This window comes from Liquorilactobacillus oeni DSM 19972, assembly GCF_001436275.1.
In the GTDB taxonomy this organism is placed as follows: Bacteria; Bacillota; Bacilli; order Lactobacillales; family Lactobacillaceae; genus Liquorilactobacillus; species Liquorilactobacillus oeni.
The window spans coordinates 115,343-173,013 of the sequence record NZ_AZEH01000020.1 but is presented as its reverse complement, the minus strand read 5'-3'; the positions used below and the strand labels follow the sequence as shown (position 1 = coordinate 173,013).

The window sequence follows — 57,671 nt, the reverse complement described above, 5'->3', positions numbered from 1 at the left end:
TGAAAAAACACCATATACTCGTATTATTGAACACAAACATTTTGAATTCGGCAAAGGGGATAAAGGGAAGACAATTATCACACGTGAATATCCAAAGAATTGGCAGCGTGGCGATGAGCCTTACTATCCTGTTAATAATAAAGAAAATAATTTACTCTATAAGCAGTATAAAGAATTAGCTGACAAAGAAGCAGGTAATGTAATCTTTGGCGGACGTTTGGGACAATATCGTTACTATGATATGGACCAAGTTATTAGTGCGGCTTTGAACGTTGTTAAACTCGAACTTGGTGATTAGATGAAAGTTTTTCGTAATTATTTTTATAATGCCGGTTATCAGATACTGGCGATGATCTTGCCGCTGATCACCAGCCCATATATTACACGGGTTTTAGGGAGAAACGGAGTAGGGATCAACTCATTTACGAACTCTTTGATTCAATATTTCGTATTATTCGGCAGCATTGGGATTGGTCTTTATGGTAACCGAGAAATAGCTTTTGTTCGTGATGATAGACAGAAGTTATCCCAGACCTTTTGGGAGATAGCAATTCTTAAAGCTTTAACAGTTACAATAGCATATGCTGTTTTTCTTTTGTTTTTGGTTTTTTATCATGAATACCGCAGTTATATGTTGCTGCAATCTATATATATCATTGCAGCAGGTATAGACATTTCGTGGTTGTTTATGGGACTTGAAGATTTTAAGAAAACAGTTATTCGTAACACTCTAGTGAAAGTTTTATCTGTTATTTTGATTTTTACTTTTGTAAAAGATGCAGGCGATACAGGCAAGTATATTTTGATCCTTGCAGGATCTATCTTTTTCGGTAATTTGACTTTATGGCCATACTTGAAAAAAACAGTTACAGCAGTTGATTGGAAAAAACTAAATATCTTTAAGCATCTACGTCCGGCAGTTATTCTTTTTGTACCGCAGATCGCAATTCAGGTGTATTTGGTACTGAATAAGACAATGCTGGGTTTAATAATTAATTCGGATTATTCTGGCTTTTTTGATCGTTCTGATAATATTGTCAGGGTGGTTCTTTCCTTGGCGACGGCTACTGGAACTGTGATGCTGCCACATGTAGCAAATGCTTTTTCTAAGGGAGACAATAAGCGTGTTAAGTATTACTTGAGTGAGTCTTTTGATTTTGTTTCTTTTTTGACAGTTCCGTTAACTTTCGGTCTAGCTGCATTAGCGGTTAAATTTGCTCCTTGGTTTTATGGAGCGGAATTCCAACCTGTAGGGAATGCAATGATGCTTGAATCTGCGATTATCTTATTGATTGGATGGAGTAATGTAATTGGGCAGCAGTATTTATTACCGACAAATCAAATTAAGAGTTATTCAACTTCAGTTATTATGGGAGCAATTGTTAACATAATTGCAAATGTACCTTTAATTTACCTTTTTGGATTGCAGGGCGCGGTATTTGCCACGGTGTTGTCTGAACTGGCGGTGACGGGCTACCAGTTATGGAAAATTCGGGGGCAAGTTAAATTTAGAGAATTATTTGTTAACGTGCCTAAGTATTTAATTGCCGGAATTATCATGTTTTTGGCAGTTTTTAAAGTTAATAGTATACAGAATTTCGGGATACTCGCAATCTTGATGCAGGTATTATTGGGGACTACTATTTATATAGTTGTACTTTTAATTTTACGGCCAACAATTTTAAAAAAGATTCGCAGTATAATTGAAAACTATAGAGTACGTAAGTAAATAAGGTGGAATCTATGTCTAATATACTAAAGGGAAAATTGAATACTCAAGTTACAAACTTTAATGCATTAAAAAGAGGTTTTTTTTCGGAAAGACTCTATGTTTTTTCATTCATGCTCTATTTAGCAGCAAACTTTATAAATATGACCATGTTTGGCCATTCTAATCCGTTATTTTGGGTTCTTGCACCTCGCCTAATAGAGTTGGCAGGATTGCTGGTGGCTGCAAAGATTTTTATCTTTGATGGCTGGAAAGCAGAAAAACTGCTTATATTTACATTGTTAGGGATTATTTTCTGGGAAATTTGTAAAAGCTCCGGAGAATTTTATTATTTCTATTACTATCTATTTATTCTAGGAGCAAAAAATATTCGTCTTGAACGGCTGCTTAAGGTTTTCCTCTTTACAATTGCAGGGTTGCTGCTGATTACAATTGCAGCTTCGCTGACGGGTTTAATTATTAATTTGTCAATTGGTCGTCATATGGAAGCAACTGTCAGGTATGCGCTTGGAACTATATATCCTACAGATTTAGCAGCCAGAGTATTCTACTTGCTACTGGCATACGTGATGCTTAAACGTTTTCATTTTAGCCTTGCTGAATATGTCTCATGGATAGCAATTACTGTTATTACATACGCTGTTACCGATACTAGGTTAGATTTAGCCTTAATGGTACTGGTTTTATTGCTAGTTGCTTTTTATAAAAGGGTTGTTCAACTTCTGGAGTACCTTGGCAGTAAGACAGTCGCTGCTATTTTAGGAGCCTTTGTTTTTGTTAACATCATATTAGCGTATACTTTTATCCCACATAATCATTTTTTTGAAATAGCTAATAAACTGCTTTCGGGTCGGTTAACTTATGGACATGTTGCTTTTCAAAATTATAATGTTCCCTTTTTCGGACAATATGTTTTTCAAATGGGGAATGGCGGTTTACATGAGACGCCGTTTCAATATTTTTATATTGATTCTTCGTTTATCCGTGTTTTAATGATGGAAGGCTTTTTGGCATTTGTTGCTCTTGGATTTCTTTTTTATATCTGTTACAGACGCTTTTTTAAAGTAAAAGCTTATCCGCTTGTGATTGGAATGGCCTTGCTGATTTTAAGTTCTGTAATTGATCAGCATTTACTTGAACTTGCTTTTAATGTTTTGTTCTTGGGGGCGTTGGCAGACCTCACTTATTGGTCACACGCTGAGTATTAAGTGCAGAATTACTACATTGAAAAAGTCTAGATATTTGTGTTAAAAGAATAAATAAAAACGTTTACTGTTTTTAACAAAAAACTGTCTTGTTTAATTGTTATTTATGTGATTTTTTTGAAAATAGGTAAAGTAACGACTTAATTTCAAGTGAGTAAGAGGGAAATAAGAAATGATTGTTAATGATAATGAAGCAGTAAAAAAGATTGCTCCTTCTAAAAATTTGACCAGAGAACAGCTGAACCTAAAAAAAGAAATACTTGCTTTTTGCGAAAAACAGCACAATTGCGATAGAAAACGCATTTTCATTGTCGAAGGCAACGCTGGAACAGGGAAAAGCCTAGTGATGAGTTCTCTTTTTTCACAATTGCAAAAAAAAGTCAAAGTTCAAAAGGAATCTGGACTTTACAATACTAAAAATTATTTATTGGTTAATCATCCGGAAATGTTAAAGCTGTACAAAAATGTTGCCGGTACTGATCATTACCTTTTAAAAAAAGAATTTGAGCGGCCAACAACTTTTATTAATAGAATGGAAAAAGAAGGAAAAACGGCAGATATTGTTTTGATAGATGAAGCTCACCTGCTTTTAACTAAAAAAGACCGCTATAATCACTTTGAACATGACAATCAGTTGGAGGAAATTATTAAATACAGCCGGGTCATTATTTTGGTCTTTGATGTTAATCAAGTTTTAAAGGGAAAAAGCTTATGGACTTCTAAAAGGCTTGCACAGATAACAAAAAGCTGTGACGTGCAGATTTTTAAGCTGACTGCGCAGTTTAGAGTACAAGCTGAACCTGATGTTAAAAAGTGGCTTACAGCATTTACGAATAAAATGATCATGCCATTTCCGCATAAACAGAAATTTGATTTCCGTATTGTGGATAATGCTCAGCAAATGTATACATTAATTAAGAAACATGACCGTGAAGTAGGTTTAAGCAGATTACTTGCTACATACGATTATCCTTATCGCTTAGATGGTAAAGATTATTTTGTTACAGCTGGTAACCTGAGGATTCGTTGGGATAGAAGTAAGCCTACTGAAAAACTGCCGTGGGCAGAACGAAAAGATACTGTAGCTGAAGTCGGATCCGTTTATACAATACAAGGTTTCGATCTTAACTATGCAGGTGTAATTCTCGGTCCAAGTGTGAGTTATGACGAACAAAGAAATTGTTTACTGTTGAGGCCTGAGTTTTATGAGGATCAGGCTGCATTTAATGGATTGAAGCAGCAGGCAGATTCAACAGAAAAACTGCAAAAATTTAAAGAGCAAGTTATGCTGAATGCTATGTATGTCTTGTTGACTCGTGCACGCAAGGGGCTTTATATTTTTGCAGCTGATGAAAAGTTGCGGACAAAACTTATGAAACTGAAAACCATCTGATTTAGAGTACACGATTTTGACATTGTACTATGGTAATACTAAGGGTAAAGGTATATTACCTATTTTGTATGTGTTAAGTATTAACTGTTATTATCAGTTTTGATTGACGTTTTTGACACAATATTGCAAGATAATTAAAAAGAGCTATGGCAAAATTCATGTTTTGTCATAGTTCTTTGAGTTTGTATTAGAGGCTAAATAAGCCTAAAGTTCTGCAGGTTCTTCATTTTCGGATAAGGTAATTATTCCCACCGCATTAAGCCCGGTATGCGTCATAATAATCGGGCTTGTTAAATTCTCCAGGAAAGCTGCATTCTTGTTGCCATTAAGGAGTGTTTGTCTGATGCGGTCTAGAAAATCTTTATCTGCATCAACATGAGAAAGTGCGAGATCAAGAATCGGATTTTTTTCTGAATGGTAAGCAGCAAGCTTTTCGTAAAATTTAACAAAAGTTTTGCGGCTGCGTCCTTTAACGACTACGTCCAGACTTTTTTCACGCAATTCAACTATCACTTTTAAATTAATCAATTTAGTTACAGCTCCGGCAAAGCGGCTGACTCTCCCTCCTTTTACAAGGTAATCAAGACTATCAATTAAAACATTCACGCGGGTTTTTTTAAAGATCTCAAGACAGTGTTTTTGTATTTCAGGAATTGTTTTCCCGTCTTGGATATCCTTGGCAGCCGCAAGTACCTGATAAGCAAGCCCTCGATCTGTTGATTTGCTATTGATAACAGTGACCGCTGTTTGAGACATTTTAGCCGCTGTTTGTGCTGTTTCAAATGTCCCGCTAAGAACGTCGGAAAGAACAATTGCCAATACTTCGCTGCCATCAGCACCTAGTTTATCATATGTTTCGACGAATTTTCCTAAAGCAGGCTGACTTGTTTTAGGAAACTTTTTGTCGTGGAGCTGAGAGATAAGTTCTGCACGTGTAATATCAACGCCATCGATATATGTTTTACCTTCAATTTCAATAGAAAGAGGAATAATATGGATGTTATACTTCTTTATTTCTTCAGCTGTTAATTGTACAGATGAATCAGTTAGTATTTTTATGGCTTTTGTCATTCTCGTTAAACTCCTTAGTTCGTGGTTTCCAGTCTTGAAAATTAATTTTACATGTTTATTATACACGTTATAGTTTGGTATTCAACCAAACATAAAACGTATGTCTAGGTATGATACACTTACGTTAACTAAAGTATACCAGAAATAAAAGTTGAACACAGTTTTTTGTATTCTTATAAAACGAAAAAAAACGGTATGTTCTGTTAAGAACATACCGTTTAGGTAAGTGCAAAAGTAAATATGCTTGGGGAGCATTTTGTTTACACTTACGTTGTAAGGTTCAACGAATTTTTTTAGGGGGAAAATTATTTGAACCTTACTAGGAAAGGGAAAGATATATTTACTAGGTTACAAATAAATAATACTGCTAAAATATGAATTATTTATGATGATACATTTTAATTTTTATTAAAGTATTAAAGAAATGTAAAAGATTGCGGTGTTTTTTCTAAAACAGTTTTAGTGGAACAAGTATAGCTTATTTGGGGCAAAAAAGTGTAACACTTTCCAACTTGTTTTGTGAGAGAATAAGACTTGAATATGGAGGGGTAGAAGTGGATAAACAGGATATTTTTGAAAATGGATCAATTGATATTTATAACGCGCAGCAAAATAATCTGCAGCATGTCAACCTTAAGATTCCTAAAAAGAAAATCAGTGTCTTTGTAGGCTTGTCCGGTTCAGGCAAATCATCACTTGTATTTGACACTTTAGCTGCACTTTCAAGAAGGGAATTGAATGAAACTTTTCCTAGTTTTACTCAGCAGTATCTGCCAAAATTTGGTCAGCCGCATGTCCAAAAGATTAACAATTTACCGGTTGCTCTTGTGATAGAACAAAAAAAACTGGCTGGCAATGCCCGTTCTACGGTTGCAACCTATACTGGAATATACTCATTGCTGCGTCTGCTTTATTCACGTATCGGGCAGCCTTTTTCAGGTTATTCAGATACATTTTCTTTTAACTTGCCCCAGGGAATGTGCCCGCGGTGTGAAGGCTTGGGGTATATCGATGATATTGATGAACATAAGCTTATTGACTTGCAAAAGTCGCTCAATGAAGGCGCAATTACATTTGTCAGTTTTGGACCGCAGACTTGGCGTTGGAAACGATATGCTAACAGTGGGCTCTTTGATAATGATAAACCGATTGCTCAGTATACGGATGAGGAATATGAACTGCTGATGCATGCTCCTCAGCAAAAATTGAAAAATCCCCCAGCTTCTTGGTATAAATCTGCTAAATATGAGGGACTGGTTCCACGGATTAAACGTTCTATTCTATACAGTAAAGAAGGCAAACATCATCAGGCAGCGATTAATGATGTTGTTACAAAGCGCACTTGTCCTCTATGTCATGGAGCAAGGCTCAAAAAAGAATCATTGACATGTCATATCCAGGGCAAGAATATTGCTGAAGTCTCACAATTAGACTTAGTCGAGCTACTTAAATTTCTTGATCACATCCAAGCGCCTCTTGCTGCAGAAGTGATTCGTCAGCTACAAACTAAGGTTCAGGCACTTATTGATATTGGGCTGGGATATTTAACTCTTGCACGTCAAACAGGAACTCTTTCAGGTGGCGAGGCTCAAAGAATAAAGATTGCCAAGTATTTAACGAGCTCGCTTTCTGACCTTGTTTACGTATTGGATGAACCAAGTGTGGGATTGCATCCTCATGATATCAAGTTGTTGGAACGTGCTTTGAAGAAGCTGAAAAATAATGGAAATACAATTATTATTGTTGAGCATAATCCTGCTGTTATTGCTTTTGCAGACTATGTTGTTGAATTGGGTCCTGCTGCCGGCAGGGATGGCGGAGAGCTCACTTTTAAGGGTACTCTTCAAGAAATGCTTTCTTCCGATTGTTTAACAGCCCGATGGTTAAAAAAAGAAAAGCAGTTTACTGGAAAAAGAAAAATTTCAAGAGTATTGCGCTTGTCGAATGTTAGATTGCATAATCTTAAGGGAATAGATGTTGATGTTCCTTTAGGAGTTATGACTGTTATTTCAGGTGTAGCCGGTTCAGGGAAAAGTTCTCTGGTAGCTGCCATTAAGAAAAAATTAAAGCAGCCATACGTCGATTTTTCACAGAATCGTGTTGGAATTAACATTCGTTCTACACCGGTAACTTATCTTGATATTTTGCCTGCTATTAGAAAGCTGTTCGGTGCAGCTAATAAAGTTTCGACCCAACTTTTTAGTTATAATAGCAAGGGAGCATGCCCAAGGTGCAAAGGCAAGGGTGTGACAATTACCAACATGGCTTTTATGGACCCTGTTGTTCAGATATGTGAACTATGCAAAGGTAAAAGATATAGTAAAGAGGCGCTGAGATATCACTATCAGGGTAAAGATATTGCAGAAGTTTTGCATTTTTCTGTAAGGGAAGCTCTGGAATTTTTTGCAGAAGAAGAGCTGATCAGTAACAAATTAATCCAATTAAAACGAGTTGGCTTAGATTATTTAACACTTGAGCAGCCCCTCACTACCTTATCCGGAGGAGAGCTGCAGCGGTTAAAGCTGGCATTTGAACTTGACAACAAAGGGGAGATCTATCTCTTTGATGAACCTACTGCTGGTTTGCACATGAAGGATATCGCCAAACTTTTGCGGTTGTTTAATGAACTTGTAGCTCAAGGGAATTCTGTTGTTTTGATTGAACATAATTTAGACGTCATTATGGCAGCAGATTGGCTGATTGATATTGGCCCAGGAGCAGGAGCCTATGGTGGCAAGTTGATGTACAGCGGTAAGCCGCAAGATTCAATGGAAGCTGAACTTTCACGTACTGGAGCAGCACTCAGAGAATACTGCAAATAGTTGTTTTGACATGCTGTGTACTTTTAACATGTTTTCAGGATATTTTAAGAGATAAAAATGTGATAAAAACGAGCATTAATAGCAACTTCTGCTGTGCATAATTAGTGTTTAGAAGATAAGTTTGAATGTCTGAAGCATGCAGGTTTTTCAAAATAAAAAAAGAGGCCGGATCAAAATTACATTCTGATCCAGTCTCTTTTAATATAGATTTTTTTAACGCTTTTTTCAAAATAAAATTATTTGTACTATTTAAATAGTTAACATCACAGCTTATTAGAATAATGCGCCGGCAGCATTTCCAAGGTCTGGTTTATCAACAGAAACGATCAGCTTTTCGTTAACAAAAGCGTTTAAGCCCAAACTGCTCATTTCACGTCCATAACCGGAACGTTTGATACCGCCAAATGGAAGTTCAGGAAGAGTATATAAAACTGTGTTGACAAAAACCATTCCTGTTTCAATTTGGCTTGCAACTTCTTCACCATGTTTAGGATCACCGGCAAAAACAATCCCGCCAAGACCGTAATGAGAATCACTAGCTAATTTGATTGCTTCCTCTTCACTTGAAACGCGATAAACTTGTGCAACCGGTCCAAACATTTCTTCGTAATATGCCGGATTGTCTTGAGTAATATCCGTCAGGATAGTAGGTTCAAAAAATTGTCCGGGAAGGTCGATTGGGTGATTTCCTTGATAAAGTTTTGCACCAGCAGCAATTGCGTCATCAACCTGCTTTTGCAGCTTCTGTTTTGCAGCTGCCGTTGATAAAGGAGCCAGTGTAGTCTTTTCGTTCATCGGGTCACCAGGTTTTAACTGTTTGAAATCTTCACCCAGACGTTTTAAGAATTCATCATATAAATTATCTGCAACGATAAATCGTTTTGATGAGGTGCAGACTTGTCCGGCATTATAAGCTCTTGCCCGCTTAGCAACTTTGAGTACCTGATCAAGATCGGCATCATTTAAGATGACAAAGGCATCATTTCCACCTAGTTCCATGGACGATTTTTTCAGATATTTTCCAGCAGCTTCTGCAACGACACTACCGCCTTGTTCTGAGCCGGTCAAGGCAACTCCTTGGACACGTGGGTCTGCAATTACCTTGGTTACTTGTTCATGACTGAGGAAAAGATTAGTAAAGCTTCCAGCCGGAGCACCTGCGTCATTAACAACCTTTTCAAATGCTGCTGCTGAACTTGGTGTATTTGAAGAATGCTTTAAAATCATAGGATTTCCAACCATGTAGTTAGGCGCAAAAACACGCATAATTTGATAGTAAGGAAAGTTCCATGGTTCAACCATCAATAGGACACCTAAAGAATCTTTTTCGACATGTGCGTTTCCAGCCTTTGAGGATAGAGATGTCGGTTTGAGCATTTCAGCACCATGATCGGCAAAATAGTCAGCAATGATCGCACATAATTCGACTTCTCCACGAGCTTCATTGATTAACTTTCCCATGTCGATAACAAGGACTTTAGCAAGCTTTTCTGAGTTTTTGCGCAATAGTGCTGCAATTTTGTGCAGCATTTCAGCACGGTTTGCAGCCGGTTCTTTGCGCCACTCCCGGTAGAGTTTATCCCCCTTTTTTAAAGTTGTTTCAATTTCTGAAGCAGATGCGGTCGGATATTCTTTAACTACTTCGTTTGTATATGGATTAATAGTTTTATAAGCCAATAAAAAAACCCCCTCTTGGTTATTTATTCCAGTTTCAGTATATGACCAACTATTTTTCAAAAGCAAATTATTAGTTTGATAATAATAAAGGCATAGAATAGTAGTAAGACAAATACTATATGCCGTTTACAAATAGATAGTAATATAATTAATGGATGAGGTCAATATTATTTTTGGATGAATTTTATTTTTTATTGGGAGGTACCAATTTTGAAAAGAGAATGGTTGCAGCAATTACCTTTAAAAAACATTGTGAATGTTCAAGCAGTCGGAGGCGGGGATGTTAATCAGGCTTATCGTGTACAAACCAAAGAGAAGACTTACTTTCTTTTGGTTCAGCCACAGGCCGACAAGTCTTTTTATGAAGGTGAGATAGCGGGGCTGAATGATTTCAAAAGGGCTGGAGTTTTAGCTCCTGAAGTTATTGCAAATGGCCGTATTAACAGCGATGCATACCTTCTTTTAAATTATTTGGAACAGGGCAATGGATCACAAGCTGACCTGGGTAGACTTGTTGCAAAATTGCATCAGGTGAAAAGCCCTAATAGTAAATTCGGCTACTCTTTCCCATACTCTGGTTCCAGTATCACACTTGACAATACGTGGAGTACTTCTTGGATAGAGTTATTTGTTGGAAAACGTCTAGATGTTTTAGCAGCAGCAATAGAGCGAAAAGGGTTATGGAATGAGGAAGATAAAAATTTTTATTTACAAATCAGACCTAAGATTATCCATCTTCTTGAAGAGCATCATAGTCAGCCGGTTTTGCTTCATGGAGATCTCTGGGGTGGGAATTATCTTTTCTTAGCGGACAAACGCCCGGCCCTGATTGATCCCGCTGCTTTTTTTGGCGATCGTGAATTTGATATCGGTGTCACTACCGTTTTTGGTGGATTTAGTAAGCAATTTTATCAGTCTTACATGAAAGTATTACCTCTTACAAAAGGATACGAACAACGTTTAGACTTATACCGTTTATATTATTTAATGCTTCACTTGAACAAATTTGGTTCCAGTTATGCTGGAGGTGTGACACGTCTACTGCAGGAAATTAAAACAAGTTAATTATTTATAAAATAACAGAACGGTTCAAGATTGCTTTAATAGATGATTTCATTTATAATGACACCTTGTCACATGACGGTTTGCCATTTTTAAAAAGTAGGTGTAGTAATGCCCAAAGAAACATTTTTTCGCTTAGATCCTGCAAAGAAAAGGCAGCTCTTTGTTGCGATTAAGGACGAATTTTCGCGCAGGAGTTTTGCAGCTTCTTCAATTAGTGAAATTGTGAAAAATGCAAAAATAGCACGCGGCAGTTTTTATCAGTATTTTGAAGATAAATTAGACTGCTACTTGTATTTTGCAGAAATACTTCAAAAAAAACGCAGACAGCTCTTTGCTGATTTGCTTATGCAAGAACAAGGAGATCTTTTTGCAGCAGCACGTTTATTTTTTGAAAAAAGTATTTATGATGTAACTTCTGGACCATACGCACAATATTACCGTGTAATGACAGAGGCACATGACTATCGTTTATACTGGCAGCAGCATCTGGTTCATAATGATAAATACGGCGGAGCAACTTTAAAAATGTTTGAGTTAACTAAAACTGAAAAATTGCGAATTTCTGATTATGAAGAATACAGTTATTTGCTGGAACTAATTTACAGTATTTTTTTTAGAACAATTAGACAGCATTTTCAAAAACAATATGCAGGACAAAAAGATACACCAATTCAAATGAAAGAATACTGTTTTTTGTTATTAGACTGGCTTGAAAATGGAGTGAAATGTCTGAACAATACAAAGCAGTAAAGGGAGTGGATAAATGTTTAAACTAGCTAAGAAAAGGCTATCATCTCTAGCGGTTTTGGGGGCGGCTTTATTTATGATTATTCAAGTTTTTTGCGACTTGCAGCTTCCAACAATTACTTCTGATATGATCAACAAGGGAGTGGCTACTGGGAATACAGATTACATCTGGCACAGCGGCGGTTTAATGTTATTGCTTGCTCTAATCGGGGTATTGGCGGCAGCTGGCAATGTTTTTTTTGCTGCTACGCAGGCGCAAAAATTGGGTTCAAAGTTACGTGAAGAGCTTTTTTCTAAAGTTTTACATTTTGGAAACTTTGAGATGGATCAGCTGGGCTCTTCATCTCTAATTACGCGCACTACAAATGATGTTTTACAGATTCAAAATGTAATGGTTATGATCTTAAGAATGATGATTCAAGCACCGATTATGCTGGTTGGCGCAGGAATCATGGCTTATATCAGTGAAAAAAAGTTAACACTCGTTTTTCTTATTTCTATCCCAGTATTATTACTTGCTATTATAAGCATCATGTATTTTGCAGTTCCGCTATTTAAAAGTTTGCAAAAAAGAATAGATAGGATAAATCTGGTGTTTCGTGAAGGCTTGACTGGTGTCAGGGTGATCCGTGCGTTTTGTCAAGATCATTTTGAACAAGATAGGTTTAAACAGGCAAATAGTTCCTATACGGATACGGCCATCAAAGCATTCAGTCTGGTTTCATTGATGTTTCCTTTAATGATCCTTATTTTAAATTTTACTAATATCGGAATTATTTGGACCGGGGGAAATTTAATTGCGACTAATAGTATGGAAGTGGGAAATCTGGTTTCGTTTATGACCTACGCAGCTATGATCCTCTTTAGTTTTATGATGCTTTCTATGATCTTTGTTTTTATCCCTCGTGCTCAAGCAGCAGCTGTACGAATTAATGAGGTCCTTGACACTGACTTTTCGATTATTGATGTGTCCGCTCCTAAAAAATTTCCGAAGAAAAAGGTGCATACTTTGGAATTCAAACAGGTTGATTTCAGATACGAAAACGCTGAAAAGAAAGTCTTGCAAAATGTTAATTTTCGGCTGACTTCTGGACAGACACTAGCAATCCTAGGCGGTACCGGATCCGGTAAGTCGACATTGGTAAACTTGCTGCCACGTTTATACGATATTGAAAGTGGTGTAATTTTATTTGATGGAAATGACATCTCAAAGAGCAGGCAAAGTGATTTGCGAAAAATTATTTCGTTTGTACAACAGAGGGCGGTACTTTTTAAGGGAACTATTCGCAGCAACTTATATTTTGGAAAACCGGATGCAAGTGATGAGGAGATGTGGCATGCGCTCGAAGTAGCACAAGCTAAAGACTTTGTTAAGGAACTGCCAGAAGGTTTAGACGCTGGTGTTGAACAAAATGGCGCGAACTTTTCAGGAGGACAAAGACAAAGGCTAGCGATTGCACGAGCATTAATTAAGCCCGCTGACGTCTATATTTTTGATGATTCTTTTTCTGCATTAGATTTTAAAACAGATGCTAAATTGCGCCAAGCCTTGAAGGCTGATCCTCATACCAGTGAAAGTATTGTTATTATAGTTGCTCAAAGAATTGCAACTGTTACACAAGCAGACTTAATCTTAGTTCTGGATGAAGGACGAGTAGTAGGGTTAGGGAACCACCAACAATTAAAAGCTGGTAATGAAACTTACCGTGAAATCATGCATTCTCAGCTGAAAGAGGAGGAGATATAATGCCGCAGCATGGAGGACCAGCACGAAACATTGGAAGAACAGTCGATAAGCCTAAAAATTTTTGGCAAACGGCATGGCGCTTATGCAAATATATGGCTCCTTGGAAATGGTTCTTATTTTTTGTATTTGTATTTGCAATCGGTTCTGTTATTTTTCAGATTATTTCGCCTAAAATATTGGGAGAAGCAACTACTGAAATCTTCAATAGTGTGATTAAGTACCGTCGGATGCAAGCAAATGGTCAAGGAGGACCGATTCCAATTAACTTCGACAAGATCAAGGGGATCTTACTGACTGTTGGGATAATGTATTTTCTTTCAGCGGGGTTAGGGCTTTTTCAGCAACTGATTATGGCCAATATCTCACAAAAAATTGTCTTCAGATTACGTGCAGACCTGAAAGATAAGTTGCAGCGTCTGCCGATTAGCTATTATGATACGCATTCTAATGGCGATATTATGTCTCGTGCTGTTAATGACATGGATAATATTGCAGGAACACTGCAGCAAAGCCTTGCACAGATGGTAACCAGTGTAGTAACTTTTTTTGGGGTATTACTGATGATGTTTACCATCAGCTGGCAGTTGACACTCATAGCATGTATAACTGTTCCAATGGCTATTCTAGTGATCGCAATAATTGCACCACGTTCACAGAAATATTTTGCGAAGCAGCAGAAAAGTTTAGGCCTTTTGAATGATCAGGTTGAGGAAAGCTATGCAGGGCATACAGTTTTAAAGACCTTTAATAAAGAAGAAGATAGTTTAAAAAAATTTAGTAAACAAAATGCGCTTTATTATAAATCTTCTTGGAAAGCACAGTTTATTTCCGGCTTGATTATGCCGGTAATGAATTTTGTGAAGAACCTAGGCTACGTTTTTGTAGCCGTAGTTGGTGGAGTTAATGTAGCTAAAGGCAACTTAACTTTGGGTAATGTACAGGCTTTTTTGCAATATGTTAATCAGTTTACTCAGCCCATTACTCAGATTGCAAATATTGCCAATACCATTCAGGCAACGGTTGCTTCTGCGGAACGAATTTTTCAAGTTCTTGATGAAGAAGAGATGGAAAAGGGCAAAAATTTACAGCCCGATCAAACGGATTCGGATTATAAAATTGAGTTTTCAAATGCAGCTTTTGGTTATCAGGGTAAGCAGCAGCTCATCAAAAACATGAACCTTGCAGTTGCTGAAGGTGAAAAGATAGCGATTGTGGGGCCAACGGGAGCTGGGAAAACCACACTGGTCAACTTATTAGAACGTTTTTACGACATCCAAGAAGGAACTTTACGCTTAGACGGTCGTGAGACACGAAGCCTTCCTAGAAGTGAAGTACGCAAACATTTTGCAATGGTTCTTCAGGATACTTGGCTTTTTACAGGAACCATTTACGATAACATTAAATATGGCAGAGAGGGTGCTGGCAAAGAAGAAGTTTTGAAAGCAGCCAAGGCAGCTCATGCTGATTCGTTTATCCGCCAGCTCCCTAAGGGCTACAAAACTATCTTGAACGAAGAAGCTTCTAACATTTCACAAGGACAGCGACAATTGCTGACAATTGCACGTGCGTTTTTAGCTGATCCTGAAATCTTGATTTTAGATGAAGCAACAAGTTCAGTGGATACTAGAACCGAAACCTTGATCCAAAAGGCTATGAATAAATTACTCAAGGGAAGAACCAGCTTTGTTGTTGCACACCGTCTTTCAACAATTCGGGATGCTGATAAAATTATTGTAATGAACCATGGTGCAATTATTGAAGCTGGAAATCATGATGCATTAATGCATAAGAATGGTTTCTATGCAGATTTATATAATAGTCAATTTACAACTAGTCCAGTATAAAAACAGGACAAAAAACTCCAGTTAATATGACGGCTTTAAGTCAGAGTGAACAAACACTCATATTGTCATAGCAACTGGAGTTTTTGCGATTTTAAAGTTAATTTGTAATTTAGACATGGGACAACTAATTACTGTTGTTCTTATGAAATATCTGTTAATTAAGGCTTAATCAAGCGGGTCTTCGTTTAAGTATGCACTGAGCATCCAAATTATCTTATCTAAGTCGCTCTTGTAGCCGTTTAGAATATCTTGGGTTGGAAAATCTTTTTCTGAATCTGTAATCTCAATTCCCTTTTGATACTGGTCACGCAAGTATTTGAATTGTTTGAGCAGCCGAGTTATCAGTTCCGGCAGTGTGAATTCAGCGAAGCTTATCTTTTCATCAGGCAACCCGGTGTTGTCGATAAATTCTTTAATTGTAGCAAATGGAGAGCCGCCCAAAGCAATAATACGTTCACCTAAAGTATCAGTTTGTTCAGCAAGCTGTTCTGAATATTCATCCATCAGCGGATGCAGGCTGAAGAAGTTATGACCGCGCATATACCAGTGAACCTGTTGTACATTATTCTTCAACTGTGAAAGGTCGGCTAGAAGCTGATTAAGCTGAGTTAATGTTTTCGGATACGAATATTCTTTTATGTTCATCATTCAAAAAACCTGCCTTTTTCTAGATTTACTTCATACTTATTATACTTTGAAACTTTTTCACAATCAAACAATAAGTTCTCGAAAAATGTTAGCGTGAAAAAATAGGGAGTGTATCAATAGTCGTTAGACTTTGAGCGTTAACAGCGAATTATGAACATAGTCTGAATTTAACTATGAATAATTCGTAGTTAAGTGGAAAGAGCTGACTGTTGAAACGTTAATGTGCGAATTACAGCTTAAAATAAGGGGCTAGATCAAAAATTATATTTTGACCAAGCCCCTGAATAAGTATTAAATATATAGTTTTAATTCGGTACCGGGATAAAATTTATATTTTAGCCGATCCTTTTTGCTGCTGTCTTGCAGTCCCAACGGTCAGGTTTGCTTTATCTGGGCCACAAATTACTCACAGTTAAGCAACTCCAGAGTACATAAAAATTTCCGTCATCACTTAAGAACTTCTGGTCTTGGTTCTAACTTACTGCACACACTAAAGCTTCTGAGGTAAGAACTTTCAAGTTTACAATCACAGATTGCTCATAAAAAATGGTATACCTGTCGTTTTAAGAAAGACGTTCAATGAAATCTGCAAAAGTATTCATTGCGTCGGCAAGGAATTTTAATGTACCTTCATTTTTAATCTTTAAGTTATCATCAAGTAATTCTGTGACGTTACCAATGTATAATTCTGGTTGCTGTAATGCTGGCATGTTTAAAAACACTAAAGATTGGCGAAGATGATGATTTGCACCAAAACCACTAATTGCACCCGGAGAAACACTCAAAACAACTGCTGGCTTTTTGTCCCAGATACTTTCTCCATAAGGACGAGAACCGACATCAATGGCATTTTTAAGTACACCTGGAACTGAACGGTTATATTCCGGTGTTGCAAAAATAACTGCATCGACTGTTTTCATCTCCGCGCGGAAATTCTGCCAGCTTTCCGGTACGCGGTTTTCATCATCCAAATCCTGGTTGTAAAGATCCAGCTTGCCGATTTCGATGTCCTTTACAACATAGTCTTCTGGTAAGAAAGCTGCCATTTGTTCGGCCACTGCACGGGTGAAAGAGTTTTTGCGTAAACTGCCTACGATTAAACCAACTGTTTTTGTCATTTGAAACACTCCTTATTTTTTGTAAGTAAATAATTTATAATTTAACTATAACATCTCTTATCTAAAAAGCAACAAATTATGTTTGAGTGCTTCCCGTTTGAAAGAAATTTGATAAATAAGAGTAAATGCTTAATTGACTTTTTGAAAAAAGTAAATTAAAAACTCCGCAGTCTTGGGGGAACTGCGGAGAAAGGGAGTAGAAAAAGTAGAATTTGGTAGTCTGATATTCATCTTAATACTCTTGGGGGAGCGGATGTTCATCAAGACTATACTTATATGCTAAGCGAGAAGTTTGAATAAAGTGTGAATAAAGAATAACGAATTTTTGCTGATTTTTTAGATTAATATGATACGAAAATGATCACTTTGATTAAATATATAACAGAAAGCAGCCAATTAATTAGAAACTTGTACTCAAATAATTTTTGTTTAGAATAATTCCTATTTTACTTTTTAAGAGTAATAGAATATAATAATTACTATATTATAATATTTCTAAATTGGAAGGGAGAAAATATGCCTAAAAAGGGTCTAGCAGCACGTATTAATATTATGCGCGCTTCAGTAATGGGTGCAAATGACGGTGTGCTTTCAGTTGCAGGAATAGTAGTTGGGGTTGCTGGAGCTACAGCAAATAAATATGCAATTTTCTTAGCCGGAATAGCTGGGATGCTTGCAGGAACCGTTTCTATGGCAATGGGGGAATATGTTTCTGTAAACGCACAAAAAGATTCTCAAAAAAGAGCGGCAATTCAGCAAAAGGAAGCTCTAGCCTTTAACTATGAAAAAGAATTTGACTACGTCAAACAGCAATACTTAGAAAAAGGAATCAGTGAAAGACTTGCAAAACAAGCTGTACGAGAGTTGATGGGAAAGGATGCTTTGGCAACAACGGTAAGAGCACGTTTTGGATTTAATATAAACGAAATGACAAGTCCGTATGCTGCAGCTCTAGCATCGATGATTTCTTTTCCCTTAGGTTCAGTGCTTCCGCTTGGAGTAATTTCTTTTTTTCCGAACCAAATCCGGGTATTGGCAACTTTCCTTGCAGTTGTGCTTACGCTTGGAGTTACAGGATACAGTGCAGCTGTTTTAGGAAAGGCAAATTGGAAGAAAGGTATATTACGTAACCTTATTTCGGGAATTTTGACTATGGCGGCAACATATTTGATTGGCACTTGCATAGGGGGATGAAGAGTGTGAAGGAAATGACAGGTTCAATTAAAAAAACTAGCAGAAAAGAAAAAAATGTTACGCTAGAGCAGAAACTTAACACACTCAGAGCAGGAGTGCTAGGGTCCAATGATGGTATTTTGACAGTTGTGGGTGTACTTTTCAGTGTTGCTGTAGCTACGACTAATAAATTTACAATTTTTATTGCAGGTCTTGCTGACCTTCTTGCTTGTGCTTTTTCGATGGCTTCGGGGGAATATGCCTCAGTCAGTACTCAAAAAGATACTGAAAAAGCGGTTGTTCAACAGGAAAAAAAATTATTAAAAGATAACTATGCACGAGAACTTCAAATAGTTGCTGAATATTATAAGACACAGGGGATTACATATGAAACGTCTCTTGCAATTGCCCGAGAACTAATGGAAAATAAACCGTTAGAAACGGTCACTGATGTCAAGTATAATTTGAAATTAGGACAATACGTGAACCCTTGGAATGCAGCCGCCGCGTCCTTAATTTCTGCTATTCTTGGAGGGGTTTTACCTTTAGCTGCCATGACGCTCAGTCCTGAAGTTTACAAATGGCAGGCAACTATTTTCGCAGTTTGCATCTCTGTTTCAATAACTGGATATTTAAGTGCGAAACTGGGAAATGGACTTGTAAAAATTTCTATTTTGCGAAATTTGGCGGTGGGAATTTTAACCATGATTATTCATTATTGTGTTGGTATTTTGCTCTAAAAAGTTAAGTTAAATAAGCTGTTTTGAAATGTTTTAAACTTAAGTGGCAAATAATAAAATTATAGAAATAATTTATTTATCTTTTTAGAGAAAAAATCAACTTTTATTTAACAGCGATTTTATCTTGCGTTTGAAAAAAATTAGGAAGAATATTTGTTGCTATTTCATAATTTAGGCAACGTCATGATGATAGATAGAAAATAAAAAAATTACCCTTGCTTTTGTTAAATTATAGTTTTACAATGATTTCAATATTTAAAGTCGAACTTTACATGAAGTAGTTTCTTATCTGGGTGTCAGAAAGTTAGTGGTCGCTGCGAACTAATCAGGATAAGGGGAACGAAATACTAAGTAATCGGCGCTGGTTAATAACTAGAATCCATTATCTTCTAGTGAGAGGTGTCTGTTAAGGCACAAGTTGGGTGGTACCACGGTAAAAATCGTCCCTATTGTATTTTCATGAATACAGTAGGAACGATTTTTTGTCATTATGAAAGAGGTAAGGCTTATGCAAAGATCTACTAATGGAGGCTTAATACGATATTGACCAACCATGTTTATAAATTATTTAAAATAATAAACGAATGAGGTTGGATGAAATGAAAAAAATAAAAATAAGTTTAGGTGAAGCAATCAGCGTTTTGATCGTAACATTGGCTATCATGGGCTATGGCGTGATTGGAATGAGGTTATCTCCACAAGTTCCTATTTTATTGGCTATTACTATGATTATTTTTTGGGCTAAAATAAAGGGACTGAGCTGGAATGAAATTAATGCAGGAATTAAAGATGGCATTGATAAGGGAATTATTCCTATCGTGATTTTTATACTGATCGGTGCAATGATTAGTACCTGGATTGCTGCAGGAACAATTCCAACTCTAATGGCGATTGGTTTTAAAGCAATTAGTGCTCAATGGTTCCTGCCCGCTGTTTTTCTGGTTTGTTCGCTTGTCGGTGCGGCAGTGGGCAGCTGTTTTACGGTAGTCTCGACTGTTGGTATCGCTTTTTTCGGAATTGGAGTAACGATGAATTTCAATCCGGCTCTGGTTGCCGGTGCAATAATCTCTGGTGGAATTTTTGGTGATAAGTGCTCGCCGTTATCTGAAACTAACAACCTTGCAGCGGCAGTTGTAGATATCGAACTTTTTGAGCATATGAAAACTATTCTCTGGTCAACGCTTCCGGCTGCGATTATTTCAACTGGAGTATTTACCATCCTAGGCAGCGGCCATAGCCATGCAGATATGGAAAAGATTACTACCACTATTTCGACGCTGAACAGTAATTTTCATATTTCTGTAATCACACTTATTCCGATTATATTAGTCTTTGTTTGTGCAGCATTCAAGATGGCAGCTATTCCTACTATGCTGCTAAATATTTTTGTATCTGTAGGAATGATGCTCTTTACTTCACCTGCTCTTAGTATTAATAAAGCAAGCTTGATTCTTGTAAATGGTTTTAAAGCTAAGACTGCAAATACTGAAGTTAACTTGCTTCTTTCACGGGGTGGTATTGTCAGCATGATGCCTACTGTGGCACTCATCGTGCTAACCTTATCTTTGGGTGGCTTATTAGTAAATTTTGGCTTGATTTCTGCAATAATGACGCCGTTAGCAAATAAATTGAATAGTCATGCTAAGTTGGTTGCTGCAACGTTAAGTACTTGTATCGGAATTAATGTTTTCGTGGGCGAACAGTTCCTTTCAATCATTCTACCGGGACGCTCGTTCAAGAAGACCTTTAATGAAGAAGGCTTGGCAAACTCAGCTTTGAGCAGAGTCTTAGAAGATGGGGGTACTGTTTTGAATTACTTAGTTCCTTGGGGCGTTGGGGGAGTATTCATTGCTAATACTTTAGGTGTACCTACGTTGCAATACTTGCCGTTTACTTTCTTTAGTCTGCTTTGTCCTCTCTTTTCGCTGTTCAGTGGATTTACTGGAATCGGTTTGCAAACACTGGATACTGTTAATTCTAAGTCAAAAAGGACCGAAATAACGTCAAGACAATTGGAATAGCTCGGATTTGCGAACTAACATGACTTTGCTTGTCTACGAATAATTCTTTCTTAGACATAAGGGAGGACCCAATGAAAGTACACTGATTAGAAAAATATAGAAAAAAATATAGAAAAAACGAAAGACTGGGTCAAAAGATATCTTTTGACCCAGTCTACTTGTTTTAACCTGTAAGATGCGAATTAACGTGGTTCAACAGCCAATCCTTTACACTTCACTTAAGCATGAATTCAGATTATGCTTAACAATTCATAGTTAATGCTAAAGCTTAAAGATGAGCGGCATCTTTTCTTATATTTTCATATTCAATTGTTATTACATACAATATTCTTTGATATGCTCAGACTTTGTGAATTGGTAGGAAAAGATTAGTTTAGCTAATATACAGCTGCCTGAATTTATCAACATAGCCATTCTCAAGTTGAAGCCCATCCTGCAGATAGTTATCGAAGCTGCCAAATTTTTCACGAATTAGCTTGAAGGCGTGCTGAAGGTATTCTGCTTTAACGTTAAGTGAAACTGCAAGAGCCTTTAATTTTTCATTAGAGAGCCGGGTGGAAAATTGCTGCAGGATCTTTGCGTTCTCAGCTTTACGTGCTTCGTTTGTTTTTAAATAATCAGCGTAAATGTCATCAGTATTAACCCCGGCAATTTTAAGCAAAAGTGCGGCTGCAAAGCCTGTTCGATCTTTACCGGCAAAGCAATGAAAAATAATTGGTTGCGGAGTAGCGAGTAATTCGCGCAAGAAATGATGATAACCAATTTGAGCAGAAGTACTTAATACAAGTTCAGAATAAACAGAAAACATGTATTTTTCTATATTAGTTGTAATTACCATATTTTTCAGACTGGGATTTGCTTGCCCAGGTGATGAAATAATGCTGATATTTTCGTATGCAATATTTGGTAATGAAACATCTGGCCGAGATTCTATTTCTGCCGGACGTCGAAAGTCATATATCTTTTTTAGGTGCAGCCCTTTTTCTAAAAGATCAGTGTCTTTGTTTGAGAGGCTGCAAAGTTCACCGCTACGAAAGAATATTCCTGACTTGAGCCGCCCTTCTTCAGCTGGGTAGCCTCCAATATCTCTGAGGTTTGTTATGCTGGTGGTTTTTTCATAATCAATTGTCAAATAAATCACTCCTATGTTTAATTAGCCTATTCGAAATGTAATTATAGATTCATATTACACTAAATTTGCAGTATTCTTTATAGAATTACGTTTTTTTTACAAAATTGTGCAAACTTTTTACTGTTGAATTTATGTCATAAAAATGATAATAGTAATTATAATTAGAATGGTTTTAAGTTAGTATAAAATATAGTTAACAGCCTAAAAAGCATGAGATAAAAAGGAGGACAAGTTTTTTGTGGAGACAAACAAAGAAGTCTACGCTGCTGTGATTCGTTTACTTGAAGAAAGGGGCCCTAGTTTTACTACAGCTGAGCTAACACAGCAATTGCACATCAGTAAGAGAACTTTATATAAAATATTTAAAACAAAAGCAGATATTATTGAGGCCACCATTGCTTTCTTTTTTCATAATCTTTTTGAAAGCTGGCAAGTCGCGGATAGTGATAAAAAGTTGTCATCTTCTCGTCTATTAGAGATTCAATTAAAAAATATGAATCAGTCTTATGACCTTGATAGGCTTTTGCAGCATTCTCAGAAATTTGAAAAAATGTACCCAGAGCAATGGAAAAAACTACAAATGTACGTTGATAAATTTGGCGAGCTGACGTTAAATTTTTTAGTAGATAATCAAAATGTACGTATACTAACTTCTTCAGAAAAAAAAGTTCTCTTATTAACTATTCAATTGACAGTTAGACGTTTTTTGGATGGTGAATATTTAAAAGCTGAAGGAATGAATTTCAAGGAAGCATTGCAGAATTTTTATCACTTGATTCTTAGAGGAATTTTATACTAAATTTCATTGGAACTTATACAGCACATTTCACAACTTGGGATATAATTTTTAAAATAATTAAAAAGGAGCAGAATTTCATAAATTTTCGAAATTCTGCTCCTTTTTGTAAATGGGACGTAGTCTTAAACAGCAACGTTAATAATCTTTCACAACCTCAATATCATAGTTACTGCTGTTGCTCAACAATTTTGAAACAGGGCAGCGGCTTTTAGCCAAGTTGACCAGTTTTTGAGCAGTTGATAGAGCTACATCCGGGATATGGATACGGGCTTTAACCAAGAATTCGAGTCCTGTGCTGCCCTTAATTAATGTAACTGAAACTCTAACCTCTGAGGTGTGCTTTAAGCCTTGTTCATTTTCGATTGCCTGTAAAGTAGCATTCATACAAGTACAAAGGGATAAACCAAGCAGCTGCTCCGGATTTGTACCTAAAGTTTTTTCGCGTGGATTACTGACTGCAACTTTGAGGCCGTTTTTGACATATGATTGCCCATTAAGGCCATCTTGATTAATTGCCTCAGTTTCGTACAATATTTTTTTCATCATATAATTTACACCTCGTTTTTTATTAGTATTTGTCCCGAAAGATGAGTTTTTAGTTAAAAATGCAAGCACTATTTTGTCGGCGGTACCTAAGACTGCTTGAATACTTTTCTGCTAAGCATCTTTCGTAATTCTTCAATTAGAAATAACGGGATAGGGATGATTACTAAAAGTAGCCATTCCTGCCAGTCGATTGCTGCTGTGTGAAAAGCACTTTGCAGAATAGGCGTATAGATTAACACTGACAATAAAATTACTTCAAAAAAGATGCCGCTCAGAATCTGCCGGTTACTAAATAATCCGATGCGAAAAACTGATTCTTTTTGGGTGCGGCAGTTCATCACTGCTGCAATCTGACAAAAGACGATCGCAGCTAAAGTCATGGTGGTTGCTTCCTTATAAACTGGACCGCTAGCCGCTAGAAGCTTCTGCGGCCATCCATTTTGGACGTTGACAAAAAAGTAAGCAAGCGCAGAAATTGCACTGGCAACCAGCCCGTACCAACCAAACGCTTTCCAGATGATCGAACGTTGCAGCAGATGAGCACCACGAGTACGAGGCGGCTGCTGCATGACGTTGGGTTCGGCTCTTTCAGAACCAAGTCCAAGAGCAGGCAGCATATCTGTTCCTAAATCAACAGTAAGGATCTGCATAACTGTCAGCGGAAGGGGAATTGCTCCTCTGCTGAAGAGAAAAAGTACTGAAGGAATCGCTTCTGGAACATTTGAATTAAGAATATATAGAAGAAACTTTTGAATATTACTGTAAACTGCGCGTCCTTCTTCAATCGCTGCGACAATGGATGCAAAATTATCATCAGTTAAGATGATATCAGCAGCATCTTTGGCGACGTCAGTTCCCATCTTGCCCATTGCAACACCGATATCTGCTTTCTTCAAAGCAGGAGCATCATTGACGCCATCACCAGTCGAGGCCACAATTTCCCCTCGTTTTTGCAAAGTAGAAACGATGCGGTATTTTTGTTCAGGTGCCACGCGAGCAAAAATTATTTCACCGCTCAAAGCAATTTTCAATTCATCATCAGACATTTTATTTAATTCGTCACCTGTAACTACCCGCGGATTTTCGCCTGTGATACCAATTTTTTTAGCGATCGACTTGGCAGTTAAAGGGCTGTCGCCTGTGACCATAATAATTTTGATATGTGCTTGATGACAAGATTTTACAGCTTGATAGGCTTCTGGACGCGGAGGATCAGTCATAGCAGTTAATCCAAGAAAGGTCAGTTGTTCCTCCGCACTTTCCATCTTCAGATTAGCCGCTTTAGTTTTTTCTGCAGGTATTTCTTTATAGGCAAAGCCTAATGAACGTAAACCTTGAGCAGCAAAATTTTTGTTTGCACTATTGATTTTTGTTATTTGTTCTTTACCTAGTGCGGTTGTTTTTCCGTTAAGCAGAACTGTATTACATTTTGGCAGCAGATCGCTTAAAGCACCCTTGACCAAGACTAAGTATTTTTGATCGTTTCCCTGATGAACAGTAGTCATCCGCTTTCTTCTCGAATCAAAGGGAAATTCTTTGAGCCGGGGAAATTCTTTTTGTAATTTCTGAATTTCAATACCAGCTTTATTAACTAAAACACACAGGGCTCCTTCTGTTGGAGTACCGATCAACTTATTTTTTCCTTGATCCTGTGTATTAATTTCAAGTTTTGTATCATTATCCAGTGTTGCGGTTAATAATAATTTTCCAAGATCGTTCGCTTGTTTGAAATCAACTTTCTTTCCAGCCAAAGTAATTTGACCATTAACACGATATCCTTGCCCGCTTACTTGATAATCATGTTCAAGGGTCCAGACATGATTGATAGTCATCTGATTTTGAGTCAATGTCCCTGTTTTGTCAGAACAAATAACGGTAGTTTCTCCTAATGTTTCAATACTATTCAATTCTTTTACAAGGGCATGATTTTTGGCCATCCGTTTGACCCCTTGTGCCAAAGATAAGGTGACAGTAGGCAAAAGGCCTTCTGGAATGAAAGCAACAACTAGTCCTAAAGCAAAGATAAAGGCCTTTGCAGGAGCGTAGTGTACGAAAAGAAGTGCTGCAACAAAGAAGACAATGCCAATTGAAAAGGCAATTATTGATAGCTGTTTAGTCAAACGATTCAGTTCAAGCTGCAAAGGACTAATCGATTTTTTTTGTTGGTGAGTTAAAGCCGCTATTTTTCCAAATTCGGTATGCATACCGGTTGCAATGACCAGCGCTGTTGCACCGCCGCTTACAGCCGCAGTGCCGGCATAAATCATATTTGATTCCGCAAACTGGCCTTCTCCTGGTTCATAAGCTACATCTTTGGACTCCGGGACGGATTCACCAGTTAACGCGGATTCATCTACTTGAAAGGTGGCAGCTGTTAAAAGACGTGCATCAACAGGAATAGAATCTCCTGCCTGAACAGAAAAAACATCTCCGGGAACGATTTCTTTGGCATTTACCTGCTGTAATTTACCATCACGATAAACTTGAGTAAAGACTGGAAGCATTGCCAGCATAGAATCTGTTGCTTTTTGTGCTTCATGCTGCTGGTAATAACTGAAACAACCGTTAATTAAGTTGACACACCAAATAGCAATCCCGAGTTCCAAAGTGTTTGTCAAAATAGCTACTAATCCGCTTACCCACAACAAGATGGCCATTAAACTTGTAAAGTTCTTCAAAAACTGCCGTAGTTGAGACTGCTTTTTGGATTTTTGGATTGTATTAGCGCCAAAATGCTGTAAACGTGCGGCTGCTTGTTTACTTGTGAGCCCCTGTTGACTGGAATCAAATTCGTGATAAAGCTGCTCTAAGTTCTCTTGAGCATAGTCTCGACTGCTTTTTGTTATTTTTTTCAACAAAACCACTTCTTTCATTTGTTCTAATTTAAGCACATTTCTTTATCTGCAGAGAGATGTATATTCACATTTACAGTTATTAAAAGAGAACCAATTCAACTACAAGCTACTACTAAATGCTGTTTAACTCAATCTTATTTTTAAAATAAAAAGTTAGATAAAAACAATATAAGCGTTATCATTTTTTTAAAAAAAGTATTTTGCTGACAAAAGTTTGGTTTAATAACCTGCTGTCCAATCAGCAAAAATAAAAGTTTATTTTAAATTCTCTGTAAAAAGGGTTTTTAAAATGGCGCCGACATGCAACTCTACTGTGTCATAAACAGTAAGCAAAACGTCCTTTTGACTAAGAATTAAGGGCAGTTCGGTACAGCCTAGAATCAAGCCTTCAAGCTTGTATTTTTTCTGCAGATCGTTAATAATTATCAGTATTTTTTTCTTACTGACTGGGTTAATGATTCCCAGCTCAAGTTCATTAGAAATGATTTCATGAATAGTTTCGATTTGGGTTAGAGAAGGGGTGACTACCTTAATATTTGCGATTGCCAACTTTCGTGCATAAAAATCGGCTTTCATTGTTATTTTAGTACCAAGCAGGCCAACAGTATGCTGTTTATTTTGTATGATTGCATCTTTGGTGGAATCAAGAATGCTGATGAGAGGAAGTGACGCAACTTTTTGCAGTTCATCAAAAATAATGTGAGGTGTATTAGCAGTTAATACAGCAAAATCAGCACCTGCATTTTTTAAGTTATTGATACTTGTGGCGAGCTGCCTAGTTAGAGTTGAATAGTTTCCCTTTTCCTCGAGAGATAACAGAGAAAAAACGTCTAAACTATCAATCACAATCGAAGGACAAGCATGAGGATACCTTTTTTGAAAACCCCTTATGATTCTTTCGTAGTAGTCAACGGTTGAGACAGGACCCATTCCTCCTACCAAACCAATTTTATACATAAATGTTACCTCCTCTAATACTATTATGTTGATAGTATACAACAATTGATTTTTTTAGGATTTTTTAAAAATAATATAACTTGAAACTTCAAAGAACTTCACCTTTTTTCCCATGACTGAGAATTTAGGTCGCAATAAAAAGATGAATCTTTTTCGCTAAATTTAAAAAGTGAAATAAAGAGATTAGTTTAGCATAATTTTTTGCGGTTTAAATGAATTTATGAATAAAAATGGCAAGATTAGCTATAACGATTTGAAACCTGGAGATTACTACTTTAAGGAAACAGCAGCTCCAGCCGGCTATAACTTTGATGCGGGCAGGGAATATCATTTTACAGTTGCTTTGCAAACAAAGACTCAGGTCGCGAGTGTTACTGTTAAGAACAGTGAAAAGACAGGTTCTGTTGAATTAACCAAGACAGATGTTGACACAGGCAAAGCTTTACCTGGTGCAGTCTTCAGCCTTTATGACAAGGATGGACACTTCATTAAAGGAAATCTTAAGACTGATGCTAAAGGTCAGTTGGTATATAACGGTCTTAAACCTGGAGATTACTACTTTGTCGAAACAAGCGCACCCGATGGATATGAACCAACAAAAGAGAAACATGTATTTACTATTAAACTGCAGACTGCGAAGACGCCAGTACCTGCCAGTCTTAAGATAACTAACAAAAAGATTCCTGCTAAGCCAGCTGAATCTAATAGTTCTGCGAGTTCCGCAAAACCGGAAGCTTCTGGAAATTCAACAGGCAAGCAAAATGGTAATTCGACTTCAAGGACTGCACATAACAATAACAGTTCCAAGGGTCATTTACCACAAACCGGCGAACAGAGAAATGCAGGTTTGACAGTTATTGGGATTATAATCATATTGGCAGTATTAGGTACAGTTCTGTATCGCAGAAAAGCAAGAAAATAGTTTAATATAATTTTTAGAAGATCAAAAACTAGATTTTCTAATGCGATAAAAAAGTGTGGCAATAGCTGTTAGGTTTTGAGCATTAACTGCGAATTACGAACACAGTCTGAATTTGACTATGAGTAACTCGCGGTTAAGCGGAAAAGACTGACTATTGAAATACATTAATGCGAATGTTGCAGATTAAAACAGAGGACTGAGTCAAGAGTTAACTTTTGACTCAGTTCTTTTTGCGTCTAAAAATAAAAAACAAGTTATTTTTGAAGCTTTGCTCAGTATGATTCAAACACGATAAGATAATAATATAAATAAAAATTGGAAAATATATAAATGGCTATATTAAGAAGATTTATCCCATTATTTTAAAATGGTATACTTTTTATTATTTGTGAATTAAATCTTAAAAATGCTAATTTCACAAATGAAATTCTGTTGTATCAGTGTGCCTAACATATCAATTTCACATGCAAAGAGCTGATTATTTGCATTTTTATATTAATGGTATAATCTTAAATATGTAAGCGGTAACATAAAGCTGGAGAATGTATAGTAAAAAATGGAGGGAAAATAAATGCCACAAAAATATATACTTACTATTGATGAAGGAACTACAAGTACCCGTGCTCTTATCATTGACCATGATGGAAAGACTATAGCAGACTCACAACGTGAATTTTCACAGTATTTTCCACACCCCGGTTGGGTTGAGCATAACGCAAATGAAATTTGGAATGCTGTTTTATCGACAATTGCTAATGCATTTATTTCATCAAGTGTTCAGCCAAATCAAATTGCAGCCGTTGGAATTACTAATCAGCGTGAAACAACTGTGGTCTGGGATAAAAAAACCGGTTTGCCTATTTATAATGCAATTGTATGGCAATCTCGTCAAACTAATGAAATTGCACAAAAATTAAATAAAAATGGCTATGCTGATATGATTCATGATAAAACCGGTTTAGTAATTGATCCTTATTTTTCCGCTACTAAGGTTCGCTGGATCTTGGATCACGTAAAAGGTGCACAAGAAAGGGCAGAGAAAGGAGAATTACTCTTTGGAACGATTGATACATGGCTTTCATGGAAACTTTCTGGAGAAAAGTTTCATGTCACTGATTATTCCAATGCCAGTCGAACAATGCTTTTTAACATTCATAAGTTAGACTGGGATGATGATATTCTGAAGTTGTTGAATATTCCTAGAAAGATGCTGCCTGAAGTTAAGGGAAATTCAGAGGTATACGGCAAGACTGCCACTTACCATTTCTATGGCAGTGCAGTTCCGATTGCCGGAATGGCTGGGGATCAGCAAAGTGCCTTGTTCGGCCAGCTTGCATTGGAATCAGGTATGGTTAAAAATACTTACGGAACTGGTTCATTTATTGTGATGAATACAGGTAAAAAGCCTATTATGTCTGCTAATAATCTCTTAACGACAATTGCATACGGAATAAACGGTGAAGTTAACTATGCGCTTGAAGGTTCTGTTTTTGTTTCGGGATCTGCTATCCAGTGGTTGCGTGATTCAATGCAGCTTATTGAAAATGCACCTGATTCAGAAGAGGCGGCCCGTAAATCGACCAGCCAAGATGAGGTTTACGTTGTTCCAGCTTTCACCGGGTTAGGTGCCCCTTATTGGGATGCAGAAGCACGGGGAGCTGTATTTGGGCTGACTCGCGGGACAAATCGGCGTGATTTTATCAAAGCAGTGCTGCAATCATTAGCATATCAATCACGCGACGTAGTTGATACAATGTATAAAGATACTAAAATTAAGATTCCAGTACTTCGTGTTGATGGTGGAGCCTCAAATAATAATTACTTAATGCAGTTTCAATCAGATCTGTTGAATATACCGATTGAACGAGCAGCTAATGTTGAAACGACTTCAATGGGTGCAGCTTTCTTGGCTGGGTTGGCTGTAGGATTTTGGGACAGTGTTGACGACTTACGGCAAATATATAAGGTCGGAAAAAAATTTCAGCCGCAAATGGAAGAAGAAAGACGTGAGGAACTTTACGGCGGCTGGCGGCATGCAGTTAAGGCTACGATGGAATTCAAGTACCAAGTAAAAGAAGATAAGTGAACGATCCTCTACCGCTTGTCTCTTGACATTTTTTGAAGTTTTTTAATATAGAAAGTATGGTTAGAGGAGACTGGATCAAAGCTTATGTTTTGACTCAGTTTTTTTGTACTTTCTTGCAATTTCCATATTAACGTATTTCAATAGTCAGTCTTTTCCGCTTAACCACGTATTACGCATAATCAAATTCGAACTATGTTCGCAATTTACAGTTAATGCACAAAGCTTAATGACTATTAGCACATTCTCCTTTCGTGTTGTTTTGAAACTATAAGGGCACACAAAAAAGAGCCGGTTCTATAAAAACATTGAACCGGCTCTAAGTTATAGTAAGCTAACTTATTAATCCTTACTTGAATTTCAACTGCTGTCCGACATAAATGATATCTGAAGTCAGATGATTGTCTGATTTGATTTGTGTTACTGTAGTTCCGTGTTTGACAGCTAATTGCCATAAAGAATCTCCAGCTTTAACGGTATAATTTGCTGCACTGGAAGAACTATTTGAATCATTTTTTGCGGTGGTAGAAGAACTGGTGCCATTAACTTTGAGTGTTTGACCAACATAAATAGTGTCGGAACTTAAATTATTAAGAGTTTTAAGCTTAGCAACAGTTAATCCGTACTGATTAGCAATGGCCCACAGGGAATCACCAGATTTAACAGCGTAGCTCTTTGTTGACGAAGAACTGCTGCTTGAATTGCTGCTGGAACTTGAATTATTGCTTTGAGAACTTGCACTTGCAGAATTGGACAGCTTTAAATTCTGACCTACGTAAATAGTATCAGATGAAAGGTTATTCCAGCTTTTTAAGTTTGCGACAGAAACACCATAATTATTAGCAATAGCCCACAAGGAATCACCGGACTTAACAGCGTAGCTCTTTGTTGACGAAGAACTGCTGCTTGAATTGCTGCTGGAACTTGAATTATTGCTTTGAGAACTTGCACTTGCAGAATTGGACAGCTTTAAATTCTGACCTACGTAAATAGTATCAGATGAAAGGTTATTCCAGCTCTTTAAGTTTGCAACAGAAACACCATAATTATTGGCAATAGCCCACAGAGAATCACCGGACTTAACAGCGTAGCTCTTTGTTGACGAAGAACTACTGCTTGAATTGCTGCTGGAATTTGAATTATTGCTTTGAGAACTTGCACTTGCAGAATTGGACAGCTTTAAATTCTGACCTACGTAAATAGTATCAGATGAAAGGTTATTCCAGCTCTTTAAGTTTGCGACAGAAACACCATAATTATTAGCAATAGCCCACAGAGAATCACCAGATTTAACAGCGTAGCTCTTTGTTGATGAAGTATTATTCGAATTGCTGGAACTTGAATTTGAGCTGCTGCTGTTACTCTGTGAACTAGAGCCTGAATTTGAGACTTTCAAACTCTGACCTACATAAATAGTATCAGATGAAAGGTTATTCCAGCTCTTTAAGTTTGCAACAGAAATACCATAATTATTGGCAATTGCCCAAAGCGTATCACCACTTTTGACACTATATGTAGAAGTTGCCGTGCTGCTTCCAGTAGAGCCAGTCGAGGTACTGCCGCTGCTATTTTGATTTGAAGTATTTCCCGGTTGTGATGACGAACCGCTATTTGGAGTATCATACTTGGTTAACCCATAAGCATTGATGATACTCATCAATGAGCTCGCATAATTTGGCGCGGTCGCGTAAGTCCCATATTTGCCATTTGCAAGATTTTGTGCTGCAATTGCAACTGTGGCTGCATTTGCCTTAGTAGAGTTGGGGAAGTTGTCTCTGATTAAATTAGCATAACCAATAAATGAATCACTGTAGTTGCTGTATGCTTGAAACTTGGCAGGAATATAAATCCAGGAGCTGTTAAGATATTCTGAAGTATTCATTGTGACATAACTGCCGCTGCCAGAATATTTAACCCCGAACAAGTTATGTGCCTGGCTGGCTAAAGTGCTTCCGCCCCAGCCACTTTCAAGTGCGGCTTGCGCAATCATTAAAGAAGCGTACAGATTATATTGGTTTGCAACCTGTTGTGCTGAGGAAGCAACGCTTCCCAAAAAAGAATTTACATTACCAGGAACTGAAGAATTAAGCTGAGTATCAACGGTCGCACTAAAAGCTGCAATTTTGACCGTGTCTGTGTTTGAACTTGTACCGCTTGAAGAGGAGTTACTAGTAGCGGAACTTGAAGCAGCACTAGTTGCTTGTGCTGCTTGAGAACTGGCTGTTGCTTTTGAAGTAGCCAGGGAACTTGTGCTGCTTGCACTGGTTATTGTAGAAGCGGCACTTGAATTATTGGCTGCAGTATCTGTGCTGCTTACTGCAGGCGTTGAACTGACAGCGGTACTTGTGCTGTTTGCTGCCGATGCAGCTGCGCTTTGTGCAGTGCTATCAACAGTGCTGGATGCAGCCTGTTGTGTGGCAGAATTACTTGAGACTGTTTCTGCGGAAGTTGTATCAGCTTTTGTTTTGAGTACAGGCAGAGCTGCTGAGCCGAGTAAAAGGCCAGTACCGACATAAGAAGCAGTCCTACTGAATCCATGGAGATGTTTGATTTTATTTAAATAGTGTTGATGAGCTATCCGCTCACTTCTTTTTTTCAAAACATTCCACATCCTTTCAGAATAATATTTTTATAAACAAATAATTTCAAAGGTTAACATTCGTATGGATACAGTATAGCAAAAAAAAAAGCTAATATGAACAATTTAGTTACCTAAATTGTTGAAAGTAGATATTTTTAACTCAAAGCTGAAACATTGATATACTATCATTAGTTAATAAAAATTAGGGAGTTGATTTTATGAAGATTACAATGCATCAGAAACCGCTTGTTACGAATGGTGAACCGCCAATAGTTGGAAATACTTTTCCGGACTTCAGTTTAAAAAATATACATCAGGAAATGATTTCTTTAAAGAAGTTAGCAAAAGAAAATACGTTGATCAGTGTTGTACCTGATGTAAATACACGTGTTTGCAGTCTTTCAACTAAAATTTTCAATGAAAAAGTGGATGATTTCCCTGCAATTAATTTTTTAACGATTTCGACCAATAGTTCAACTGAACAAAAAAATTGGTGTGCAGCTGAAAATGTTGCCAAGATGCAGCTTCTATCTGATGAGCAGGGTTCTTTTGGAAAAATGCTTGGACTTTATGTTCCTGATAAAAGAATTGATGCACGTAGTGTTTGGATCATTGATCATAAAGGAAAGATCATCTACCGTGAATTAATAGTTGAACAAAGTAATGAACCTGATTATGCAACTGCTTTAGAGTTTATTCAAGCACACTAATTTATTATATTTAAGAGCTTCATGTTCGTTACAATTTAGAACATGGGCTTTTTTAGTTTGTGTTTTAATAACGATTGGGAATGTTTAGTTACTATAATTATATTAAACGCATTTTTTTACTTAAAATAGTGTATAGTATGACTTAATTAATAAGCTAATAAGTTATCTATTATGTTTTTTGATGAAGGGGGAGACCAGGCATGATGCAGAATGAAAACATTAAATTGTTGGCAAATATCGCATCAACAGATTTTTATTATTATAATGGAGAAAAAGTGCAACTAATTTCTGAAAATGACGCTTTTAAGATGGATGCTTTAGTTAATGAGGCAATCAAGTTAAGAGTTAAAGGTACATTAACTATTGTCAATATCAACAATTTTTATGTAGTCGTAATTCCTCTTGAGGATTTTAAAAGCCTCATAATGATACCTCATATTAACACCACGAATATTCCTAGAGATTATAAAGCTACTACTAAATTTGTTAATAATATTCACCAACTATGTGAACTTGTATATCAATTATTTACCCAAAAAAAAGCGCCTGAATGGAAAATGAGTGTAAAAAAGATTCCTGCTCAAGCAAAACGTATTAAATTCGCTAACAAAAGTGAATTGAAACAGCTTTATAAAAATGAACAGGAAATTTTTAAGATTATTAATGATGATAATCTTCCTTTTTTTCAGCAAAAACTTGCACAACCAACACTAACTGAGTATATGGGGAGTTTGTTTGAAAAGCAGCATTTTGAACGTGGACAAAAAGATATTGTCATCCGTTTTGTGAGTTTATTGATTAATGCAGTAATCTCTAATCAAGAAGTTGCAGTAACAGTGGCACTCAAAATACAAGATGATATTTTGGGAACAATTGAATTTAAAAAAGAAATTCCACCATTTAAACTATGGATGGATCAGCTTGTAAACTATGGATGGATCAGCTTGCATTGCAGTGCTTTTTTGAGTTAAGAAAAGTAAAAAAAGAAAGCATCGTGTTGCTACCCGAAAAATGTGCGCATTATATCAAAAATCATGTTAACCAAGAGATTAACCTAACAATTTTAACTAATGTTCTTAATTGTTCTAAAAGCAAGTTATGCGCATTGTTTAAAAAAAGGTACGCAACGACTGTCATGCAATATATTAATTATCAAAAAGTAAAGGCAGCAAAAAAAATGCTGACAGATTGTTCTATCAATGTAAATGAAGTCGCATATGCATTATCATTTAAAACCCCCACTTATTTTATGAGGGTTTTTAAAAAGTATACTGATATGACTCCCTCGGAATACCGTAAAACATTTAACGAGACGCCAAAGAAAATTTCAAAACAGCAGAGCTAAAGCTTTAACTATTAAACAGCAGGGCTGGATCAAAATTTATGTTTTGACTCAGCTTTTTTACATTCTTACAGTTTCCATATTAACGTGTTTCAATAGTCAGTTTTTTTCCGCTTAACGACTATTGGCACACTTCCATTTTTTAATTCTCATGTTTTTCGTCATCACGAGAAAAGCACATTTTATCTCTGATACCTCGTGTACATTCCGCCTGAATGGTTACGTGAATAACGTTATACTTTTGTTTTAATATTTTTTCTATTTGTGAATAGATTACTTCTGTCTCACTTAATGAAATGTTGCCTAGATTGATGTGGACTGAAGCAACAAGTTCATTTTCATTGATTAACCAAGCATGGAAGTGATGGACCCCAAGGACCGCTGGAATTTCCATCAAATCAGTTTTTACTTTTTCAGGATTAATAGCTGGTGAACCTTCCATTAAAATGGCAATTGTTTGTCGGATGATGGGCCAAGCCTCATAGGCTATATAAAGTGAAACTAAGATAGTAACAAGAGGATCCACCCAGTAAATACCAAAGAAAACAATCAGCAATGAACCAACAATTACACCAACTGAGGCGAGGGCATCACTGAGTAAGTGAAGGTAGGTTGCACGCAAGTTCAAATTGTGTTTCGAATCACGGCTAAGCAGAAACGTCGCAAAAAGATTTGCAGCCAAACTGATTAAGGCGATCCAAAACATGATGCCTCCGCTGACCTGCTCAGGATGGATAATCCTTTTTATCCCTTCAAGCAAGAGATATAAAGATAAAAAAACAAGAATAAGTGAATTTAAAAATGCTGCAAGAATCTCAGCTCTTTGATAACCATAAGTGTTTTTAGGAGTAGGGCTTCTCATGCCGATACGATGTGCAATATAACTCAAAATGACAGAAAAAGAATCACTAAGGTTATGGAGCGCATCAGAGATAAGTGCAAGGCTTCCTGCAAAAATTCCGCCTAAAAGTTCAAAAACAGTAATTAGGACATTTAGAACTGTAATTAATAGGAAACGACTTCCTGTAAATTTGGATTGTTCCACTCAGAGATCCTCCTTTCTATTAATAATTTTTTAATGTATGAATATATGTTCATATTACATGTGAACTATAACATGAAATATGGATAAAAACAAATTTAAGAGAAGAATTTATTTTTATAAAGTGCTAATATAAAAACAAATATCCATACATTAAAAATTGGTAAGGGTATTTTAAGATTTGTTTAGCAGTTAATTCTATAAAGAAACTGGGGAGAAAAAATGAATTCAGATTCACAAAAAGACACTGCACATTTAATAGTAGAATGTCTTGAAAATGAAGGTGTAAAATATGTTTTTGGAATTCCAGGGGAAGAAAACATTCACTTGGTAGATGCACTTAATGAATCAAAATTAATAAAATTTATCTTAACTCGTCATGAACAGGGCGCATCGTTTATGGCCAGTACTTATGGCCGGCTGACAGGGATGCCGGGGGTCTGTTTAGCCACACTTGGTCCAGGAGCGATCAATCTAATGCTGGGGGTTGCGGATGCAGAAACTAACTCAACTCCTTTAGTTGCTTTGAGTGCTCAGGGAGGTTTGACCAGGCTACATAAAGAATCACATCAGGTCTTGGATCTTGTTTCTATGTTTAAACCTATTACCCAGTATGCAAGTATGATTTTAACTCCCCGCGCTGTACCGGAAATGGTCCGTAAAGCTTTTTCAACTGCTAAAAGAGATCGACCGGGTTCTTCATACTTGGCCATTCCACAAGATGTTGAAGAAAAAACAGCTCCAGTGGAGGTAAAGCCGCTCAAAATCGATCCTATTTCTGTTACACAGCCGACTCCTTCCGATATTGACAAGGCAGTTAAATTAATTGCAGCAGCTAGAAATCCTATTATATTGGCTGGGGACGGTGTTCTTTGGAAACATGCAGAACAAGAGGTGCGTGAGTTAAGCGAGCTGTTGGATATACCTGTAGTAACAACTTTTATGAGTAAAGGTGTTATTTCTGACAGGCATAAAAATGCACTCGGTGTTGTAGGCTTTATGCGGAAAGATTATGAAAATTTTGCGATCGATCAGGCAGATTTAGTAATTTCAATTGGATTTTCAATTCAGCAGTTTGATCCGCAGAAAATCAACCCGCATGGTGATAAAAAGATTATTCATATTAACATGTTCCGTCAAGATGTCGACAGTCATTATCCTGTAACGCTGAACATAATTGCAAACATCAGAGCCAGCTTACAAGTTTTACTGCAGTCATTGAGATCACAGGAACTTCATTTTTCACATAAAACGGCGCAGATCAGAGAATTAATTCATAATGAATTAGTCAGCGGGCAGAAGAGCGATTCTGTACCATTGAAACCTCAAACAGTTGTGTATGCAACCCGTAAAGTCCTTCCTGATGATGCGGTTGTGCTTGTAGATACGGGTGCTGTTAAAATGTGGATGGCACGGTTATATCAGACGTATCTTTCAAATACTTGTTTGATAGATAATGGATTATCCACGATGTCATGGACTTTACCAGGGGCAATCGGTGCTAAATTGGCGCGTCCAGATAAAGTTGTTGTTGCTGTGATGGGCGATGGAAGTTTCTTAATGAACTCTCAGGAACTCGAAACAGCAATTCGAGAAAAGCTTCATTTAATTATCGTGATCTGGGAAGACGCTTCGTATGGTCTTATAAAATGGAAAATGGATATGGAAATTAATCACCATAATGGAGTTGATTTTGATAATCCGGATTTTGTAAAGTATGCGCAAAGTTTTGGAGCAACCGGAAAACAAGTTAGAAAAGCAGGAGAATTTTCGCAATTTATGCGAGAGGCAGTTGCTGCTAAAAACGGTGTGTTCGTAATTGCAGTTCCAGTTGATTACCAAGAAAATATGAAATTAATCAGTAAATTAGGAAATACAACAATGCGGCTGTAAAACAGGATTAATGCAAGTTATATTTTCAGTTTCAATTACTGGCTTTAAGATTGTGGGTTGCAGTAGGATAGATGTAGAAATGGGGTGCGTTTTTTGGAAAAGACTTTTTCTTTTGACGATGGGGTAACGGTTAATCGTTTAGGATATGGGACAATGCAGTTGCCTGGCAAAGGTGTCTGGGGTCCTTCATTAGAGCCGCAAAATGCAGTTAAAGTGATTACCACAGTGCTTGATCATGGGGTCGACTTTATTGATACAGCGGATGCTTATGGTCCGCTTTTTGCAAATCTTTATTTAAAAAAAGCTTTGCAGCAGCGACCTGATACTAAGGTGATGATTGCTACCAAGGTTGGTTTTACACGTCAAGGGCCTAATAAATGGATCCCGAACGGCCGCCCAGAGTATTTGCGGCAGCAAGTAGAACTTAACCTATTTTCTCTAGGGTTGGACCATATTGACTTACTGCAATTGCATAGAATTGATCCTACAGTTCCCTTAGAAGAACAGCTGGGAGTTTTGCGTGATATGCAAAAAGAAGGAAAAATCAAGCACATCGGATTAAGTCAAGTTAAAGTTGAACAGATTAAAGAGGCACAAAAGATTGTACCAATTGTTTCAGTGCAAAACAGGTATAATCTGATTGACCGGACTGACGAAGATGTGTTGAATTATGCAGAACAAAATCATCTGGCATTTATTCCTTGGTTTCCTTTAGCAACTGGTAAATTAGCAAATGATAAACGCTTACAGCAGATTGCTGCGAAGTATAAAGTCGGTCCGGCACAGATTGCACTTGCTTGGCTGTTAAAGCGCAGTAAGGTAATTTTGCCTATTCCTGGAACTAAGTCAGTAGCACACGCATTAGAAAATCTTAAAGCACGTGATATTGAGTTAAGTGACCAAGAATTTGATGATCTTAGTGAACTGAAAGCAGAGTAACATCTTTGGTTAATAGTTTGGACTGTGAGTGACATTTTTCCAGAATTAAGTAAAAGCTGGAATTGGAAAAATAAAATTAAAATGTTAATTAAAAATAAGCCTCAGGCAGGTATTTCCCTTCATAAAATGAGAACAGACTTGTCTGAGGTTTATTTTAAAACAAAAATTACAATTAAGTTGTGAAATGAGTTAACTGCTGGTTTTTCTAGAGCAGCTTGGTGTAAATATCAGCAACATCAGCTTCTGTCAACTTTACTGGGGCATTGACCAATAACCGTTGCTGGTTTTCGAGCACAGACTTAGCAAATTCTTGACATAACTTTTTGTCCATCCCGATTTCGCTTAAATGCTGATTAGGTAGAATGCTGTTAATAATATTTTCTAAGCGTGTCCATACTTCATTTGGCTGAACGGAAAGTTCCCCTGCCAAAACAACTTCTAAATTACTTAAATCAGCACCAAGCTCTTGATATTTCTTGAAAGTGCCGCTGAACACTAAGTAATTTGATTGACCGTGAGCGATGTGAAATTCGGAACCGATAGGATATGCAAGTGCATGAACTGCACCGCAACCAGCATTTCCAAACGCAATTCCAGCTTGTGTACTGGCTTCAAGGAAGGATTGAAGTTCTTGTCCATGCGGCGTTTTACCAGTAGCATTTGTAATGATCATTTTGGTATATCCACGTAAAATTGCCTTCATTGCACTAAGCGAAAAACTTTTGCTGAATGAAGTAGCCTTGGGCGAAATATATGATTCAATTGAATGTACTAATGCATCAATTGAGCTGGTTGCAAAGACTTTATAGGGCATTGTAGTTGCCAATTGTCCAATTAAAAATACCTGATCTGCATACATTTGGTCATATGCCAAGCCGATCTTTGTCTTTTTAGAAACAAAGTTGAAAACTGCAACATTAGTTACTTCGCTCCCTGTTCCAGTTGTTGTGGGTACAATGATTAATTTGCGTTTTTGAGGTAAGGTTTTGCCATTTTTAACAAGATCCGAAATCGTCAAACCTTCACCATAAACGGAAAGTTTAGCATTATCAATGACGGATCCGCCTCCAATCGCAATTACGCGTTTATAATGTTTTTCATTGAGCTTAAGCAATAACTTGTCAGCGGCAACATCTGTTGGTTCTCCATGCAGATAATCTTCTACGAAAATCGCGTCGACAGGAAGATCAGCTAACTTAAGATGCGGTTCAATGATATAACGGTTAGTCAATAAAACATCTTTGTTGCTGACGTGAATTGCTTTAAAAAATTCCTGTAGGTTATCGCTTGTCTGGATCAGTGGTCTAACTACAAAAGATGACAAATAAAACATCCCCTTAATTTTTGAATCCAATGATACGTTCCTACTTCCAATATTAGTTAGTAGTCTCATCTTTTACAACCAAATGCATAATAATATTTTTAAAAAATTTATTATTTTTCCAAATAAAATAGCCAAAAAGAAAGGCTGGGTCAAAACCTATGTTTTGGCTCAGCTTTTTTGTACTCTCTTTCAGTTTCCATATTAACGTGTTTCAATAGTTAATCTTTTTCATTTAACCACGAATTACTCATAGTCAAATTCGGACTAGGTTCGTAATTCGCAGTTAATGCTCAAAGTCTAACGACTATTGGCACATTCCCTTGACTTAGCTATTATTAGTAATTTGAATTTAAGCTTTAAATTGAGCTACTGCACTCATCATTTCGTCTAATTTTTCTTCCCAATTATCAGCTTTGACGATTCCACTGGCACCACCAGTACCGTCTGCTCCCCATTCCAGCATTTTTTTAACATCCGCAGCGTCGCCTACGCCAGCAGCTTCGATGACAAAAATATCGGGAGCAACAGAGTGGACAGCTGCAATTGATTGGGTTACGTAGCTTTTATCGCTAGTGCTCCCTGAGCCGACTAAAGCAGAAGGTTCGCAAATCATTGCATCTGGGTGTAATTCCGCGATAGCTTTACACTGTTCAAGTGTGTCTGCACAAGCGATACTTAAAAGATCATTTTCTTTTGCACTTTTAATGCCGGCATCTAGGTCTGAAATAGTCAAGGGCCTTTCAGAGTGATTAAGCACAACTGCGTCAACTCCATGATTTTTTAAAGCTGCAGGCAAAACACTCCCCATTCCCTTGCTGGGTTCGATTGTGTCCATATGCTGAGCGGTTACAAGCAGGTTATCAGTTGGTTTATTCTTGATGTCGGGAATATCAATTAGTTGAGCAGTAAAAATGCTCTGCAGCTCATATTTTGCAGCTATCTTTTCTGTCAGCTCAGCTAATTTGATTACATCAGCACCATACAAGTAAGTCTTGGGATTTACCATGAAAAAGGGTTTCTTGAATTTTTTCATCAAATCGCTCCTTTAGGTTTTTATATGTCTAACCTTATTGTAAGGGACTGAGATATGAATGCAAAAGTTATGATTATTTATAATCCTTAAGCTGCGTTAAAGGTAAAACTAGTATAAGGATTAAAATTTGCAATAAAAAGAACGCGTGGCAGAAGCTGGAAAGTTTTGAGCAGTATCAATGACTACGGATTACAATCCCCTAGTTAATTTTATAGTTAAAAATTATCCTATGACGTTTTTGGGCTGAGATTGTCGTGTATGTTCTGCCAAGTGGACCAAATGAGTCAAGAATGCATGAGTAGTGGCTTCATAACGATATTTTCTGCCAAGTTCAACCAAGTAGCCATTGATATAATCGACTTCTGTTGGACGATTGTGCGACATATCTTGATACATTGAAGGATAGTGCAATGGATTAGCTACTGTAGAAACATAATTAACACTTTCTAATTCTTCTTGGCGAGTGTTGAGCATTTGAATGCCGGCACGTTCGCAAATATCATAGGCTTCATTGATAAGCTGCATACTTAGCTCATCAGCACCCGGATAACTTGCAAATTCACCCATAGTGATTTCAAAAAGAGTGCAGAGGGTGTTGACAACAGAGTTGAAAACAACTTTGGCGAGGAGGGTCCCCAAGAAGTTAGTTGTCAGGTTTGGATTGAATTGTGCCTTTTCCAGTTCCACTACTACATCATGTGTCTTTTTATCTGGTTTTTCGGTATAGTTAGCGAGATTCATTGTTCCGGCACCGCGGGCTCCGATAAAATCTACATCTCCAGAACCATTTAGGACAGTGGCAACTAGAGCAGTTCCTGCCATCAGCTTTTCAGGTTTGAAATACTTTAAGAGCTTTTCAACGTGTCCCATGCCATTCATGCAGGTTAGGACATACTGTTCTTCACTAAAACAATGTGCTGTTCTCTTTAAAAAGTCAGCAAGCTGCATTTGTTTGGTAAAAACAATCCAGACATCAGGCTTGCCTTGGTATTCTTCTGGATAATAAACATTAACAGGAACAAGACGTTTATTTTGGTGATCGCGTGAAACCAAAACTCCACCCTGTTCACGAACTTTTTCTACATTCGATTCCCAAGTATCCACAAAATCGACTTGATTTCCAGCTTCTTGCAGTAAAACCCCATAACGGTATCCCATAGCGCCAGCACCTAAAACTGTAAACTTCATAATGAATCCCTCCAAATATTTTTTTAAATACGAATAAAAAATAAAAGCGTCCTTTAGGCAAAATAAAATTACCTAAAGGACGCTGACGCGTGGTACCACCTTTGTTCATTCACGATCGTGAATCTCTTCGAACTAAGAAATCAATTCGTCAGCACTATAATGGGTGCAACCACTGCAGGCTACTTGTAGAGCTTTGGCCTACAACGCTCCAAGATGATTTTCCGTTACTAATTATAGAGTACCTGCTCTCACCAGTTTCAGGTTCGCTTATCCCTTTAAAGCAGCAGAAGTTCTTTTCCACACGTTTTATCTCATTCGTTTTTAATTTATATGTAGTTTAGCGTTTAAAAATCTAATAGTCAATGTTTTTTTAAAAGTAAAAGCACAGATAAAGTCTATTGCTTAAGAAAATAAGGAATTTTTACTAAATTAGTAAATAATTAAAAAAAGGTTGACAATAAATATATGAAAAGCGTAGACTAGCATCAATAAATGATAACGACATGAACGAAAACAGTAATTTGTCAGTTTTGCAAAGGAAGCACTGGTTGTTGAGAAAGTGTCTGGACTGGCAGGTGGAAAATTCGTTCATTGATCTTGTTTTTCGAGACAAGATGGGCAGCATCCATTAAAATGCGTGTGTTTTTCACACAATAAGTGATCATTTGTGAAGATGATTGAAGTAAAAGGTGGTACCGTGCTGTTGCACCCTTGGTTTAATGACTAGGGGTGCTTTTTGTTTAGAAAATAATAAAAGGGAGTGTTTGGAATGAAGTATGGTGTAATTGGTGCAGGCGCAATGGGGTATCGTTATGGAGTAATGTTACAAGAAAATGCCGGAGCAGAAGTTGATTTTATTGATACTTGGGAACCGAATGTAGAAAAAGTTCGTGAACAAGGTGGGGTCTCAGTTGCACGTGACCATCAAAATAGACGGGTTATTCCGATTAATATTTATTATCCAGAAGAATATCAAGGCAAACCTGATGTTTGGATCATTTTCAAAAAGCAGATGCAGCTTGAAGATGAGTTAAAACGGGATGCAGCTGCCGGTTTGTTCCACAAAGGACAATATGTTTTTTCAGCAATGAATGGAATGGGACATTTTGAAAAAATTGTCAAGTATTTTTCAGCTGAAAAAATTCTTTGCGGCACAGCTATGATTGCGACCCGCCTTGACGGTCCTGCCAACGTTGACTTTATGGGGGCTAAAGGAACAGAACAAATGCATATTTCACAATATGCAGGCGGTAAGCCAACGACCGCAACCCAACAAGTAATTGCCGATTTTAAGGCGGCTTCTTTAGGACCGATTTTTGTTGAAGATTACTTGGGAATGTGTATGTCAAAAGTTGTTTTCAATGCTGTTGTCAACACATTATGTACGATGTTTGAGGTTCAAATGGGTCAGTTTATTGAGTATGAAGGTGTACCTAAAATGGCTGAGCAGCTTTTTAACGAAGCATACGATGCCTGTGAACGAGCTGGCATTCATTTGATAGAAACACGGCAAGAAGAGATTGATTCTGTGACGACCATCAGCCATGAGTATAAGTATCATTACCCATCAATGTACCAAGATTTTTCTAAGGGAAGATCCACAGAAGTGGACTATATTAATGGCTATATTGCAAAGATTGGTAGAGAACATGATTACGTTTGTCGTACTCACGAGTTCGTAACGCAACAAGTACATTTAGCAGAATTAATGCGTAAATATCATTAGTATACTGAAGTGTGTCAATATAAAAAATGCAAAGCAGCTGAGCCAAAATGTAAGTTTTGGCTCAGCTGCTTTTTGCTGCAATCATCGCTCTAATATGCTTTAGCAGCGTTATCTATTTAGACTTTGAAAAAATTTTAAGCCTCCAAGGCACCCACAATTGCGTGATTAAATGCCGGGATATCATCTGGAGTTCTACTTGTAATCAAGTTGTGATCAATTACAACAGGCTCGTCTTTAACAAGGCCGCCTGCATAATAAAGATCAGGCTGAACAGTAGTGTATGAGGTCAATTCGCGTCCCTTAACCAAACCAGTTTGGATAAAAAGCTGTGGACCATGGCAGATAGCAAAAAGAGGTTTGTCAGCTAAAAGAAAGTGCCTGGTAAAGGCAACAAAAGCTTCATTAGAACGTAATTGATCCGGTGAAAAGCCCCCTGGAATTAACAAAGCATCGAAATCATCAGGTTTAACCATATTGATAGCCTTATCAACCTTTATTTCTGTACCATGTTTTCCAGTAATAGTTTCCGTGCCTTCAGGGCTGATTGTAGTCACTGTGTGCCCAGCGTCTTTAAGCGCTTCAACTGGGGAAGTATACTCAATGTCTTCAACAAAATCAGTTACTAATACTGCAACTTTGCTCATTAAAATTCCTCCTTGTAATTGTTTCACCTACAATTCTCACTATATCAAGAGGAAAGTTGTTATTCAATTAATCGGCTTGAGGAGGTGATAACAATTGTTTGTCAGCGGGATTATTTTATCATACAATGACGTTGATATCTGAAACTTTTTAAAATTTTTGGAGGTGTTTTTAATGAAGATCGGTTTTATTGGCGGGGGGCATGTTGCTCAGATTTTAGCAGCAATGTTTATTAAGGCCGGGCATTCTATAGTACTCACAAACAAGCATGGTTTGGATCGACTTGAGCCAGTGATCAAACGTCTAGGCTCAAAAGCAGAGGCCGGTAATCTGGCTGAAGTTGCAAGACAGGACTTGGTAGTACTGGCAGTTCCTTATAAGGCAGTTTTTGAACTTGATGAAGATCTGCTAAAAAATAAAGCTGTTATAGATGCAACAAACTATTTTCCACATCGTGACGGTGAGTTTGAAGAAGTCAGCAATCATAAATTGGCTAGTTCGCAACTTGTTGCACAACACTTTATAGGTTCAAAAGTTGTCAAAGCTTTTAATACAATTCCGGTTGCAAATCTGAAGAGCTTGTCTAGTGATGCAAGTGAAGACAAACAAATCGCGATACCTATTGCAGGAGATGTTGAAGTTAAGGATACAGCTGAAAAGCTGATCAAGCAGATCGGGTTTGTGCCTTATGATGTAGGGGATCTTAAAGAAAGTATTAAGTTTCAATCTGATACGCCACTTTTTTTGTTTTCGGGTGATCGCAAGTCTTTGGCAAACAAGTTTGTTCAGAAATAGTAATTATACTAAAAAGACCTGCAGAAATTAATAACGGCATAAAAATAGCTCAGATGACAGGAGGGTAAGCTGGAACAGCTGCTTCATAAAAATTATAGTGATTATAGTGATCATATAAAAGAGCCAAGTCAAAACTCGATTTTGACTTGGCCCTTTTATATGATCTTGCAATACCTGCAGTAATGTGCTCCAGCAGCCGATTTTTATAAATTATGTTAACTGATCTTATCAAAGAGTTCCAAAATATTTTCTTTGGTAAGGCTTTTCTTTTGTTCATCACGGACATCAAGTACAATTTGACCTTTACCCAGTACCAGTAATCGGTTCCCATATTTTAAAGCGTCATCCAAATGGTGAGTAATCATTAAACATGTCAGTTTTTGTTCCGTAATGTTTTTATTGGTTTGTATCATTAACTGTGCACTTGTTTTGGGATCGAGTGCGGCCGTGTGTTCATCTAGCAAGAGCAGTTCGGGACGCTTAATAATAGCCATTAGAAAGCTAAGTGCCTGACGCTGTCCACCAGAAAGACTTTCAGTAGCAACGTCCAATTTATTACTGAGTCCGTTGTTCATTGAGGCAGCTATTTCCTTAAAATAAGAACGTTTCTGTTTGAGTTTACGTAACTTTAAATTTCGTTGAGTACCTCTCTTTGCAGCTAAGTTAAGGTTTTCTGCAACTGTCATACGAGGAGCAGTCCCCATTTTAGGATCTTGGAATACCCGGCTGAGGAATTGCGCTCTTTTTATAATGCTTTCTTTCGCGATACTACGTCCTCTGTGAAGAAGTTGGCCCTTTCCGAGGATTTTACTTCCGGCAATTGTGTTGAATAGAGTAGATTTTCCAGCTCCATTCGGTCCTACGACTGTAATGAAATCTCCTTCAAAAATGTCGAGGTTTAACTGATTCAAAATTGCAGTTTGAGAGGAAGTGTTTTGGTTTACATATACAACTGCATTTTTCAATGAAAGCAAGGGGTCATTTTGCGCCATTTCCTGCACCTCCTTTTTGAATTACATGATCAAGTCCTAATAGTGCACTTAACTTAGGCAGCATGAGGCAGATTGCTAAGATGAGCGCAGATAATAAATTCAAATCATTTGTACTGAAACCAAGCTGCAATACTGTCAGCAAGACGAAACGGTATAGAATGCTTCCAAGAGTCACGGCTATCAAGCGTTGGTTAAGGGTTAATTCTCCGAATACAACTTCTCCGATAATTATTGAAGCCAAAGCTATTACGATAATGCCAATCCCCATATTAACGTCGGCATAACCATTACTTTGAGCAATGAAAGCTCCTCCCATGCCGATTAAGCCATTAGAAACCATGAGACCCATGATTGTCATATTGTCAGTATTGATACCAAGCGAACGTGCCATTACCGGATTATCTCCGGTTGCAATAAAGGCTTGTCCTAACTCTGTTTGTAAGAACAGAACCAGTAAAATTGTAATAATGGAAATAATGATAAAGCCTATGAACACACTATCAAAATATTTGGGAAGTGATTCTAGAAAATGATTGCTGAACACAGTTTGTTTACCCAGCAAAGAAATATTAGCACCGCCCATAATACGCAAGTTGATTGAAAGACAGGCAGTCATAACCAGTATTCCTGCCAAAAGGATCGGAATTTTTCCCTTAGTATAAAGCAGACCGGTTATCAACCCAGCAAAACCACCTGCTAAAAAGGCTAAGAAAGTAGCGATAAGTGGGGATAATCCATGGCTGATAGCAGTTACCGCAGTGGCTGCTCCAAGCGGGAAAGTACCTTCAACAGTCATGTCCGGAAAGTTCAATATCCGAAAAGTTAAAAACAAGGCAACACCGAGTACTGCCCATAATAACCCTTGTCCAATGCTTGAAACGATCATACTCATTTAAAAACCTCTCCTTTTGCTTCAGCTTGTTTTACAATCTCATCAGGAAGTTTGATTCCCAATAATTCAGCTTCTTTTTGATTGATTACATACGTACCCTTGGTAACATAGGCGACTGGGAAATCTGCAGTTTTACGGCCTCGCAAAACTTGTGCGGCCATTTCTCCGGCAACTTTGCCGAGTTCTGTCTGGCTAATAGCATATGAGGCTAGACCGCCATCTTTCACCATTGTGTCGGCAGAAGGGATAACTGGAACCTTTTCTTTATTTGCAACATTAACAAGTGTCTTCATGGCTGAGGCAACTCCATTATCCTGAGGAGCATAAACTGCATCGACTTGTGAAGTCATTTGTTCTGCAACCTGTTGCATATCATTTGTGCTTGAAATAGTATACAGTTTGTAGTTGACGCCGTTTTCCTGGCATAGTTTTGCAAATTTTTTTGCATTATAGGAGCCGCCATGGTCTGAAGAAGTATAGATAATGCCCACAGTTTTAGCATCTGGAACAATTTGTTTTAACAGCTCCAATTGCTTTTGCAGCGGAGATTCGCCAGAAGTTCCTGTAATATTTCCACCTGGATGCTTATCTGATTTTACTAGTCCGCCGCCGGTTGGATCTGTAATTCCCGCCAGTATTACCGGGGTTTTTTTGGAGACAGAGTTAGCCAATGCCTGTGCAGCAGGAGTTGCTATTCCAGCAACTAGGTCTACATTTTCGTTTGCAAACTTAGTACTCATTGTTTTTAAATTACTTTGATCACCTTGAGCATTTTGAAATTCAATTTTAATATTCTTCCCAGGCGTATAGCCGTATTCTTTGAGTCCTGCTACAAAACCTTGGTGAATTTGATCCAGCGCAGGATGCGTTAGAAGTTGGAGAATACCGACTGTCGGAATTTTTTTCTTATTGGATGAAGCCGTACTGTTTTTATTTTGTGTGGTAAAAAAAGCAACTCCTAAAAATACTGCTAATATAGCGATTAAAGTATACATTCTTTTCATGATAATTCCCCCGAATTTTATTTAATGAATGAGGGCAAATAAAAAGGGCAAACCAGCGAACTCTGGTTTGCCCTTGCAACCGAAAGCCCGCTGTATTACACCCATGCAGACTTTCTAATTGTACGTGAAAGTTAGTCGGCACAGATACAAACTGTTTGCCAGATTGTATCCGTGTGATTACGAATTACAATCCGCAGTGCCGGCTTTGCCAAGAACTATTCAAGTTGGCTAAATTAAACTTTCCCATACTGTTCCGTCCCTTCAACTTAATTTAAAGTAATTATATGAATTGATGATTAAAAAGTCAAGATGTTTTTTAATCATCAGCAGGTTTTAAGCTTCTTTTATTCGTTAATTTTATTTTGAGGTCTTCTACAATATCTTGGACGGTGATGTTGCTCATTTCTTTTTCCGCGGCTTCTTGAACCTGTGAATAATATTTATTAAGGACGCTCGGGATAGAATTGCCGATAGGACATCTTTGAGAAGTATTGCGATCTATTTTCAACAGGAAAGTTTCAGGTTCGGTTGCGTGGTAAACATCTAAAAGAGAAATATGGGCAGGGGCTCTTGTTAACTTAGGGAAAGCAGTTCCTTGTGTAGTCTCAAGCAGGCCTGCTTTTTTGAGCTGAGCCATCATGCGGCGTGTCAGGCTAGGATTAGTATTCACACTGCCAGCTATCATGCTGCTCGTTAATCTTTGATTTTCATGAGTTTTAACGTAAACAAGAATATGAAGCAAATCGCTTAGTCTGTTATTTGCCAACTGTAGCAGCCTCTTTCTTTGAAATATTATTTTGAAAGTAATAGTAGCATAACAGTTATGAAAGATAAATTATCTAGGAAACAAAGTGAAAAACAAAAAGTATCTTCAAAACTAAGACTTCAAGCTAAGTTTTGTAAGATACTTTAATAAAATTTTTTGTCGGCAGAAATTACTCAAGCAACAATCAGCTGTTTATTTTCGCTGTCATTTTTTCACGGATTTTTACTGCCTTTTCAAAATTATCAGTAATTATACCTGCGACACCTTGTTTAAGCAGTTTTCTAATCTTAAAAGAGTCATTGATTGTCCAAATACGCTGGACTATTTCATCAGGCTGATAATGGTGCAAGTGTAATCCTGCTAATCCTACTTTTTTTACAAATTCTTCTGCCTCTGGCACTTTGTGCATTGTTAACCAGCAGTATTGTTGAGCAGAATCTATTTTTTGACAATTCTTTAACGTGTCGAGGTTAAATGAGGAAAAAATAACAGGATGTGTCAACTGGCATTGTTGCACCATGTTTAATACAATTTTTTCAATATTTTCGTATGTTATTTGGTCAGTTTTAAGTTCAAGATTGAGCTGAATAGAAGAATCAGCAACCGTTTCTAGAAGTTCTTTCAGCGAAGGGATCGTCTCACTATTTTCGAGGTGAAATTGACGCAGCTGTGCAAAAGTGTAGTTTCTGATCTCTCCTTTGCCATCGGTCGTACGGTCTATTGTTTCATCATGAATAACCACAGGAATGCTGTCTTTTGTTAGATGAACGTCAAATTCAAGTCCATCGATATGATGATTGCTTGCATACTTGAAACCTTCTAATGAATTTTCAGGAAATTTTGCCGGATATCCACGGTGTCCGAAAATTAGAGTTTTTGCTGTCATTTTAAACTTCCTAACTTTTATTTATTTGCTTGATTTAAACTTTTAACGTAACTGTTCATTTGCTTTTCAGCATCTTGCAGAGAAGATTTTATGTTCTTTCCATCGTAGATCTGTTCCATTGCAGTTTGAGTAAGTGTTCTTTCCTGAATAAGACCCTGCATAAAAATACCGGAGTTTGTATTATTGGGTACCGTACGTGCTAATTGTTGACTTGGAATCCTCGCAGCAGGGTTCTTTTGATAAAGTTTCTGTAAAACAGCTTCTTTTTGAGAATCTTTGTTAAGGGCTAAATATCCTGTTGCTGCTTGCCAAGCCGCCTGATTTTGGGATCTCATCAAATACTTGATAAATTCCCAAGAACCACGCTGGACTTTGCGGGACTTATCGTTTGAGATCCAAAGAGAGGCACCACCAATTGAAACGCCATTGGATTTTTGACCATCGGGATGAGGATAATAGGTAATTCCAAGTTTATCCTCTGTTCCTGCTGTTAATTGGCTAATATCAGCAGATGATTGTAAAAACATTCCTAGTTTTCCAGAAAGAAAACCAGCCATTTCATTTGTGGGGGCATTTGATCCTGAGCCATAATTCATAAATGCTCCGCTTTTTATGTTTTCTTGAATCCACTTCATAGTGGTCATTGCAGTTGTACCTGAGAAGTTAACAGCTGTAGGTGTTCCTGAATGCCCGTCATCATTGTTAGCAAGTGATTCACCAGAGTTGGCTAGAAATTGTTCAAAAAGCCAACCATAAATTTCAACACTAAGTCCCTTAACCTTTTTATCTGAACGTGCATAAAGCTGTTGAGCCACACGCGAAATATCACTGTAACTCGGATCAACTGGGGGCGGAGTAATATCATATTTTTTCAGTAAACTGGCATTATAGTAAAGAACCGGCTGTGAAGTATTAAAAGGCATTGACAACTGCTGCCCATTTTTAGAATAAAAAGCACGTGCAACCGCAGAAATCTTGTTGACATTGTAATTATCCGCATTGATGAATTTCTGCACAGGCGTTGTATAGCCACTATTGTAAATCTGGCTGGTTGAGATGTCCATTGACTGGAAAACAGCAGGCGAAGCACTTGTCCCATGTGTGTTTAATATTTTTTGGACAGCTTCATTATAATTTCCTTCAAACTGGGGAACAACTGTGTATTTATTTTGCGACTTATTAAACTCGTTTACAAATTTTTCTAGTTGGACCTGCGCAGGGCCTGTCATTTCATGCCAAAAAGTGATTTGAATTTTACTATCAGCTTTTGCAGAAGAACATCCAGTTAATGTTGTCAAAAGAACAATACAGATCAGAAAAAGAAATAAGAGAGGGCGAGAATTATAAGAATTGATTTTTTTCATTATTTAACAGCACCTTCGTTCAATCCAGACTTAAAGTAATGCTGTCCAATAAAAAGGACGATCAAGGTAGGAATAACCACTATAGCTGCGCTTGCCTGGATCATACCCCAATTATTGAATGTTTCTTGCGACTGTAACTGACGCAATCCATCTTGGACAGGTCTGAAACTGTCACTGAAGGTTGTGAGCATTGGCCAAAGATACTGGTTCCAGCTTGCCAAAAAGCTATAAGCAGCCAGGGTAAAAAGGCTGATACGAGAATATGGCAACACGACTTTTGCATAAAAGCGCCAATGTGACAGTCCTTCTATTTCTGAAGCTTCCCGCAGCTCTTTGGGAATCTGCATAAACGCTTGACGCAGCATGAAGGTTCCAAATGCTGAAGTAAGGAAAGGGATGATCATAACGGCATAATGGTTCAATAACCCCATATTGCGGACTGTAACAAAGTTGGGGATTACCTCAGCTTCAAATGGAAGCATCATAGTTGCCAGAAAAATGTAAAAAAGAGTATCTCTGCCTTTGAATTCAATAAAAACAAAAGCATATGCGCTCATCGAACAAAATAGCAGTTGAACTGCCATAGTGAAAAACGAAATGACTAAACTATTAAAAAGATAACGGATAATCGGTGTCTGCGTTATTGCAGTATAGTAATTGCTTAGGGAAATATGACTGCTCCAAAGAGCACCTTTGGAGATATCAGCAGTAGGCAAAAGGCTAGTCCAAAATCCGAGTAAAAAAGGAATTAAAATAAAAAAAGCCAATAGTAATAATAAAAAGATCTGTCCTATTCGCTGTGTGATAGGAGGAGTAATGTTTTTGTTCATTAGTAGTTCACTCTCTTTTCCAAAACTTTAAACTGAATGAAAGTAAAAAAGGCAATGATCAATGCAAGGATAACTGACTCAGTACTTGCAAGCCCATAATTACCACTCAAAAAAGCATCTTGGTAAATACGGTAAACAAGCAGGTTCGTAGCGTTATCCGGTCCGCCCGCTGTCATCAAGTCAATCAGACCGAAACTTTTAAATGACTCTATCAGTGTGATTATTGAAACAAAAAAGAGTGTTGGTGAAATCATTGGAAGAGTGATATGGAAAAATTGATAGATTTTAGAGACACCTTCGATTTGCGCAGCTTCATATAAGGTAGAGGGAACAGATTGAATTGCACCAAAGAAGATTAAAAATGTAAAGCCGAGATTCATCCAGACCGTAGAGATCACTACCGCTGTCATTGCCCATCCCGGCTGGGTCAGCCAATTTATCGCAGGAAGATGCAGCAAATTTGCAAGCTGATCCAGCATCCCCACAGAAGGGTTGAATATGAAAAGCCAAAAAATAGCAGCAACTGAAACTGAAACTCCCATGGTTCCAGAAAAGATGGTTCTGAAAAAACTGATTCCGCGTACTTTTTGTGAAGCAGTTTGTGCAAGTAAAAGCCCTAAGGTAAGGGTTAGGCAAGACACTGCAATCACATAAATAAAGGTAGCCTGCAAACTATGCAGATATGCCGATGAACTTAATAGACTGATATAATTTGCAAAGCCGATAAAAACAGTCGGCTTGCCTAAATTATTGGTTAAAAAGAAGCTGAGGTATAAAGTACGAAACATTGGGAAAAAGACAAAAACAATCAGAACAAGAAGAGAGGGGCCAAGAAATATAAGAGCATAAAGACGATCTCGGAGCGCTTTGCTTTTATTGTAGCTAAGCCCAGTAGCCATAAGCGGTTTTTCTTCTTTTCTTTGTTTATAGCGCATTTGCGGGTTCTTGTTTGTGATCTGTGTATCCATTTTGGACGTCCCCCTTATTGAAAAAGATCGCCTTTCCAGTACTGTCAAAAACAAAGTAGGTGTTAGTGGCACGAATTTGAACATGATCGTTAAGGCAGAAGGTATTATTTTTTGAAGTTGTAATCCTTATTTCCATATCATTATCTAAAACAGCATGAATGATTGATTGTGTTCCCAAATACTCGATGTTTTTAATAACAGCATTAGCTTTGTCTGCTGTATGAATTTCTAGTTCCCCCGGCCTGATTCCAACAAAATAATCACCATCTTCAATATCCCTTGGCAGCAAATAATCAATGTAGGAATCGAACTTTAAATGACGTTGATTTTTAGAGGCATAGTGAACGCTTAAAAGGTTCATTCGCGGTGTACCAAAAAATTGGGCTACAAAAGCATTTGCAGGGTGCTGGTAGATTTCTGAAGGTGTTCCGATCTGCTGTACTGTGTGTGCGTGCAATACCATAATTCTATCAGCCATTGTCATAGCCTCAACTTGATCATGTGTAACGTAAATCAAAGTAATACCGAGTTTTTGTTGTAATTCACGGATTTCTGAACGCATTTTACTGCGCAGCTGTGCATCGAGATTTGAAAGAGGTTCATCCATTAGGCAAACTTTAGTGTCACTGGCAATGGCACGTGCTAAAGCAACACGTTGGCGTTGTCCGCCAGATAATTCACGCGGCTTGCGGTCTTTTAATTCACTTAAGCCCACAAGTTCAAGCGCATTTGCGACCCGTTCGTTAATTTGGGCCGATTGCATTTTTCGCGCTTTTAATCCAAAAGATACATTTGCTTTCACATCCAGAAAAGGAAAAAGCGCATAATTTTGAAACACCATAGTTAATGCACGCTCTTGCGGCTGAAGATTAGTAACATCACGGCCATCTATTTTCAGTGTTCCATTAGAGATTGAAATCAAACCTGCAATCATTCTAAGAAGGGTGCTTTTACCGCAGCCTGAAGGGCCCACAATTGTGAAGAACTCACCTGACCTAATCTGTACACTGACATCTTTTAATGTCCAGTTTTGATTATCGTAACTCTTTGAAATATTACTTAGTTCAATACCCATCTGCTCACTCCCTATATTTTGTTTGATGCACCTCAAGTATAATTGTCGAGTGTAACGCCAATGTATACAGTATGTAAGGGTTGGGTAAATTTTGTTAATGATTTCAGTTTTTCAAAAGGATTACGGCTGTATAAAATTTTTGATCCAGTTTCTTTTCTCTTTAAGACGGTTTTAAACTTGTCAAAACCGTGTGAAAGTTTCCTGATATTGCTTGAAATTACCAAGTTGCATAGAGATACGCTATAATATAGTACAAGAATGTACAGCTAGTTGAATTTTTTTAACTTATTAAAATCAGCCTAATTTGGAAGGACAGATATATTAATGAAAGATAAAATCCCCCCAAAGCAGCATGAAAAAACAAAAAAGGGTGACAATTCCACCTACCAGTATTTTTGGAGTAAGACCAATGAGGAACTGGAAAAAGAATTCAAGACTGACCTAAACAATGGCCTTACTGCTGAAGAAGCACAAAATAGGTTAAAAAATTATGGAACTAACGAGCTGGTGCAAAAAAAACGCTCTAACTGGGTTCTTTTTTTCAAACAGTTTAACAACAGTATTATTTACATTTTGACTGCTACGGCTATCATAACCTTTGTATTGAACCATTACCCAGATTCTATAGTAATCAGTGCGGTAATTATTGCGAATGCCTTCATTGGTTTTTTTCAAGAGATTTCTGCTGATAATGCTCTTGATAAGATTAAGGATCTGCTGGTTTTGAAAAGTTATGTTGTTCGCAAGGGAAGAAGAACTTTACTGGCTGCTAAGAAAATTGTACCTGGAGACCTTGTAAGTTTAGAAGCTGGTGATTCTGTTCCTGCTGATCTAAGACTAATAACTGCAGACAACCTTAAGATTCAAGAGGCCGTTTTAACCGGAGAAACAGAACCTTTGGTGAAGAGTGAAACTGCATTAGAAAAAATTGAAGTTCCTTTGGCTGAAAGAACCAACATGGCTTTTGCATCCACTGCAGTTACAAGTGGCAGCGGTTTCGGAATAGCAGTTGCAACGGGGATGAACACACAGATTGGCCAGATTCAACAAGACGTGCTCAGTGTTAAGAGCAGACCGACTCCTTTAATGAAAAATTTAGGCAGGCTAGGAATTGCTTTATCATTATCAATCGTTTTTTTGGCGGGAATCTTATTTTTAATAGGATTTTACTTAGAAGTTTACAGTCTGCCTGTTCTTTTGATTTCAATTATTACATTAATAGTGGGTTCTATGCCTGAAGGAATGCCGGCAAGTGTTTCCGTTGTGCTTGCCATGGGAACCAGGAAACTGACGCAAAAAAATGCCATCGTAAAAACATTGCCAGCGGTGGAAACGTTGGGAGCAGTTGATATTGTCAATACTGATAAGACAGGTACGTTGACTAAAAATGAAATGGCGGTTACTGATGTTGTTACAAGCGATGATGAGTATGAGATCTCTGGGGTTGGTTATGATACACCAGGGGGAATTTCTAACCAGCAAAAAAAAGTGAATTCTTGGGAAAACATTTCTTCTTTAAAATGGTTGGTAGAAATTGCTGGACAAACGTCGGATGCTTCTTTTCATAAAGAAAATGGTAACTGGGTTTTAACTGGAGAACCGACCGATGGGGCTTTGACGGGATTGTATCATAAGCTTGCGGGCAAAGAACCCGGGCCCACAGAGGTTGATTCCTTGCCATTTGATTCAGCTTTTCGTTATTCAGCACGTTTGGTGTTGCAAAATGGGAAAAAGCTACTTTTGGTTAAAGGTGCACCCCAGACCTTATTATCGTTGATGGAAGAAAAAGGCGGGCGGCCAGATAAAAATTTTTGGAATAGTAAAATAAAAAAATTAACGAAACAGGGCAAAAGGGTTGTTGCATTAGGATACCAAAAAGTTTCTGCAGGTACTGCACAGATTAACCCCCAAGAAATAGGATATAATTTTAACTTTATCGGTCTGGTTGGAATTATTGATCCACCTCGTAGTGAAGTTAAGGATGCAATCAAGCAATTACGCTATGCTGGAATTAAGGTAAAAATGATCACTGGTGATGATCCTGACACTGCTTTAGCAATAGCTGAGAAACTTGAAATGGGTGGAAACCTCAATGCAATTACAGGACCAGAACTTGAAAAAATGTCGGAAAAAGAACTTGCTGAAAGGATCGATCGTTATGCTGTTTTTGCTAGGACAACTCCAAGTGATAAACTTAGAATTGTAAGGGCCCAGCAGAAAAAAGGTCATGTCGTTTCAATGACGGGTGATGGAGTTAATGATGCTTCCGCATTGAAACAAGCAGATATTGGAGTAGCTATGGGAATTAAGGGTACGGATGTTGCTAAGGGGGCGGCCGATATGGTTTTAGCAGATGATAATTTTACTACGATTTTATCCGCTGTTAAGGAAGGAAGGCACGTTTTTGATAACATTCAAAAAACAATCAGGTTCCTTTTACCAACTAGCTTTGCTGAAGGATTGATAGTTGTTTTCAGTATTCTTTTGAATCAGGAAATGCCTTTATATCCAACGCAGTTGTTATGGATCAACATGGTATCTGCACTCACGATACAGTTTGCGTTTATTTTTGAACCAGTAGAGGCCGGCATTATGGCAAGAGGTCCGCGTAATATTAAAAGAGGAATTCTGACTAAGGCAGATGTCTTTGAGATTGCGTATGTTTCTGTACTTATCTCAAGTCTGGGAATGCTTGCATATGAATTAGTGACAAGACAAGGAGTGTCACCGGTGCTTGGAAGTACAATGACACTGAATATTATTATCTTTGGGAAGGTCTTTTATCTCTTTAATATTCGTAATAATCACCCTGTGTTTTCGCGATACTTCTTTAAAAATAGGATGGCTTTTTATATTATTGCACTGCTCCTCATTTTGCAGGTCGGTATTATTTATTTGCCGTCTATGCAAAAAATCTTTCATACAGGTACGATTGGCTTCGTCTATGGGTGGTTTTTGCCAGCCGGTGTGGGACTCATTGTTTTAGTTGTGACAGAATTGATTAAATTTCTGAAAAGCAGGTTGTATAATACGCTTCTTAAAAGGAAAAAACTATAAAAGCAAGTTACTCTGTCATAATATTTGGGAGAAGGACACGGCTTATGCAATAATATATTAGATTGATAAGAATCAGAGAATAAATGAGGAGTCAAGTTGAAAAAATATAAAAAAGTATTTCAGAAAGTACTTATAGTGCTACTGTTAGCAATTGGTCTTGCGCTAGTTTTTAACGAGCAGCTTAAAGTACTAATTATCAAAACTTTAACCACGAGTGAACTTCAAAAAAAGCCTAAGACCGTCAACAAAGAAATACGTAAGCACGGTAATTTTAACTTTAAAAGTGTAAAAGCTGCTGATGTCCAAACTTTAGGTAAAGCTATAAAAA

General features: G+C 37.5%; 48 protein-coding genes (2 of these 48 running past the window's edge). 25 read left to right on the top strand and 23 right to left on the bottom strand.

Annotation, left to right across the window (positions count from 1 at the left end):
* The 4 genes from glf to FD46_RS01825 all read left to right on the top strand — a co-directional run.
* Positions 1–298, top strand: the final stretch of a protein-coding gene (gene glf, locus FD46_RS01840) for a UDP-galactopyranose mutase (RefSeq protein WP_057895483.1). The gene continues 818 nt to the left of window position 1, outside the view; only the last 298 of its 1,116 coding nucleotides appear in the window; its start codon lies beyond the left edge, outside the window; its stop codon occupies positions 296–298.
* Complete coding sequence (locus FD46_RS01835) at positions 299–1,729, top strand: oligosaccharide flippase family protein (protein WP_057895482.1); 1,431 nt, start codon at positions 299–301, stop codon at positions 1,727–1,729.
* A 14-nt stretch (positions 1,730–1,743) separates the two neighbouring features.
* Positions 1,744–2,937: a hypothetical protein gene (locus FD46_RS01830; protein ID WP_057895481.1), complete on the top strand. Its 1,194-nt coding sequence runs from the start codon at positions 1,744–1,746 to the stop codon at positions 2,935–2,937.
* Between the two features lie 169 nt (positions 2,938–3,106).
* Entirely contained in the window at positions 3,107–4,327 is a 1,221-nt protein-coding gene (locus FD46_RS01825; RefSeq protein WP_057895480.1) for a DUF2075 domain-containing protein, read from the top strand.
* A gap of 204 nt (positions 4,328–4,531) precedes the next feature.
* Here the strand turns inward: FD46_RS01825 and FD46_RS01820 are convergent, their stop codons facing one another.
* On the bottom strand, positions 4,532–5,398 hold the full coding sequence (locus tag FD46_RS01820) for a DegV family protein (RefSeq protein WP_057895479.1): 867 nt from the start codon (positions 5,396–5,398) through the stop codon (positions 4,532–4,534).
* A gap of 554 nt (positions 5,399–5,952) precedes the next feature.
* Here FD46_RS01820 and FD46_RS01815 point away from each other — a divergent pair.
* Positions 5,953–8,220 (top strand): ATP-binding cassette domain-containing protein, encoded by a 2,268-nt coding sequence (locus tag FD46_RS01815; protein ID WP_235805526.1) that lies wholly within the window; start codon positions 5,953–5,955, stop codon positions 8,218–8,220.
* Positions 8,221–8,493: 273 nt separating this feature from the next.
* Here FD46_RS01815 and FD46_RS01810 read toward each other — a convergent pair whose 3' ends face one another.
* On the bottom strand, positions 8,494–9,897 hold the full coding sequence (locus FD46_RS01810) for an NAD-dependent succinate-semialdehyde dehydrogenase (protein ID WP_057895478.1): 1,404 nt from the start codon (positions 9,895–9,897) through the stop codon (positions 8,494–8,496).
* 207 nt (positions 9,898–10,104) lie between these two features.
* Between FD46_RS01810 and FD46_RS01805 the strand changes: the two genes are divergently transcribed.
* The 4 genes from FD46_RS01805 to FD46_RS01790 all read left to right on the top strand — a co-directional run bounded on the left by FD46_RS01805 (position 10,105) and on the right by FD46_RS01790 (position 15,300).
* Positions 10,105–10,962 (top strand): fructosamine kinase family protein, encoded by an 858-nt coding sequence (locus FD46_RS01805; RefSeq protein WP_187329010.1) that lies wholly within the window; start codon positions 10,105–10,107, stop codon positions 10,960–10,962.
* Positions 10,963–11,070: 108 nt separating this feature from the next.
* On the top strand, positions 11,071–11,712 hold the full coding sequence (locus FD46_RS01800) for a TetR/AcrR family transcriptional regulator (RefSeq protein WP_057895476.1): 642 nt from the start codon (positions 11,071–11,073) through the stop codon (positions 11,710–11,712).
* A gap of 13 nt (positions 11,713–11,725) precedes the next feature.
* Entirely contained in the window at positions 11,726–13,456 is a 1,731-nt protein-coding gene (locus FD46_RS01795; RefSeq protein ID WP_057895475.1) for an ABC transporter ATP-binding protein, read from the top strand.
* Positions 13,456–15,300 carry an ABC transporter ATP-binding protein gene (locus FD46_RS01790; RefSeq protein ID WP_057895474.1) on the top strand — a complete coding sequence of 615 codons (1,845 nt, stop codon included), beginning with the start codon at positions 13,456–13,458 and terminating at the stop codon, positions 15,298–15,300. The genes FD46_RS01795 and FD46_RS01790 overlap by 1 nt, the downstream gene beginning before the upstream one ends.
* A gap of 165 nt (positions 15,301–15,465) precedes the next feature.
* Here the strand turns inward: FD46_RS01790 and FD46_RS01785 are convergent, their stop codons facing one another.
* Complete coding sequence (locus FD46_RS01785; protein ID WP_057895676.1) at positions 15,466–15,945, bottom strand: Dps family protein; 480 nt, start codon at positions 15,943–15,945, stop codon at positions 15,466–15,468.
* Between the two features lie 566 nt (positions 15,946–16,511).
* Positions 16,512–17,066, bottom strand: a complete 555-nt coding sequence (locus tag FD46_RS01780; RefSeq protein ID WP_057895473.1) for an NADPH-dependent FMN reductase — start codon at positions 17,064–17,066, stop codon at positions 16,512–16,514.
* A 516-nt stretch (positions 17,067–17,582) separates the two neighbouring features.
* On the opposite strand from FD46_RS01780, the gene FD46_RS01775 reads away from it, so the two are divergent.
* From FD46_RS01775 to nhaC, 3 genes are all read left to right on the top strand, one after another.
* Complete coding sequence (locus tag FD46_RS01775) at positions 17,583–18,260, top strand: VIT1/CCC1 transporter family protein (protein ID WP_057895472.1); 678 nt, start codon at positions 17,583–17,585, stop codon at positions 18,258–18,260.
* A 14-nt stretch (positions 18,261–18,274) separates the two neighbouring features.
* The gene (locus FD46_RS01770; RefSeq protein ID WP_057895675.1) at positions 18,275–18,979 is read left to right on the top strand and encodes a VIT1/CCC1 transporter family protein; all 705 of its coding nucleotides are present in this window, start codon (positions 18,275–18,277) and stop codon (positions 18,977–18,979) included.
* Between the two features lie 599 nt (positions 18,980–19,578).
* On the top strand, positions 19,579–21,000 hold the full coding sequence (nhaC, locus tag FD46_RS01765; protein ID WP_057895471.1) for a Na+/H+ antiporter NhaC: 1,422 nt from the start codon (positions 19,579–19,581) through the stop codon (positions 20,998–21,000).
* A gap of 373 nt (positions 21,001–21,373) precedes the next feature.
* Here nhaC and FD46_RS01760 read toward each other — a convergent pair whose 3' ends face one another.
* On the bottom strand, positions 21,374–22,132 hold the full coding sequence (locus FD46_RS01760) for a tyrosine-protein phosphatase (protein WP_057895470.1): 759 nt from the start codon (positions 22,130–22,132) through the stop codon (positions 21,374–21,376).
* 238 nt (positions 22,133–22,370) lie between these two features.
* On the opposite strand from FD46_RS01760, the gene FD46_RS01755 reads away from it, so the two are divergent.
* Positions 22,371–22,931, top strand: a complete 561-nt coding sequence (locus tag FD46_RS01755) for a TetR/AcrR family transcriptional regulator (RefSeq protein WP_057895469.1) — start codon at positions 22,371–22,373, stop codon at positions 22,929–22,931.
* Between the two features lie 135 nt (positions 22,932–23,066).
* Here FD46_RS01755 and FD46_RS01750 read toward each other — a convergent pair whose 3' ends face one another.
* The 3 genes from FD46_RS01750 to FD46_RS01740 form a co-directional block, all read right to left on the bottom strand.
* A complete protein-coding gene (locus FD46_RS01750; protein WP_057895468.1) occupies positions 23,067–23,477 on the bottom strand; it encodes an OsmC family protein in 411 nt (136 codons plus the stop codon).
* Between the two features lie 86 nt (positions 23,478–23,563).
* Positions 23,564–26,332 carry a cation-translocating P-type ATPase gene (locus FD46_RS01745; RefSeq protein ID WP_057895674.1) on the bottom strand — a complete coding sequence of 923 codons (2,769 nt, stop codon included), beginning with the start codon at positions 26,330–26,332 and terminating at the stop codon, positions 23,564–23,566.
* Positions 26,333–26,587: 255 nt separating this feature from the next.
* A complete protein-coding gene (locus tag FD46_RS01740) occupies positions 26,588–27,289 on the bottom strand; it encodes an aspartate/glutamate racemase family protein (protein ID WP_057895467.1) in 702 nt (233 codons plus the stop codon).
* A gap of 220 nt (positions 27,290–27,509) precedes the next feature.
* On the opposite strand from FD46_RS01740, the gene FD46_RS01735 reads away from it, so the two are divergent.
* Together FD46_RS01735 and glpK are read left to right on the top strand one after the other, a co-directional pair.
* Positions 27,510–28,211 (top strand): SpaA isopeptide-forming pilin-related protein, encoded by a 702-nt coding sequence (locus FD46_RS01735; protein WP_057895466.1) that lies wholly within the window; start codon positions 27,510–27,512, stop codon positions 28,209–28,211.
* A 571-nt stretch (positions 28,212–28,782) separates the two neighbouring features.
* On the top strand, positions 28,783–30,297 hold the full coding sequence (gene glpK / locus FD46_RS01730) for a glycerol kinase GlpK (RefSeq protein WP_057895465.1): 1,515 nt from the start codon (positions 28,783–28,785) through the stop codon (positions 30,295–30,297).
* Positions 30,298–30,643: 346 nt separating this feature from the next.
* Here glpK and FD46_RS01725 read toward each other — a convergent pair whose 3' ends face one another.
* Complete coding sequence (locus tag FD46_RS01725) at positions 30,644–32,893, bottom strand: LysM peptidoglycan-binding domain-containing protein (protein ID WP_057895464.1); 2,250 nt, start codon at positions 32,891–32,893, stop codon at positions 30,644–30,646.
* Positions 32,894–33,093: 200 nt separating this feature from the next.
* On the opposite strand from FD46_RS01725, the gene FD46_RS01720 reads away from it, so the two are divergent.
* The 3 genes from FD46_RS01720 (at position 33,094) to FD46_RS10495 (ending at position 34,930) form a co-directional block, all read left to right on the top strand.
* On the top strand, positions 33,094–33,585 hold the full coding sequence (locus FD46_RS01720; protein WP_057895463.1) for a thiol peroxidase: 492 nt from the start codon (positions 33,094–33,096) through the stop codon (positions 33,583–33,585).
* A 200-nt stretch (positions 33,586–33,785) separates the two neighbouring features.
* Positions 33,786–34,556, top strand: a complete 771-nt coding sequence (locus FD46_RS01715) for a hypothetical protein (RefSeq protein ID WP_235805525.1) — start codon at positions 33,786–33,788, stop codon at positions 34,554–34,556.
* Positions 34,493–34,930: a helix-turn-helix transcriptional regulator gene (locus tag FD46_RS10495; protein WP_338040977.1), complete on the top strand. Its 438-nt coding sequence runs from the start codon at positions 34,493–34,495 to the stop codon at positions 34,928–34,930. Before FD46_RS01715 ends, FD46_RS10495 begins: the two co-directional genes overlap by 64 nt.
* Before the next feature lie 139 nt (positions 34,931–35,069).
* Here FD46_RS10495 and FD46_RS01710 read toward each other — a convergent pair whose 3' ends face one another.
* A complete protein-coding gene (locus tag FD46_RS01710) occupies positions 35,070–35,972 on the bottom strand; it encodes a cation diffusion facilitator family transporter (protein ID WP_057895462.1) in 903 nt (300 codons plus the stop codon).
* 219 nt (positions 35,973–36,191) lie between these two features.
* Between FD46_RS01710 and FD46_RS01705 the strand changes: the two genes are divergently transcribed.
* The gene (locus FD46_RS01705; RefSeq protein WP_057895461.1) at positions 36,192–37,862 is read left to right on the top strand and encodes an acetolactate synthase large subunit; all 1,671 of its coding nucleotides are present in this window, start codon (positions 36,192–36,194) and stop codon (positions 37,860–37,862) included.
* Between the two features lie 93 nt (positions 37,863–37,955).
* Positions 37,956–38,801 (top strand): aldo/keto reductase, encoded by an 846-nt coding sequence (locus FD46_RS01700; RefSeq protein ID WP_057895460.1) that lies wholly within the window; start codon positions 37,956–37,958, stop codon positions 38,799–38,801.
* Between the two features lie 205 nt (positions 38,802–39,006).
* Here FD46_RS01700 and FD46_RS01695 read toward each other — a convergent pair whose 3' ends face one another.
* The 3 genes from FD46_RS01695 to FD46_RS01685 form a co-directional block, all read right to left on the bottom strand.
* Positions 39,007–40,155 (bottom strand): iron-containing alcohol dehydrogenase, encoded by a 1,149-nt coding sequence (locus FD46_RS01695; RefSeq protein ID WP_057895459.1) that lies wholly within the window; start codon positions 40,153–40,155, stop codon positions 39,007–39,009.
* Between the two features lie 319 nt (positions 40,156–40,474).
* Entirely contained in the window at positions 40,475–41,158 is a 684-nt protein-coding gene (locus tag FD46_RS01690; protein ID WP_057895458.1) for a triose-phosphate isomerase, read from the bottom strand.
* A 222-nt stretch (positions 41,159–41,380) separates the two neighbouring features.
* The gene (locus FD46_RS01685; RefSeq protein WP_057895457.1) at positions 41,381–42,346 is read right to left on the bottom strand and encodes a ketopantoate reductase family protein; all 966 of its coding nucleotides are present in this window, start codon (positions 42,344–42,346) and stop codon (positions 41,381–41,383) included.
* An 89-nt stretch (positions 42,347–42,435) separates the two neighbouring features.
* Here FD46_RS01685 and FD46_RS10310 point away from each other — a divergent pair, with 89 nt between their 5' ends.
* Together FD46_RS10310 and FD46_RS01680 are read left to right on the top strand one after the other, a co-directional pair.
* On the top strand, positions 42,436–42,687 hold the full coding sequence (locus FD46_RS10310) for a hypothetical protein (RefSeq protein ID WP_157047065.1): 252 nt from the start codon (positions 42,436–42,438) through the stop codon (positions 42,685–42,687).
* Between the two features lie 428 nt (positions 42,688–43,115).
* Positions 43,116–44,072 (top strand): ketopantoate reductase family protein, encoded by a 957-nt coding sequence (locus tag FD46_RS01680; RefSeq protein WP_057895456.1) that lies wholly within the window; start codon positions 43,116–43,118, stop codon positions 44,070–44,072.
* Between the two features lie 134 nt (positions 44,073–44,206).
* On the opposite strand, the gene FD46_RS01675 is transcribed toward FD46_RS01680, so the two are convergent.
* Positions 44,207–44,716 (bottom strand): type 1 glutamine amidotransferase domain-containing protein, encoded by a 510-nt coding sequence (locus tag FD46_RS01675; protein ID WP_057895455.1) that lies wholly within the window; start codon positions 44,714–44,716, stop codon positions 44,207–44,209.
* A 172-nt stretch (positions 44,717–44,888) separates the two neighbouring features.
* On the opposite strand from FD46_RS01675, the gene FD46_RS01670 reads away from it, so the two are divergent.
* Positions 44,889–45,509: an NADPH-dependent F420 reductase gene (locus FD46_RS01670; protein WP_057895454.1), complete on the top strand. Its 621-nt coding sequence runs from the start codon at positions 44,889–44,891 to the stop codon at positions 45,507–45,509.
* Positions 45,510–45,724: 215 nt separating this feature from the next.
* Here FD46_RS01670 and FD46_RS01665 read toward each other — a convergent pair whose 3' ends face one another.
* The 9 genes from FD46_RS01665 to FD46_RS01625 all read right to left on the bottom strand — a co-directional run bounded on the left by FD46_RS01665 (position 45,725) and on the right by FD46_RS01625 (position 54,286).
* Entirely contained in the window at positions 45,725–46,501 is a 777-nt protein-coding gene (locus tag FD46_RS01665; RefSeq protein ID WP_057895453.1) for an ABC transporter ATP-binding protein, read from the bottom strand.
* A complete protein-coding gene (locus tag FD46_RS01660) occupies positions 46,488–47,393 on the bottom strand; it encodes an ABC transporter permease (RefSeq protein WP_057895452.1) in 906 nt (301 codons plus the stop codon). The genes FD46_RS01665 and FD46_RS01660 overlap by 14 nt, the downstream gene beginning before the upstream one ends.
* A complete protein-coding gene (gene trpX, locus FD46_RS01655) occupies positions 47,390–48,397 on the bottom strand; it encodes a tryptophan ABC transporter substrate-binding protein (protein WP_057895451.1) in 1,008 nt (335 codons plus the stop codon). The genes FD46_RS01660 and trpX overlap by 4 nt, the downstream gene beginning before the upstream one ends.
* Positions 48,398–48,713: 316 nt before the next feature.
* Positions 48,714–49,163 (bottom strand): Rrf2 family transcriptional regulator, encoded by a 450-nt coding sequence (locus FD46_RS01650; protein WP_057895450.1) that lies wholly within the window; start codon positions 49,161–49,163, stop codon positions 48,714–48,716.
* A 184-nt stretch (positions 49,164–49,347) separates the two neighbouring features.
* Entirely contained in the window at positions 49,348–50,049 is a 702-nt protein-coding gene (locus FD46_RS01645; RefSeq protein ID WP_057895449.1) for a glycerophosphodiester phosphodiesterase family protein, read from the bottom strand.
* A 17-nt stretch (positions 50,050–50,066) separates the two neighbouring features.
* Positions 50,067–51,413: an ABC transporter substrate-binding protein gene (locus FD46_RS01640; RefSeq protein WP_057895448.1), complete on the bottom strand. Its 1,347-nt coding sequence runs from the start codon at positions 51,411–51,413 to the stop codon at positions 50,067–50,069.
* Positions 51,413–52,243: a carbohydrate ABC transporter permease gene (locus FD46_RS01635; protein ID WP_057895447.1), complete on the bottom strand. Its 831-nt coding sequence runs from the start codon at positions 52,241–52,243 to the stop codon at positions 51,413–51,415. The genes FD46_RS01640 and FD46_RS01635 overlap by 1 nt, the downstream gene beginning before the upstream one ends.
* Positions 52,243–53,142, bottom strand: a complete 900-nt coding sequence (locus FD46_RS01630) for a carbohydrate ABC transporter permease (protein ID WP_235805534.1) — start codon at positions 53,140–53,142, stop codon at positions 52,243–52,245. Before FD46_RS01630 ends, FD46_RS01635 begins: the two co-directional genes overlap by 1 nt.
* 25 nt (positions 53,143–53,167) lie before the next feature.
* A complete protein-coding gene (locus FD46_RS01625) occupies positions 53,168–54,286 on the bottom strand; it encodes an ABC transporter ATP-binding protein (protein WP_057895445.1) in 1,119 nt (372 codons plus the stop codon).
* 324 nt (positions 54,287–54,610) lie between these two features.
* Here FD46_RS01625 and FD46_RS01620 point away from each other — a divergent pair, with 324 nt between their 5' ends.
* Positions 54,611–57,343 (top strand): HAD-IC family P-type ATPase, encoded by a 2,733-nt coding sequence (locus tag FD46_RS01620; protein ID WP_057895444.1) that lies wholly within the window; start codon positions 54,611–54,613, stop codon positions 57,341–57,343.
* A 96-nt stretch (positions 57,344–57,439) separates the two neighbouring features.
* Positions 57,440–57,671, top strand: the start of a protein-coding gene (locus tag FD46_RS01615; protein WP_057895443.1) for a class A sortase. It continues 443 nt past the right edge of the window; only the first 232 of its 675 coding nucleotides appear in the window; its start codon is at positions 57,440–57,442; its stop codon lies beyond the right edge, outside the window.

Excerpts from the sequence above, each read along its gene's own strand:
- FD46_RS01835 (WP_057895482.1), top strand. The coding sequence starts at position 299 with ATGAAAGTTTTTCGTAATTATTTTTATAATGCCGGTTATCAGATACTG.
- FD46_RS01830 (WP_057895481.1), top strand. The coding sequence starts at position 1,744 with ATGTCTAATATACTAAAGGGAAAATTGAATACTCAAGTTACAAACTTT.
- FD46_RS01825 (WP_057895480.1), top strand. The coding sequence starts at position 3,107 with ATGATTGTTAATGATAATGAAGCAGTAAAAAAGATTGCTCCTTCTAAA.
- FD46_RS01820 (WP_057895479.1), bottom strand. The coding sequence starts at position 5,398 with ATGACAAAAGCCATAAAAATACTAACTGATTCATCTGTACAATTAACA.
- FD46_RS01800 (WP_057895476.1), top strand. The coding sequence starts at position 11,071 with ATGCCCAAAGAAACATTTTTTCGCTTAGATCCTGCAAAGAAAAGGCAG.
- FD46_RS01795 (WP_057895475.1), top strand. The coding sequence starts at position 11,726 with ATGTTTAAACTAGCTAAGAAAAGGCTATCATCTCTAGCGGTTTTGGGG.
- FD46_RS01790 (WP_057895474.1), top strand. The coding sequence starts at position 13,456 with ATGCCGCAGCATGGAGGACCAGCACGAAACATTGGAAGAACAGTCGAT.
- FD46_RS01785 (WP_057895676.1), bottom strand. The coding sequence starts at position 15,945 with ATGAACATAAAAGAATATTCGTATCCGAAAACATTAACTCAGCTTAAT.
- FD46_RS01780 (WP_057895473.1), bottom strand. The coding sequence starts at position 17,066 with ATGACAAAAACAGTTGGTTTAATCGTAGGCAGTTTACGCAAAAACTCT.
- FD46_RS01775 (WP_057895472.1), top strand. The coding sequence starts at position 17,583 with ATGCCTAAAAAGGGTCTAGCAGCACGTATTAATATTATGCGCGCTTCA.
- FD46_RS01770 (WP_057895675.1), top strand. The coding sequence starts at position 18,275 with ATGACAGGTTCAATTAAAAAAACTAGCAGAAAAGAAAAAAATGTTACG.
- nhaC (WP_057895471.1), top strand. The coding sequence starts at position 19,579 with ATGAAAAAAATAAAAATAAGTTTAGGTGAAGCAATCAGCGTTTTGATC.
- FD46_RS01750 (WP_057895468.1), bottom strand. The coding sequence starts at position 23,477 with ATGATGAAAAAAATATTGTACGAAACTGAGGCAATTAATCAAGATGGC.
- FD46_RS01740 (WP_057895467.1), bottom strand. The coding sequence starts at position 27,289 with ATGTATAAAATTGGTTTGGTAGGAGGAATGGGTCCTGTCTCAACCGTT.
- FD46_RS01735 (WP_057895466.1), top strand. The coding sequence starts at position 27,510 with ATGAATAAAAATGGCAAGATTAGCTATAACGATTTGAAACCTGGAGAT.
- glpK (WP_057895465.1), top strand. The coding sequence starts at position 28,783 with ATGCCACAAAAATATATACTTACTATTGATGAAGGAACTACAAGTACC.
- FD46_RS01720 (WP_057895463.1), top strand. The coding sequence starts at position 33,094 with ATGAAGATTACAATGCATCAGAAACCGCTTGTTACGAATGGTGAACCG.
- FD46_RS01715 (WP_235805525.1), top strand. The coding sequence starts at position 33,786 with ATGATGCAGAATGAAAACATTAAATTGTTGGCAAATATCGCATCAACA.
- FD46_RS10495 (WP_338040977.1), top strand. The coding sequence starts at position 34,493 with ATGGATGGATCAGCTTGTAAACTATGGATGGATCAGCTTGCATTGCAG.
- FD46_RS01705 (WP_057895461.1), top strand. The coding sequence starts at position 36,192 with ATGAATTCAGATTCACAAAAAGACACTGCACATTTAATAGTAGAATGT.
- FD46_RS01690 (WP_057895458.1), bottom strand. The coding sequence starts at position 41,158 with ATGAAAAAATTCAAGAAACCCTTTTTCATGGTAAATCCCAAGACTTAC.
- FD46_RS01685 (WP_057895457.1), bottom strand. The coding sequence starts at position 42,346 with ATGAAGTTTACAGTTTTAGGTGCTGGCGCTATGGGATACCGTTATGGG.
- FD46_RS01680 (WP_057895456.1), top strand. The coding sequence starts at position 43,116 with ATGAAGTATGGTGTAATTGGTGCAGGCGCAATGGGGTATCGTTATGGA.
- FD46_RS01675 (WP_057895455.1), bottom strand. The coding sequence starts at position 44,716 with ATGAGCAAAGTTGCAGTATTAGTAACTGATTTTGTTGAAGACATTGAG.
- FD46_RS01670 (WP_057895454.1), top strand. The coding sequence starts at position 44,889 with ATGAAGATCGGTTTTATTGGCGGGGGGCATGTTGCTCAGATTTTAGCA.
- FD46_RS01665 (WP_057895453.1), bottom strand. The coding sequence starts at position 46,501 with ATGGCGCAAAATGACCCCTTGCTTTCATTGAAAAATGCAGTTGTATAT.
- FD46_RS01660 (WP_057895452.1), bottom strand. The coding sequence starts at position 47,393 with ATGAGTATGATCGTTTCAAGCATTGGACAAGGGTTATTATGGGCAGTA.
- trpX (WP_057895451.1), bottom strand. The coding sequence starts at position 48,397 with ATGAAAAGAATGTATACTTTAATCGCTATATTAGCAGTATTTTTAGGA.
- FD46_RS01645 (WP_057895449.1), bottom strand. The coding sequence starts at position 50,049 with ATGACAGCAAAAACTCTAATTTTCGGACACCGTGGATATCCGGCAAAA.
- FD46_RS01640 (WP_057895448.1), bottom strand. The coding sequence starts at position 51,413 with ATGAAAAAAATCAATTCTTATAATTCTCGCCCTCTCTTATTTCTTTTT.
- FD46_RS01635 (WP_057895447.1), bottom strand. The coding sequence starts at position 52,243 with ATGAACAAAAACATTACTCCTCCTATCACACAGCGAATAGGACAGATC.
- FD46_RS01630 (WP_235805534.1), bottom strand. The coding sequence starts at position 53,142 with ATGGCTACTGGGCTTAGCTACAATAAAAGCAAAGCGCTCCGAGATCGT.
- FD46_RS01625 (WP_057895445.1), bottom strand. The coding sequence starts at position 54,286 with ATGGGTATTGAACTAAGTAATATTTCAAAGAGTTACGATAATCAAAAC.
- FD46_RS01620 (WP_057895444.1), top strand. The coding sequence starts at position 54,611 with ATGAAAGATAAAATCCCCCCAAAGCAGCATGAAAAAACAAAAAAGGGT.